This is a genomic window from Rhizobium atlanticum, assembly GCF_030182485.1.
GTDB lineage: Bacteria > Pseudomonadota > Alphaproteobacteria > Rhizobiales > Rhizobiaceae > Rhizobium.
Window position 1 is genome coordinate 454,200 of the sequence record NZ_JAQJCJ010000001.1, and the last position, 48,257, is coordinate 502,456.

43 protein-coding genes and 3 pseudogenes (1 of these 46 only partly in view) are annotated in these 48,257 nt (G+C 60.9%); 19 read left to right on the plus strand and 27 right to left on the minus strand.

All coding sequences use genetic code 11. The annotated features are described in order from the left end of the window. Positions 1–9: the 5' portion of a LysR family transcriptional regulator gene (locus PH551_RS02185; protein WP_285191668.1), read on the minus strand. 897 nt of this gene lie to the left of the window's left edge; 9 of the gene's 906 nt are visible here — the first part of the coding sequence; its start codon is at positions 7–9; its stop codon lies off the left edge, out of view. A 177-nt stretch (positions 10–186) separates the two neighbouring features. Then, positions 187–1,209 carry an LLM class flavin-dependent oxidoreductase gene (locus PH551_RS02190; protein WP_285191669.1) on the minus strand — a complete coding sequence of 341 codons (1,023 nt, stop codon included), beginning with the start codon at positions 1,207–1,209 and terminating at the stop codon, positions 187–189. Between the two features lie 274 nt (positions 1,210–1,483). On the opposite strand from PH551_RS02190, the gene PH551_RS02195 reads away from it, so the two are divergent. Next, positions 1,484–2,491 (plus strand): SDR family oxidoreductase, encoded by a 1,008-nt coding sequence (locus tag PH551_RS02195; protein ID WP_285191670.1) that lies wholly within the window; start codon positions 1,484–1,486, stop codon positions 2,489–2,491. Between the two features lie 73 nt (positions 2,492–2,564). Here PH551_RS02195 and PH551_RS02200 read toward each other — a convergent pair. Together PH551_RS02200 and PH551_RS02205 are read right to left on the minus strand one after the other, a co-directional pair. Then, a pseudogene (locus PH551_RS02200) lies at positions 2,565–2,777 on the minus strand (hypothetical protein); the annotation flags it as partial. Positions 2,778–2,791: 14 nt separating this feature from the next. Further along, positions 2,792–3,589 carry a DUF899 domain-containing protein gene (locus PH551_RS02205; RefSeq protein ID WP_285191671.1) on the minus strand — a complete coding sequence of 266 codons (798 nt, stop codon included), beginning with the start codon at positions 3,587–3,589 and terminating at the stop codon, positions 2,792–2,794. 113 nt (positions 3,590–3,702) lie between these two features. Between PH551_RS02205 and PH551_RS02210 the strand changes: the two genes are divergently transcribed. The 4 genes from PH551_RS02210 to PH551_RS02225 all read left to right on the plus strand — a co-directional run bounded on the left by PH551_RS02210 (position 3,703) and on the right by PH551_RS02225 (position 8,220). Continuing rightward, complete coding sequence (locus PH551_RS02210) at positions 3,703–4,923, plus strand: helix-turn-helix domain-containing protein (RefSeq protein ID WP_285191672.1); 1,221 nt, start codon at positions 3,703–3,705, stop codon at positions 4,921–4,923. Positions 4,924–4,950: 27 nt separating this feature from the next. Further along, positions 4,951–5,580, plus strand: coding sequence for a Vgb family protein (locus tag PH551_RS02215; protein ID WP_085778622.1), 630 nt, complete (start codon positions 4,951–4,953; stop codon positions 5,578–5,580). A gap of 533 nt (positions 5,581–6,113) precedes the next feature. Continuing rightward, on the plus strand, positions 6,114–7,808 hold the full coding sequence (locus PH551_RS02220) for a sensor histidine kinase (RefSeq protein WP_285191673.1): 1,695 nt from the start codon (positions 6,114–6,116) through the stop codon (positions 7,806–7,808). A 10-nt stretch (positions 7,809–7,818) separates the two neighbouring features. Then, on the plus strand, positions 7,819–8,220 hold the full coding sequence (locus tag PH551_RS02225; protein WP_285191674.1) for a response regulator: 402 nt from the start codon (positions 7,819–7,821) through the stop codon (positions 8,218–8,220). A 68-nt stretch (positions 8,221–8,288) separates the two neighbouring features. On the opposite strand, the gene PH551_RS02230 is transcribed toward PH551_RS02225, so the two are convergent. Then, positions 8,289–9,701, minus strand: a complete 1,413-nt coding sequence (locus PH551_RS02230) for an aminotransferase-like domain-containing protein (RefSeq protein WP_285191675.1) — start codon at positions 9,699–9,701, stop codon at positions 8,289–8,291. A gap of 163 nt (positions 9,702–9,864) precedes the next feature. Here PH551_RS02230 and PH551_RS02235 point away from each other — a divergent pair, with 163 nt between their 5' ends. Together PH551_RS02235 and PH551_RS02240 are read left to right on the plus strand one after the other, a co-directional pair. Next, complete coding sequence (locus PH551_RS02235; RefSeq protein WP_285191676.1) at positions 9,865–10,728, plus strand: DMT family transporter; 864 nt, start codon at positions 9,865–9,867, stop codon at positions 10,726–10,728. Positions 10,729–10,901: 173 nt separating this feature from the next. Next, the gene (locus tag PH551_RS02240) at positions 10,902–11,348 is read left to right on the plus strand and encodes a DUF4168 domain-containing protein (protein WP_285191708.1); all 447 of its coding nucleotides are present in this window, start codon (positions 10,902–10,904) and stop codon (positions 11,346–11,348) included. Between the two features lie 168 nt (positions 11,349–11,516). On the opposite strand, the pseudogene PH551_RS02245 reads toward PH551_RS02240, so the two are convergent. Next, positions 11,517–12,129: pseudogene (locus tag PH551_RS02245) on the minus strand (3'-5' exonuclease). Between PH551_RS02245 and PH551_RS02250 the strand changes: the two are divergent. After that, positions 12,014–12,460, plus strand: coding sequence for a hypothetical protein (locus PH551_RS02250; protein ID WP_285191710.1), 447 nt, complete (start codon positions 12,014–12,016; stop codon positions 12,458–12,460). The pseudogene PH551_RS02245 and the gene PH551_RS02250 overlap by 116 nt on opposite strands. Beyond that, positions 12,403–12,828, plus strand: a pseudogene (locus PH551_RS02255) (phosphotransferase family protein); the annotation flags it as partial. The gene PH551_RS02250 and the pseudogene PH551_RS02255, both read left to right, overlap by 58 nt. Here the strand turns inward: PH551_RS02255 and PH551_RS02260 are convergent. From PH551_RS02260 to PH551_RS02275, 4 genes are all read right to left on the minus strand, one after another. Beyond that, on the minus strand, positions 12,730–12,987 hold the full coding sequence (locus tag PH551_RS02260) for a hypothetical protein (protein WP_285191677.1): 258 nt from the start codon (positions 12,985–12,987) through the stop codon (positions 12,730–12,732). The pseudogene PH551_RS02255 and the gene PH551_RS02260 sit on opposite strands and share 99 nt — an antisense overlap. Positions 12,988–13,044: 57 nt before the next feature. Beyond that, on the minus strand, positions 13,045–13,431 hold the full coding sequence (locus tag PH551_RS02265) for a cupin domain-containing protein (protein ID WP_285191678.1): 387 nt from the start codon (positions 13,429–13,431) through the stop codon (positions 13,045–13,047). A 151-nt stretch (positions 13,432–13,582) separates the two neighbouring features. Continuing rightward, positions 13,583–13,849 (minus strand): DUF2277 domain-containing protein, encoded by a 267-nt coding sequence (locus tag PH551_RS02270; protein ID WP_285191679.1) that lies wholly within the window; start codon positions 13,847–13,849, stop codon positions 13,583–13,585. Positions 13,850–14,217: 368 nt separating this feature from the next. After that, positions 14,218–15,429 carry an ROK family protein gene (locus PH551_RS02275; RefSeq protein ID WP_085778618.1) on the minus strand — a complete coding sequence of 404 codons (1,212 nt, stop codon included), beginning with the start codon at positions 15,427–15,429 and terminating at the stop codon, positions 14,218–14,220. Positions 15,430–15,624: 195 nt separating this feature from the next. On the opposite strand from PH551_RS02275, the gene PH551_RS02280 reads away from it, so the two are divergent. The 5 genes from PH551_RS02280 to PH551_RS02300 all read left to right on the plus strand — a co-directional run bounded on the left by PH551_RS02280 (position 15,625) and on the right by PH551_RS02300 (position 22,304). Further along, positions 15,625–16,899, plus strand: coding sequence for an ABC transporter substrate-binding protein (locus tag PH551_RS02280; protein ID WP_085778617.1), 1,275 nt, complete (start codon positions 15,625–15,627; stop codon positions 16,897–16,899). A gap of 336 nt (positions 16,900–17,235) precedes the next feature. Beyond that, entirely contained in the window at positions 17,236–18,120 is an 885-nt protein-coding gene (locus PH551_RS02285; RefSeq protein ID WP_085778616.1) for a carbohydrate ABC transporter permease, read from the plus strand. Beyond that, the gene (locus PH551_RS02290; protein WP_085778615.1) at positions 18,120–18,971 is read left to right on the plus strand and encodes a carbohydrate ABC transporter permease; all 852 of its coding nucleotides are present in this window, start codon (positions 18,120–18,122) and stop codon (positions 18,969–18,971) included. Before PH551_RS02285 ends, PH551_RS02290 begins: the two co-directional genes overlap by 1 nt. Positions 18,972–19,008: 37 nt before the next feature. After that, a complete protein-coding gene (locus PH551_RS02295) occupies positions 19,009–20,154 on the plus strand; it encodes an ABC transporter ATP-binding protein (RefSeq protein WP_085778614.1) in 1,146 nt (381 codons plus the stop codon). A gap of 17 nt (positions 20,155–20,171) precedes the next feature. Further along, positions 20,172–22,304: a beta-galactosidase gene (locus PH551_RS02300; RefSeq protein WP_285191680.1), complete on the plus strand. Its 2,133-nt coding sequence runs from the start codon at positions 20,172–20,174 to the stop codon at positions 22,302–22,304. A gap of 422 nt (positions 22,305–22,726) precedes the next feature. Here PH551_RS02300 and PH551_RS02305 read toward each other — a convergent pair whose 3' ends face one another. From PH551_RS02305 to PH551_RS02315, 3 genes are all read right to left on the minus strand, one after another. Then, complete coding sequence (locus PH551_RS02305; protein WP_285191681.1) at positions 22,727–25,195, minus strand: adenylate/guanylate cyclase domain-containing protein; 2,469 nt, start codon at positions 25,193–25,195, stop codon at positions 22,727–22,729. A gap of 83 nt (positions 25,196–25,278) precedes the next feature. Next, positions 25,279–26,376, minus strand: a complete 1,098-nt coding sequence (locus PH551_RS02310; protein ID WP_285191682.1) for a branched-chain amino acid ABC transporter substrate-binding protein — start codon at positions 26,374–26,376, stop codon at positions 25,279–25,281. A 507-nt stretch (positions 26,377–26,883) separates the two neighbouring features. Further along, positions 26,884–27,486 (minus strand): hypothetical protein, encoded by a 603-nt coding sequence (locus PH551_RS02315; RefSeq protein WP_085778610.1) that lies wholly within the window; start codon positions 27,484–27,486, stop codon positions 26,884–26,886. A 347-nt stretch (positions 27,487–27,833) separates the two neighbouring features. Here PH551_RS02315 and PH551_RS02320 point away from each other — a divergent pair, with 347 nt between their 5' ends. Then, entirely contained in the window at positions 27,834–30,617 is a 2,784-nt protein-coding gene (locus tag PH551_RS02320; protein WP_285191683.1) for a bifunctional diguanylate cyclase/phosphodiesterase, read from the plus strand. 223 nt (positions 30,618–30,840) lie between these two features. On the opposite strand, the gene PH551_RS02325 is transcribed toward PH551_RS02320, so the two are convergent. The 13 genes from PH551_RS02325 to PH551_RS02385 form a co-directional block, all read right to left on the minus strand. Further along, the gene (locus PH551_RS02325) at positions 30,841–31,473 is read right to left on the minus strand and encodes a hypothetical protein (protein WP_285191709.1); all 633 of its coding nucleotides are present in this window, start codon (positions 31,471–31,473) and stop codon (positions 30,841–30,843) included. 200 nt (positions 31,474–31,673) lie between these two features. Further along, positions 31,674–32,612, minus strand: coding sequence for a sialate O-acetylesterase (locus PH551_RS02330; RefSeq protein ID WP_285191684.1), 939 nt, complete (start codon positions 32,610–32,612; stop codon positions 31,674–31,676). Between the two features lie 472 nt (positions 32,613–33,084). Next, complete coding sequence (locus PH551_RS02335; RefSeq protein WP_085778607.1) at positions 33,085–33,423, minus strand: slr1659 superfamily regulator; 339 nt, start codon at positions 33,421–33,423, stop codon at positions 33,085–33,087. Positions 33,424–33,430: 7 nt separating this feature from the next. Next, on the minus strand, positions 33,431–33,991 hold the full coding sequence (locus PH551_RS02340) for a slr1658 superfamily regulator (RefSeq protein WP_085778606.1): 561 nt from the start codon (positions 33,989–33,991) through the stop codon (positions 33,431–33,433). 3 nt (positions 33,992–33,994) lie between these two features. Continuing rightward, positions 33,995–36,355: a SpoIIE family protein phosphatase gene (locus PH551_RS02345; protein WP_285191685.1), complete on the minus strand. Its 2,361-nt coding sequence runs from the start codon at positions 36,353–36,355 to the stop codon at positions 33,995–33,997. Further along, positions 36,352–37,524 carry a class I SAM-dependent methyltransferase gene (locus PH551_RS02350; RefSeq protein WP_285191686.1) on the minus strand — a complete coding sequence of 391 codons (1,173 nt, stop codon included), beginning with the start codon at positions 37,522–37,524 and terminating at the stop codon, positions 36,352–36,354. The genes PH551_RS02345 and PH551_RS02350 overlap by 4 nt, the downstream gene beginning before the upstream one ends. After that, on the minus strand, positions 37,521–38,027 hold the full coding sequence (locus PH551_RS02355) for a hypothetical protein (RefSeq protein WP_285191687.1): 507 nt from the start codon (positions 38,025–38,027) through the stop codon (positions 37,521–37,523). Before PH551_RS02355 ends, PH551_RS02350 begins: the two co-directional genes overlap by 4 nt. A 72-nt stretch (positions 38,028–38,099) precedes the next feature. Further along, positions 38,100–39,749 (minus strand): putative bifunctional diguanylate cyclase/phosphodiesterase, encoded by a 1,650-nt coding sequence (locus PH551_RS02360; protein ID WP_285191688.1) that lies wholly within the window; start codon positions 39,747–39,749, stop codon positions 38,100–38,102. A 242-nt stretch (positions 39,750–39,991) separates the two neighbouring features. Beyond that, the gene (locus PH551_RS02365; RefSeq protein WP_285191689.1) at positions 39,992–40,825 is read right to left on the minus strand and encodes a sugar phosphate isomerase/epimerase family protein; all 834 of its coding nucleotides are present in this window, start codon (positions 40,823–40,825) and stop codon (positions 39,992–39,994) included. Beyond that, positions 40,822–42,027, minus strand: a complete 1,206-nt coding sequence (locus PH551_RS02370; protein WP_285191690.1) for an NAD(P)/FAD-dependent oxidoreductase — start codon at positions 42,025–42,027, stop codon at positions 40,822–40,824. The genes PH551_RS02365 and PH551_RS02370 overlap by 4 nt, the downstream gene beginning before the upstream one ends. 101 nt (positions 42,028–42,128) lie before the next feature. Then, a complete protein-coding gene (locus tag PH551_RS02375; RefSeq protein ID WP_097598103.1) occupies positions 42,129–42,440 on the minus strand; it encodes a MocE family 2Fe-2S type ferredoxin in 312 nt (103 codons plus the stop codon). After that, the gene (locus PH551_RS02380) at positions 42,437–43,471 is read right to left on the minus strand and encodes a sterol desaturase family protein (RefSeq protein WP_285191691.1); all 1,035 of its coding nucleotides are present in this window, start codon (positions 43,469–43,471) and stop codon (positions 42,437–42,439) included. The genes PH551_RS02375 and PH551_RS02380 overlap by 4 nt, the downstream gene beginning before the upstream one ends. Before the next feature lie 172 nt (positions 43,472–43,643). Next, positions 43,644–44,645 (minus strand): LacI family DNA-binding transcriptional regulator, encoded by a 1,002-nt coding sequence (locus tag PH551_RS02385; protein ID WP_285191692.1) that lies wholly within the window; start codon positions 44,643–44,645, stop codon positions 43,644–43,646. Positions 44,646–44,858: 213 nt separating this feature from the next. On the opposite strand from PH551_RS02385, the gene PH551_RS02390 reads away from it, so the two are divergent. The 3 genes from PH551_RS02390 to PH551_RS02400 all read left to right on the plus strand — a co-directional run bounded on the left by PH551_RS02390 (position 44,859) and on the right by PH551_RS02400 (position 46,579). Beyond that, positions 44,859–45,551, plus strand: a complete 693-nt coding sequence (locus PH551_RS02390; RefSeq protein WP_285191693.1) for a type 1 glutamine amidotransferase domain-containing protein — start codon at positions 44,859–44,861, stop codon at positions 45,549–45,551. Positions 45,552–45,608: 57 nt separating this feature from the next. After that, positions 45,609–46,022, plus strand: a complete 414-nt coding sequence (locus tag PH551_RS02395) for a GFA family protein (protein ID WP_085778596.1) — start codon at positions 45,609–45,611, stop codon at positions 46,020–46,022. A 113-nt stretch (positions 46,023–46,135) separates the two neighbouring features. Then, positions 46,136–46,579, plus strand: coding sequence for an SRPBCC family protein (locus PH551_RS02400; RefSeq protein WP_285191694.1), 444 nt, complete (start codon positions 46,136–46,138; stop codon positions 46,577–46,579). A 146-nt stretch (positions 46,580–46,725) separates the two neighbouring features. Here PH551_RS02400 and PH551_RS02405 read toward each other — a convergent pair whose 3' ends face one another. Next, positions 46,726–47,049 carry a hypothetical protein gene (locus PH551_RS02405; RefSeq protein ID WP_285191695.1) on the minus strand — a complete coding sequence of 108 codons (324 nt, stop codon included), beginning with the start codon at positions 47,047–47,049 and terminating at the stop codon, positions 46,726–46,728. 441 nt (positions 47,050–47,490) lie between these two features. Here PH551_RS02405 and PH551_RS02410 point away from each other — a divergent pair. After that, positions 47,491–48,257, plus strand: a 767-nt coding sequence (locus PH551_RS02410; protein WP_285191696.1) for a VCBS domain-containing protein, incomplete at its 3' end; no start/stop codon positions are given.

Consider the following 48,257-nt stretch of genomic DNA (forward strand, 5'->3'; position numbering starts at 1 on the left):
GCGCGGCATGAGGCAACTCGAGCGATTCGACTGCAGCCTTAAGTCGGTCGCGACGTGACCGATTCAAGGCTCGCATCATCAACGCCGACCGCGCCAGTTAGGTCCCGGGCGCATCGAAATGATGCCGGCCAACGACTGCTGCCGTTTCGCATTACGCATGTCGACGGCTCGCGCCAAGCCTCGCCGTCAGCGCCAGCCGAGCGCCGGAGCGACGTGAGCGAGGGTCGCCTCAATGACGTGGGCGTTGTAGTCGACGCCGAGCTGGTTGGGTACGGTGAGCAGCAGCGTGTCGGCCTCAGCAATCGCCTCGTCTTCCGCAAGCTGCTTGATGAGCACGTCAGGTTCGGCAGCGTAGCTGCGGCCGAAGATGGCCCGCGTCTTCTCGTCGATGAAGCCGATCTTGTCGCCTTCGTCGTTGCCGTAGCCGAAATAGGCGCGGTCTCGGTCGTCGACCAGCGCGAAAATGCTGCGGCTGACCGAAATCCGCGGCTGGCGCGTGTGGCCGGCTTCCTTCCAAGCTTGACGATAGGCGCGGATCTGGCTGGCCTGCTGGACGTGGAATGGCTCACCGGTCTCGTCGTCCTTCAGCGTCGAACTCTGCAGGTTCATGCCGAGCTTGGCCGCCCAGACGGCGGTGGCGTTGGAGCTTGCGCCCCACCAGATCCGCTCACGCAGGCCTTCCGAATGCGGCTCGAGGCGCAGCAGGCCCGGCGGGTTTGGAAACATCGGCCGCGGGTTCGGTTTGGCGAAGCCTTCGCCGCGCAGCACTTTGAGGAAGACTTCGGCATGATGCCTGGCCATGTCCGCCTCGCTCTGACCTTCCGGCGGGCCGTAGCCGAAATGGCGCCAGCCGTCGATCACCTGGTCGGGCGAGCCGCGGCTGATGCCGAGTTGCAGCCGCCCGCCGGCGATAAGATCCGCAGCACCGGCATCCTCGGCCATGTAAAGCGGGTTCTCATAGCGCATGTCGATAACCGCCGTGCCGATCTCGATCCGGCTGGTCTTGGCGCCGACGGCGGCAAGCAGCGGAAAGGGCGCGGCGAGCTGCCGGGCGAAATGGTGCACGCGGAAATAAGCCCCGTCGGCGCCGAGCTCCTCGGCCGCAACGGCAAGGTCGATCGACTGCAGCAGCGCGTCACCTGCCGAGCGCGTCTGCGATTGGGGCGAGGGCGTCCAGTGCCCGAACGAGAGAAATCCGATCTTCTTCATGGCGCGCCTTTTATCCGTTGCATCTCTTGGTGGATTGGTCATCGCATAGCTTCGGTGCGCAAGACAATCATAACCGGATGGAACGCTGCGCTTGGCCGGCGACTCTTGCAGAAGCGGGATGCGAGACAATGCCCGCAAATATCGGGAAACGAGTCGCTTTTCCCGGGCCGAGTATGCAGGCAGCGGTCGTCATTCGGGAACTCCGCTTTCACGGAGGTGTTTGATGGATGCGCGCTGTGGCGCCGGCGCTTTCCCCAGACAGAGAGGCGGAACGATGTCTATCAATCTCGAAAATGCAGTGGTCGTCATTACGGGAGCATCGAGCGGCATCGGTCAGGCCACTGCCGAGGCCTTCGCTCGGCGCGGAAGCAGGCTGGTGCTGGCGGCCCGCAACGGCGAGGCCTTGGAAAAGGTTGCCGAGACGTGCCGGGGTCTGGGTGCGGAGGCGATTTCCGCTGTTACTGACGTCACCGAGCCTGCTGCCGTGCGGTCGCTGGCCGACAGGGCAAAGGCTCTCGGCGATATCGACGTCTGGGTGAGCAATGTCGGCGTCGGCGCGGTCGGTCGGTTCGAGGAGACGCCGATCGAGGCGCATGAGCAGATCATCCGCACCAATCTGATCGGCCACATGAACGATGCCCATGCGGTGCTGCCGATCTTCTTGAAGCAGGACCGGGGCGTCTTTATCAACATGATTTCGCTCGGCGGCTTTGCGGCGGCACCGTTCGCGGCCGCCTATAGCGCCAGCAAATTCGGCCTGCGCGGCTTCTCCGAGGCGCTGCGGGCGGAGGTTGCCGACAAGCCGCGCATTCATGTCTGCGACGTCTATCCCGCCTTCGTCGATACGCCTGGCCTCAGGCACGGCGCCAATTATGTCGGCCGCCAGGTTTCCGCGCCGCCGCCGGTTCTCGATGCGCGCCGGGTCGCCGAGGCGATCGTCGGCGTCGCCAGATCGCCACGCGCAACCACCACCGTCGGCGTGGTCACAACTGCGACGCGGCTCGCCCATCTGCTGGCACCCAATCTCGCCGCCAGAGCGCTCGGCCGGCTGATGGGCGCCTATTTCAAGCGGGCGCCGCGCGCCGTCGAAAGCGACGGCAATCTCTACCGGCCCTCCACCGACGCCGCCCAGATCGATGGTGGGCTGCGATCGCCGCACCGGTATTCGGCGCCGCTCCTTTTCGGTCTGGTCGCGGTTGTTGTGCTCGCGCTTGCGGCTGCCGGGCCAAGGAGGTACCCACGCCGGCGGCTGGCTTCGGGCAACCGGCCTCGGTTTTGGTAGGGGTCGGGTGGTGCAGATGCTGGATGTTTATACGCGTTCCGTGCGGCATAAACCGACGGGAGGCGTCGAACCATCATCTGCGCCCCAAGCCCTCCCTGCTGGCGAGCCGCAGCCACGGACCCAGATGAAAGGCGCTCATCAGCAGGTACATCGGCATCATTCCGCCGACAGGGAAGGCACTGGGCGTGGTCATGCAGATCATGTCGGGGGTGCCGGTTGCCGCCGTCAGCACCGCCATAATGGCGAATGTCGGAGCGGCGGCAAGCGACAGGTAATCGGCGGCGGAGGAGGACATGACAGTCACTCCTTGCCGTAGCGGTCGTGATGGCGCCACCAGATGCCGGTTTCGTTGCGGCCCTTCGGGGCACGGTCGAGCCATTGGTACATGCCCCAGAGCCCGTCCAGCCCGCGCGCATAGCTCGAATAGCTGTGGTAGACGACGCCGTCGATGAGTTCGAAGGCGCTAACGCCGGGGCGGTCGCGGGTGTAGGTAGGGACGTCGGTGCCGGTCATCGAAGCGATCTGGACGATGGGTTCGTCGCTGCCGCGCGACTGCCATTCCGGCACGGGCTTGCCCGTTGGCGGTTCGGGGGCGGGCGGTTCGCGACGGTAGTTGTATTCGATCTCCCCGCGACGCTGTTGCTCCGGGCTGAACCAGACGCTGAAATCGGCGTTAAAATCGCTGCCGGCGGAGGAGGCCCAGGGGAAACTCCAGTCCATGCGCCGCTTGAAGGCCTCAAGCTTCGCGAGCGGCGCGCGCGAGACGGCCCAGAAGGCGACGTCGTGGTTTTCCAGGTGGACGAAGAAGCCGTTGAAGCCGTCGGCGATCGAGGAGCAGGAGGGGCATCCGGCGCTGTAATCCGGTCCGAACATGAAGTGATAGATCAGGAGCTGCGAACGCCCGCCGAACAGATCCTTCAGCGAAGCTTCGCCGCCTTCGGTATCGAAGCGGTAGTCCTTGTCGATCCTCACACGGGGCAATTGCTGGCGTTTGGCCGCCAGCGCATCGCTTTGCCGCGTCAGTTCCTTTTCCTCCTCGAGCAGATCAAGTCTCGCCGCCAGCCATTGCTCGCGGGTTGCGTTCAGCATTGCCGTCATGGTCTTCTCCTTTGCCTGTCTCTCGTCGTAACATCCGGCGCGGTTGCCTGCCGTTGAGCGAAGATTACGGCGGGAGGACAAATGCCGGGAGTGACAAGTGTGACGGGATTTGAATGGACTCGCTGATTACGGCCGCTGCACAGGCGCTGGCATCCGGCGATACGCTTGGAGCGCTGAAACGGGTGGCGCTGCGCGACGACGCGCCGGCGTTGGCGCTGCGCGGCATCGCCATGGCGCAGCTCGGAGATCTCATCCGCGCCAAGGCGCTGTTGAAGAGTGCCGCGCGCGCTTTCGGGCCGCGGGAGGCCGTGGCCCGCGCCCGCTGCGTCGTCGCCGAGGCCGAGATCGCACTCGTCTCGCGCGATCTCACCTGGCCGCCGAAGGCGCTGGAGGCGGCGCGCAAGGTTCTGGAAGCGCATGGCGACCGGATCAACGCCGCCCATGCCGGTAATATCGCCATTCGCCGGCTGATGCTGATCGGCCGCCTCGACGAAGCCGAGCAGGCGCTGGCTGCGCTCGACCCGACGCCGCTGCCGCCGCCATTGCGGACCGCCCATGAACTTGTCGCGGCCGGCATCGCCGTTCGGCGCCTGCGCACGCAGGTGGCGCGCGCAGCACTCGAACGGGCACAGCTTGCGGCCGAGCGGGCGAATATGCCCGTGCTGACGGCGGAGGTCGAAGCCGCTGGACATGTGCTCGATCTGCCGGCGGCGCGGCTGGTTTCGCGTGGGCATGACCGGCCGCTGCTGCTTGCCGAGGTGGAGGCGCTCTTTTCAAATGGCACGCTCGTCGTCGACGCCTGCCGCCATGTCGTGCGCGCGGGCGGTGCGGTGGTGCCGCTGGCGAGCCGGCCAGTGCTTTTCGCGCTTGCCCGTGCGCTTGTCGAAGCCTGGCCGGCGGATGTGTCGCGGGGAGCGTTGATCGCACGCGCCTTCCGCGGCAAGCATGCCGATGAATCGCATCGCGCCCGGCTGCGCGTCGAGATCGGCCGGCTGCGCGCGGAACTAGCCGGCCTGGCGGAAGTCTCGGCTACCAAGCGCGGTTTTGCCCTTTCCCCTGCCGGCGCTTCTGAGGTTGCCGTGCTTGCGCCGCTCGTCGAAGGGCCGCATGCGGCGGTGCTCGCTTTCCTCGCCGATGGCGAAGCGTGGTCGAGTTCGGCGCTGGCAATCGCGCTCGGCACCAGTCCGCGCACCGTGCAGCGGGCGCTGGATGCGCTCGCTGGCGAGGAGAAGGTGCAAGCGATCGGACGCGGGCGGGCACGCCGCTGGATGAGCCCGCCGCTCTCCTCTTTCCCGACGATCTTGTTACTCCCGGGACCACTGCCGAGCGACTAGTATGGGTCAACCGACATGGAGGAAGACATGAAGACATCGGCTGCGACCATTCTGCGTGAATATGGACCCTTTCCGGGTGCTGAGCGCGTTCACGGCGTCACCTTTGACGGCCGGCATGTCTGGTTCGCCTCAGGCGACAGGCTGAACGCGCTCGATCCCGAAAGCGGTGAGGTGGTGCGGTCAATCGAGGTCGCCTCCCATGCCGGCACGGCCTTCGACGGCGAGTTCCTCTATCAGATCGCCGAGGATGTCATTCACAAGATCAACCCCAAGACCGGCCAGATCCTTTCCACCATCCCGGCCCCCGGCAATGGCGGCGATTCCGGCCTTGCCTGGGCCGAGGGTACGCTCTGGGTCGGCCAGCATCGCGGCCGCAGGATCCATCAAATCGATCCCGAAACCGGCAAGATCCTGCGCACCATCGAATCCAACCGCGTCGTCACAGGCGTCACCTGGGTCGACGGCCAGCTCTGGCACGGGACCTGGGAGGGCGACGACAGCGACGTCAGGCGCATCGATCCGCAGACGGGCGAGGTGCTGGAGCGGCTCGACATGCCCGAAGGCGCCGGCGTCTCGGGGCTGGAATCCGACGGCGCAGGCTGCTTCTTCTGTGGCGGAGGCAATAGCGGCAAGATCCGCGCCGTGCGCCGGCCATGAGCGCTGCGCCGCCGGGGTGGGCGTTGGCTCCTTGAAAGAAGCCGGCGTCAGCGCACCCGCCTCGCTCTTCGAGGCCCTTGCGGGGCACCTCAGAGCCTGTGAATCTTTTGGATTTTCGTGTTTTTACGAGTGCTAAGTCAATCGATTTGACGCGCATCAAAAAATCTCAAAATCGATGGATTCACAGGCTCTCAGGATGAGGCTCTCTTGGAAGCCGGCCTGGCCATCTGGACGTTGGCGCGAATATTGTCCGATGCCCGCTGTTGTGGCACGCAACTCCAACGCTTCCTCATGCTGAGGTGCGCAGCCCGTAGGGCGGAGCCTCGAAGCACGCCCCGCAACACTGCTGCTTGCGACCGCACGCATCCCCGTCGCGCAGCCCGTTTATACACCAACGGCAACGTACAAGGATGAGGCTCTCTCGGGTGCCGGCGGCTCCGGCCAGGCAAATACCTGCTGATAGCAATTCACCGTCCGTCAACTTTTGCGTGTCAACTTCGAAGGAACGGGCGCCATCCAAAAGGTTGTGAGTATTGAAGGTCAGGCTCACATCGCACATCACGCTCGTTCTGGTGGCGCTAACCTGCGCGGCGGCTGTGTTGCTGTGCGGATTTGCGTGGCTCGCCGCCGTGAAGGTCGATGATCTCTACTTGCGCCGCCAGGCCGACTTTGTGCGACAAGGACTGGATGAGCAGATCGAGGCACTTCCCCGGGAGCAGGAAAGCGTCGCCAAATGGGACGACGCCTTCCTTTATTCCAAGCAGCGGAACCATGAATGGTTGCTTGACAATGTCGGCCGCTGGACGAGCCACTATTTCGGACACGACAGAACCTATATCTTCGACGATAGCAATCGCCTCCTGTTTGCGTTCCGCGACGGGACGGACACCATGCCGGCGCGCCTCGGCAGCGACGACGGCGAGGAAATGACGGCCCTGGCCGGCGAGATGCGGGCGGCTCTCGTCGAGCGCAAAAGGACCGGTGACGAACCGCTTGGCCAGCTGGCCAGGGTACGCACGGTCATGATCGGCAACAGACCGGCGATAACAAGCGCGCGCCCCATTCTGCCGAGTTCGATAAGGATGCAAATCGAGGCGGGTAAGGAATTCATCGCCGTCTCTGTCAAGTTCATCGACGGAAAGGCTGCTGAAAGCGTCGCCCATTATGCGCGGCTGGAAGGATTGCATTTTTCTCCTTCGAAGGGTGACGACGAGCGGGCGCAAGTGCCCGTCTTGTCCCATGACGGCGGGGTGGTCGGCTATCTCGTGTGGCAGCCGATCCGCCCGGGCTTCATGCTGCTTCAGCAGGTGGCGCCGGCGGGGCTCGGCTGTCTGGCCCTGCTGATCGCTGCCGTGTTCTGGCTCGGACGGGGATTGCATCGCACTTCGCTGACCCTGCTGGACAGTCAGGCCGAGCTCACCCACCACCGCAACCATCTGGAAGAGATGGTGGCGGACCGAACGGCCGAAATCGAAAGACAAAGGCAGGAGCTGGACCGCCTGCTGGTGCACGAACGCCAGGTGAATGCGCTGCAGCGCCAGTTCGTCGCCATGGCTTCGCACGAATTTCGAACGCCGCTTGCCATCATCGACGCGGCCGCCCAGCGGCTCTGCCGCTCGACGACCAACGTCAGCGGTGAGTATGTTCACGAAAAAGCCGGAGTGATCCGCAGCGCGGTGGTGCGCATGGTCGATCTCATGGAGAGCATCCTTGCCAGCGGCCGGCTTGAAACTGGACAGATCATACTGAAGCGGAGCGAGGGTAATCTGAAAGTCTTGCTCATCACCTGCTGCGATCGACAGCGCGAGCTTAGCCCTTCGCATGTCTTTCATCTCGATCTCGAGCTCATACCTGGCATATTGACCTTCGACCGAAGCGCGATGGAGCAGGTCTTCACCAATCTGATTTCGAACGCCGTCAAATATTCGCCCGATCAGCCTGATATTTATGTGCGCGCGCGGGTTGACGAGAAAATGGTGGAAATCACCATTACCGATAGCGGCATCGGCATGGACGCGGATGATCTGCCGAAACTGTTTCAACCGTATTATCGCGCCCGCAGCGCGACGGGCATTGCCGGAACCGGCCTTGGCCTCAACGTCGTCAAGCAGGTCGTCGAGCTCCACGGCGGCACCGTCGAGGTGACGAGCGAGCTTGGCAAGGGCACTACATTTGCCATTTCTCTGCCAATAGAATCTCTATTGTCGGATCAACAAGTCGCAGCTTAAGGAAGAGCTTATGGTTACAGTCCTGTGCATAGAAGACGAAGTCGAGATCCGGAATCTCCTCGTCGAAGAGTTGAACGAAGCTGGCTACAGGACGCTCGAGGACTCGAACGGCGCCGAAGGCCTGGAAATGATCCTGTCGAAATGGCCGGATATCGTTATCAGCGACATTTCCATGCCTGTTATGGATGGGCATCAGCTTCTGGCGGAAATCCAGATCAATCATCCGGAGCTCTCCAACATTCCCTTCATCATGCTGACGGCGCTGACAGACCGGGAAAACACGCTCGCCGGCCTGCGGGCCGGGGCGGCGGATTATCTGACGAAGCCGCTCGACTTCGACCTGCTGCTTGCCAAGCTGGAGGGCTGCGTGACGCGGCTGGAGAACGATAAGGCGCTCAATCGGTCGTTTTGATGGGTAGATGGGGAGGGCATGCCCTGCGGCTCTCTCCACCGTGGCTTTGCCGCTTACGTTCCGTCCTCCTACCTCCCCAACACATCTCCCAGGACCGCAAACACCCTCGCATCCAATGTCTGCGACACATTGAACCGCATGAAATTCGTCGCCGACTGCGACAGGCTGAAGGCGTTGCCCGGCGCCAGCACTATTCTCCTTTCCAATGCCGCCCGCGCTACATCGGCCGCGTCGATGCCATCCGGCAGGCGGCACCAGAGGAACATGCCGGCCTGCGGCTCGAGCCAAGGTTTTATCCCCAAGCCCTTCAGCCGCGCCGAGACCTCGGTCATGGCGCGGGCGAGGCGCTGCCTCAACATTTCCATGTGTTTGCGGTAGCTGCCGTCGCTCAGGACGTTGAGCACCAGCTCGGCCGTCATCCGGCCGCCGCCGAAGGAGGTGGCGATCTTGAGGTCGGTGAGGCCCTCGATCCATTCGGGCCTGGCGGCGACGAAGCCGCAGCGGGCAGAGGCCGAAAGCGTCTTGGAAAAACTGCCGATCTGGATGACGCGCTCCAGCCCATCGAAAGCGGCGAGGCGGGGCGCCGGCACATATTCGAAATCGGCGAAGATATCGTCCTCGACGATGGTGAGGTCGAACTGGTCGGCGAGTTTAAGGACGCGGTGGGCGGTCACCGGAGACAGTGTCGCGCCAGTCGGGTTGTGGATGGCCGAATTGGTGATGTAGAGCCGCGGCCGATGTTCGGCGAGCGTTTGCACCAGGAGTTCGAGATCCGGGCCGGAGGATGTGTAGGGCACGCTGACGATCTTTGCCCGGTGGGCGCGCAGCAGTGCGTGAAAGTTGAAGTAGCAAGGGTCGTCGACCAGCACGGTATCGCCGGGTTCGAGCAGGAAACGGCAGAGCAGGTCGATCGCCTGCGTGCCGGACTCGGCAAGCAGGATCTGATCCGGCGAAGCCTCGATGCCGCGCTCTGCCATGCGCCGGGAAATCAGTTGGCGCAGCGGCGGCAGGCCGAGCGGCGAGCCATATTCGGCAAGCGCCGGTCCCTCGGCGCGGGCAAGCGTTCTGAGCCCGCGGCGCATGGCTTCGTCGGGGAGCCAGGAGGGCGGCAGCCAGCCGCAGCCGGGCTTCAGGTCGCTTTCGCCGGCTTCCAGCGATTGCCGCGAGATCCAGAACGGATCGACCGCGCGGTCGAGCTTCGGCCCGGCGGCGGCCAGTGCAAAGGGTGCGGCCTGGTTGGCGACATAGAAGCCGGAGCCCGGTCGTGAGAGGATCGCGCCTTCGGCGACCAGGCGCTCATAGGCGTCGACGACGGTCGAGGTCGACAGTTTCATGCTGGCCGCGAGGCCGCGCACCGAGGGCAATCGTGCCCCCGGCGTCAGGCTGCGCCCGGCGATGCGCTGCCGGATCGTCGCCATCACCATCTCGACGCGGGTTCGCCCCGCCATCTCTTCGCTCATCCGTACTGCCTTCTGCACCATAACAGTTTGGCGAAATCGTATCAGATCGTCACTGTCCCGGCTATACGTATCGGCGGATAAGGGTGGGCGGTCCCGTTCTTGCGAATTCGATTCAGGGAACGCGCCTTAGATCGTTGTTTTTATGCATGTCGCACATGATGGCTTGCAGCGGGAAGGAATGAATATGGAGCGCATGACGGCGGGATGGATCAATGGTTTGATCGGGGTGGTGATCTTCAGCGGCTCGCTGCCGGCGACCCGCGTGGCGGTGGGGCAGTTCGATCCCGTGTTCCTGACCGTTGCACGCGCGGCGATCGCCGGGCTCCTGGCGCTCGGCCTGCTGATCGTCTTTCGTGAGAAGCGGCCGGCCGGGCGCGATATTCTTTCGCTTGTCGTGGTCGCGCTCGGCGTCGTGGTCGGTTTTCCGCTGCTGACGGCGCTGGCGCTGCAGCACGTCACATCAGCCCATTCGATCGTCTTCGTCGGCCTGCTGCCGCTTGCGACCGCGACCTTCGGCGTGATCCGCGGCGGGGAGCGGCCGAAGCCGGCCTTCTGGCTGTTTTCGGTTCTCGGCAGTACGCTGGTGGCGGGTTTTGCCCTGACGCAAGGGCTGACGGCCTCGCCGGTCGGCGACCTGCTGATGCTGGCGGCAATCCTCGCCTGCGGCCTCGGTTATGCCGAAGGCGGCCGGCTGTCGCGCACGCTCGGCGGCTGGCAGGTGATCTCCTGGGCGCTGGTCCTGTCGCTGCCGATCATGATCGCGGTCGCGTTTGTCTACCGGCCGGAAAGTTTTGCCGGCATCGAAACGCCGGCGCTCCTTGGCCTGGCCTATGTCTCGCTGTTTTCCATGCTGATCGGCTTCATCTTCTGGTATCGCGGTCTCTCGCAGGGCGGCATCGCCGCCGTCGGTCAGTTGCAGCTGCTCCAGCCCTTCTTCGGCCTGGCGCTCGCCGCCACCCTGCTGCACGAGCCGGTGACGTCGGCCATGCTCGGCGTGACGGTTGCGGTCATTCTCTGCGTGATGGGCGCGCGGAAGTTCGCGAGGTAGTGGCTGCCTCAGGCCACAAAGCTGCCGATCAATCGTCAGCAAATGGCCCTGTTATCGCCGCACCGAGCCCTTTTCAGCCTTCATCGTTGCGACCTCGCCAGCCTTTTCTAGCGGCTGAGCGATCGACCGAGGCGGTCTTTGCTGCCGTCCAAATCACCGGAAAAGGAATGAAAATGATCACTCGTTACACATCCCTCGCAACGATGACAGCCGCGGTGTTCAGTCTGCTTGCTCTCAGCCCAACATCAGCGGCCGAGCTTGCCCAAGCGCAGCAGCAGCCGCCGGCACAGGGCCAGGCGCCGATGCAAGGACAGGGTGGTATCGGTGCGGCAGCCCCTGTCAGTGATCAGAAACTCGAGGCCTTTGCCGTTGCCTATGTGCAGGTCGACAAGGTCAGGCAGGAATATTCCGCCAAGATCGACGCGACCAAGGACCAGGCTGCGAAGCAAAAGCTGCAGGAAGAAGCCAAGAAGCAGATGGTCGACACCGTCCAGGCCTCCAACGACATCTCCGTCGAGGAATATTCCTCGATCCTGACCGCCGCGCAAAGCGACCCAGCTCTCGCCAAGAAGGTTCTGGACAAGATCGGCACTCCGCCGCCGGCGCAGCCGCAGCAATAGGCTTTTGCCTGGAGTGGTTCAGCTTTTCATGGAGGAGCAGAACCACTCTAAGTTTTGGCTTTTTGCAATTCCGGACGGAAAACCGCTTTACACTTCCCCTGGAATTGCTCTAGGGCCGCAGTGCCCGCCAATTTGGCCGGGCTCTGCTTCGAAGCATGATTTCTTCCGTCAGAGCCGTTCGAAAACCTCGGGCTGCAATTTGCCGATCCTCATGAGATGCTGCAGCGCGTATGTCACGGAAAGAGCGTCGTCGAGCCCGTCATGCGCCCGCGACGGAGGATGGCCGACGCCGTAATAGTCGGCGAGCCTGTTGCTCGGCGTCCTTGCCAGATGTTCGATCGGCATTCCGGCTGCAAGGAGAAGCTTGACGGCGTTGTCGAAGCGGCCGGCCGGAATGGGCGGCTGAATGCCGGCTACATAGCAGCTGATAGCCACCATGTTCATCTCATCCTTGCCCCAGGACCAGAACCGGGCGCCACCCGAGAAGCTGTCGAAGGCCGCAAGCGCTTCCTGCAAGGCGACGCCATGAGCGTCGATATCCTGCTCGGTAATGTCCGTGAGATTGGTAAAGTAAGGATCGAGCGGATCTTCTGCCGAAGCGGTCAACGGCCTTGATGTAGGATTTGTGCGTATCGAGGATCGGATATTCGCCTTCGAGACCGAGCTTGACGGCGCCGATCTGGGCGATGACGGGATCGGGATCATGCGCCGCGCACCAGAACCTGCGCTGCGAGCCTTCAACACAAAGAAATTCACAATCGAATATGATGGCGGTCTTCATCGTCGATTCTGCTGAAACAAAAAGCGAGCTGAGGCTCGCGGACGCTACCTCATCCTGTTCACTCGTGACAATCTCCGGACGCGGTATTTTCTGCAAGTTGCATCGAATTGAGAGCGGAGCACCAATGATCGCAATCGGCCGGCTGCTTGGCTCCGGCAAGGAGGCCCAAGTCTTCGAATACAGGGCGCTGGCGCTCAAACTCTATCGGCACCCCGCCTTGAAGGCGTCGGCATTCCGCGAAGGGGCGAACCTTGCGATTGTCGAGGGCTGTCGCTGCCGGCGCCGAAGGTTCATGCGGTCGGCGCGTTCGAAGGGCGCTGGGGCGAGGTGATGGAGCGGGCGCCAGACTCGTGTTTTGCCGACCGGCTCGTCCCGACGGCAGGAGACGCTGCGTTCGGCGAGATGGCGCAGCTGCATTGCAGCATCCACAACAAGCCGGGCGAGGGGCTGCCGTCCCTGTTGGCGAGTCTCTCGGCCAGGATCCGGCGGGCGGAGGGACTGGATGCCGCGTCGAGAAAGCGGCTGCTGTCGGCACTCGATTCCCTTCCCGATGGCGATAGGGTCTGCCATGGCGATTTCCATCCGTGGAATATTCACGGATCAGGGCGGGGCGAGATGGTTGTCGATTGGCTCGACGCCTGCTCCGGCAATCCTCTGGCTGATGTCTGCCGAAGCTACGTGCTGCTGCGCCATGCCATGCCCGATCGAGCAATGGCCTATGTCGAGGCCTATGCCTCCGCCACCGGTGCAGAAGTCCGTGCCATCCTGGCGTGGCTTCCTGCGATCGCCGCCGCTCGCCTGGCGGAAGGGGTGGCGAAGGAGAATGACGAGCTGCTGCGGTTGGCGGAACTCCGGCACTATCCTCAGAGCGACACGAGGGGCGGGCGGATTTCAAGTGTCTGTCTCAATCGGACGTCATTTGGCGGGAACGACGAGCGCCTCATCCTTGCGCACGATATAGGTCGCCAGTTCCGAAGCCCTGCCGCTGCCGACGTTCCTTGCCGAGTGCACCACGCCGGAGGGTATGAACAGCGACTGACCCGCCTTGAGCGTCACCGGCTCCCTACCTTCGAGCTTGTATTCCAGCGTGCCCTCGAGCACGAAGGCGACCTCTTCGCCGGGATGCGAGTGGTTCGGTGCGAGCACGCCCGGAGCGATATCGACGCGCACCTGGACGATTTCGCGGCCCGGCACGTCGATATCGTTCTTTATGAGGTCGGTGCGCTCTATCGGCTGCTCCGCATGCGCTGCCGCCGCGCCGCCGAGAGCAAGGGCGAGCACCATGGCCTGGATCGTTTTCATTGTCATCCTTCCTGAATTGGTCGTTTCCGGCTCGTTGGCCGCTACGCCATTTCAGTCGATGATTGAACCAGGCATGTGTCGAAGAACCCGTATTTTTGTATGCCAGTGTATCTGCTCGCCTGACCGGTTTTCCTGTAGGAACGGGATTTTCTTACGCGAACCGCATCGCGGATCTCGCGCGCGCCTTCGCCGCCACTTCCTCGCGATCGCGAGGCGGTTGAGACGTCTCCATTGAATCGAGCAGTTCGCGGGCGCAGGCAGCGATCGAGCTGACCGCGCGGTTGAACGCGGCCTCATTGCGCTTCGACGGCTTGGTCGTGCCGCTGAGCTTGCGTACGAATTGGAGCGCGGCATCGTGAATCTCTTCGTTCGTCGCCGGCGGATCGAAATTGAACAGGGGTTTTATGTTTCGGCACATGGTTTGCTCACGTGATATCTCTTCGCCGCCGGAGGGCAGCGGCCTTGCATGAAAAGTAGTCGCGTGAGCGCGAAATGCAACGGGGCCTGGAAGATGGGCGGGAGAGAGGCGGTCACGGGGGGCCGGCCTTTTTCGCCGTGCCGTGTGGCACCCCCTATGCCCTGCCGGGCATCTCCCCCACAGGTGGGGAGATCGGATGGGCGCGATGGCTTCCCCAAGCAAAGACCGTATAGCTGCTGCGCTGCGGCGGTGAGGGAACGATGGTCCAACCTCTTGCCGATCTCCACCCTTGTGGGGGAGATGCCCGGCAGGGCAGAGGGGGTATGCCGTACCGCTCCCCGGCAAGGGAGATCCCGTCGCTCTCACCCTCAAGCCGCCGACGTCGAACCTCTCACGCCGAGTGTCGCAATATCCGTCACCCCGCCGGATGACTCGAAATCGAAGATCTTCTGCGTCACCAGCGCAGCCGCGCCCCTAGCCCAGGAGTTATCCTCCCAGTCGGGCAGCAGCGGCGGGGCGGTGCGGAAGGTGCGGGCGGCAAGCGCTTCGCGCAAGGGCGTGAGGAAGGGGTCTCCGAGCGAGACGGCTTCGCCGCCGGCGACGATGACTTCGGGGTCGGTGATGTTGACGAGGTTGGCGAGTGCGGTGCCGATCCCGCGGCCGGAATGGGCGACGAGGGCGGTGGCGGTGGCGTCGCCTGAGGCGAGCGCTTCGCGGAGTTCGGGGAGGCTGAGTTCCTCGCCGCGGCCGGTCGCCTCGCGCCAGCGGCGCAGCATCGAGAGTTCGGAGTGGTAGGCCATCAGGCAGCCGCGCTTGCCGCATTCGCAGAGGCGGCCGTTCTCCTCGAACAGCGTGTGGCCGAACTTGCCGGCAGCGCCATTGGCACCGCGATAGAGCTTGCCGTCGATGACGAGCGCACAGCTGATACCGACGCCGACGGCGAGCACGGCCATGTTGCGGTGCTGGCGGCCGAGGCCGAAGAGCTGCTGGGCGATGGCGTAAGCGTTGGTATCGTCTTCAAGCCAGACCGGCACGTGGACGCGGCTTGCGACGAGCGCGGCGAGGGGGACGTCGTCCCATTTGAAGCGGTGGCTGCGCACGCAGGCTGCTTGTTCGTGGTTGATGACGCCGGGCATGGAGATGCCGATGCCGGCGAGCTTGGCTTTCGGCCGGCCGGCGAGCTTCACCAGTTCGGGCACGGTGCCGGCGAGCAGGTCGGCGACATAATCCGGATCATGGCCCTCAAGGCCGACGCGCATGGCGGCGACGGGATTGGTGGCGAGATCGGTCGCCACGCATTCCACCGAATCCACCATCAGCTTGAAGCCGAGGGCGAGCGAATGCTCGTAATTGATCTCGACGGGGATCGGCCGGCGGCCGGCGAGGCCGGGCACGGCCTTGCCCTCGGTGACGATGCCTTCCTCCAGCAGGTCTGAAACGACGAAGGTGACGGCGGCCGGGCTCAAGCCGATCACCGTCGCGATATCGGCGCGGCTCCTCGGCCCTTCGCGGCGGAGAAGGTTGAGGATGAGGCGTCGGTTCATGGCTCTCGCCGTGGTCTGGTCGCCTTTCAGCTTCACGATGCATTCCTTAATTTTGTAAATTAATTATTGCGGGCTGAAAAGATCTATGCATAAGTTCCGCTGCGGATCAACTCAGCCAAGCGTTTTATCGCTGGAATTGGCGGGTGATCTCCGCGTTGCAAAACCTGGTCAGTCGTTCCACGGGGAAGGCGGTGGCTGGGAGTTGTCGATCGATCAACTGGGAGGAATTCAATGGCATTTTTGAAGCAATTTCCGTCGACTACCCGCAGGCGCTTCCTAAAGGGTGCGGGCCTGGTTTCTGCCGCTGCCGTCACCGGCAGCTTCCCGATCCCGGCGATCGCGCAGGTCCAGGAGGTCACCATGATCTCCGACGAAAACAATGCAGCTGCGCTGGACGCGCTGAAGGCAATTGCTGCTGGCTTCAGCAAGGAAGCCGGCGTCAACGTCGTCATCAACAACATGGACCATGAGGCCCATAAAACGGCGATCCGCAACTATCTGGTCGCCGGCGCGCCCGATGTTTGCTCCTGGTTTTCGGGCAACCGCATGCGCGCCTTCGTCAAGCGCGGCCTGTTCGACGATATTTCCGATCTCGTCGAGAAGGAGAAATATAAGGACGTGCTCGGCGCGACCATCGGCGCCGTCACTGAAGACGGCAAACAATACGGGCTGCCCACCGGCGGCACGCTCTGGGGCATGTTCTACCGCAAGGATGTGTTCGAGCAGCATGGCCTGACGGTGCCGAAGACGGCCGAAGAATTCATGGCCTATGGCGACAAGTGCAAGACGGCGGGGATCACGCCGGTTGCGATGGGCACCAAGGAATTGTGGCCGGCGGCCGGCTGGTTCGACCAGATGAACCTGCGCATCAACGGCCTCGACAAGCATATGGCGCTGATGAACGGCGAGATGAGCTATCTCGATCCGGCGCTGACGGCGGTGTTCGACCAGTGGGAAGCGATGATCGGCAAAGGCTTCTTCACGCCGAACCACACCTCCTTCGGTTGGCAGGAGGCCGCCGCACTGCTGGCACAGAAGAAGGCCGGCATGATGAACCTCGGCGCCTTCCTGCGTTCGGCCTTCACCGAAGCTGATCTGCCGCAGCTCGCTTACGCGACCTTCCCGGTGCTCGATGCCAAGATCGGCCATTTCGAGGAGTTCTCAGTCAATTCGATCCACATTCCCGCAAAGGCCAAGAACAAGCAGGGCGCACGCGAATTCCTCGCCTATTTCTATCGTCCGGAAAACCTGGCTACCTATCTGGAGCCGGGCGGCAACGTGCCGCCGCGCAACGACCTGCCGCCCAGCAACGATCCGCTCGTCAATATCGCTGTCGAGACGATGAAGACGGTGCAGGGCACATCGCAATACTACGACCGCGACAGCGACCCGGACATGGCCCAGGCCGGCCTCGTCGGCTTCCAGGAATTCATGGCCAAGCCGGAACGGCGCAAGGCGATCCTGACGCGGCTCGAGGGGACGCGGAAGCGGATTTATAAGATCTGAGCTTGCTGCCGGACCGCGCTTTTTACTCGACGTCATCCTCGGCCTTGTGCCGAGGATCTGCTGCCCTATCGGTTCGGGGTTAGATGCTCGGGACAAGCCCGAGCATGACGAAGGAGGGGTGGCAGGCTTTGCCAGCATACCGAGGGCGTCGCTTTACTCCCGGCGGCGCCCTCCCTCCACTCGACGTCATCCTCGGCCTTGTGCCGAGGATCTGCAGCGCATCGACGTGGTCAGATGCTCGGGACAAGCCCGAGCATGACGAAAGGAGGGGTTGGCGGGCTTTGACAGCGACCTGAGCGCAGAAAAGCTCATACGAATAACATGAGGGCTCCTGACATGCAGACATTATGGCGCCGCCAGCGGTGGTGGCTGACTCCGACTCTGCTCATCGCGCCTGCGATCGCGCTGTTCTTCACCGTCATCCTGCTGTCGGCGGTGCGCAGCGTCTGGATCAGCTTTCACGAGTGGGACGGTTTCGGGCCAATGGTCTGGATCGGGCTCGGCAATTACGTCGAGCTCTACAACGATCCGCAATTCTACGTGTCGCTGAAGAACAATCTGATCTGGCTGATCATGTTCATGGCAGCGCCGCCGATCGGGCTGTCGATCGCGCTCTTGGTCAACCAGAAAATCGCGGGCATGCGCTTTCTGAAGTCGCTGTTCTTCATTCCGCTGGTGCTGGCTTCGGTGACGGTGGGCGTCGTCTTCACCTGGGTCTATACGCCGGAGTTCGGGCTGCTGGCGCTGATCTTCCGCGCCTTCGGGGCGGTGGCGCCGGCGGTGCTTTCCGATGAGCATTTCGTCACTTTCGCGATCGTCATCGCCGCGCTCTGGCCGCAGATCACCTTCTGCATGGTGCTCTATCTCGCCGGCCTCAACAATCTGAGCGAAGAGCTGATCGGCGCCGGTCGGGTCGATGGGGCGAGGGGCTGGAACATGCTGCGCCATATCGTGCTGCCGCAACTCACCCAGGTCACTTTCATCGCCATTGCCGTCACGGTCGTCGGGGCGCTGCGCTCCTTCGACATGATCTCGGTGATGACCGCGGGCGGGCCGTTCGGCTCCTCCTCGGTGCTCGCATACCAGATGTACGAGCAGTCGATCTTTTCCTACCGCTTCGGCTACGGCGCAGCGATCGCCTCGGTGCTCTTCGTGATCATGGCCGTGTTCATCGCCTGGTATCTCACCCACATCATCCGCAGCGAAGAGAGGGGAGGCTGATGTATCCTCGTCCTATTCCGGAAACCGCGATCTGGCAGCGCCGCTTCTATGTGTTGGCCGTCGTCGTCGTGCTCATCCTCTGGCTCTGCCCGCTCTTTGCGATCGTCCTCACCTCCTTCCGCTCGACGGCCGATGTGATGGGCGGCAATCTCTGGGGCTGGCCGACCGAGATCGGCGTCATCGACAATTACAAGGCCGTCTTCACCGACACGCCGATGGCGCGCTATTTCCTCAACAGCCTGACGATCACCATTCCTTCGGTGATCGGCGTACTCGTCATGTCGACGCTCGCGGGCTTCGTGCTGTCACGCTACCGCTTTCGCGGTAACATGCTGATCTTCGCGCTCTTCGTCGGCGGCAATTTCCTGCCGCACCAGATCATGATGATCCCGGTGCGCGACCTGATGGTGCGCCTCGACCTGATCGATACGACGGTGGCGCTGATCATCTTCCACGTCGCCTTCCAGACCGGCTTTGCGACGCTCTTCATGCGCAATTTCATCGCGGCCCTTCCAGACGAGCTGTTCCAGGCGGCGCGCGCGGAAGGGGCGTCGCCCTTCCAGACGCTCATCCATGTGGTGATCCCGCTGGTGCGGCCGGCGCTGGCGGCGCTTGCCATCCTGATCTTCACCTTCGTCTGGAACGATTATTTTTGGGCCGTGGTGCTGACCGTCAGCGACAGCGTCAAGCCGGTGACGGCGGGCCTTGCCAATCTGCGCGGCGAGTGGGTCTCGGCCTGGAACCTCGTTTCGGCAGGCACAATCGTCGTCGCCGTGCCGCCCGTCGTGATGTTCTTCCTGATGCAGCGGCATTTCATCGCCGGCCTCACCATGGGCGCGGTGAAGGGATGAGTCGGCGTCTTCCGTTTCAACAAGAGAGGGCCAGGATATGACCAGTCTCGAACTTCGTGCGATCAACAAGAATTATGCCGCCTATCATGCGCTGCGCGGCATCGATCTTTCCGTGGCGCAGGGCGAATTCATCGTCATGGTCGGGCCATCCGGCTGCGGCAAGTCCACGCTCTTGAAGAGCATTGCCGGGCTGGAGGCGATCTCTTCTGGCCAGATCCTGATCAACGGCCGCGATGTCAGCAAGCAGGAGCCGGGCGATCGCGGCATCGCCATGGTGTTCCAGTCCTATGCGCTCTATCCGCATATGACGGTGGCGGAGAATATGGGCTTCGGCCTGAGGATGGCGAAGCGCCCCAAGGCCGAGATCGATGCGGCGGTCGCCCGCGCCGCCAAGATCCTGCGCATCGACGACCAGCTGGAGAAGCGGCCGAAGCAGCTTTCCGGCGGCCAGCGCCAGCGCGTGGCGATCGGCCGGGCGATAACCCGTTCGCCCGAGGTCTTCCTGTTCGACGAGCCGCTGTCTAATCTCGATGCGGCGCTGCGCACCCAGATGCGCGTCGAACTCAGCAGTCTGCATGCCGAGCTTGGCGCCACCATGGTCTATGTCACCCACGACCAGGTTGAGGCGATGACCATGGCAAGCCGCATCGTCGTGTTGAACAAGGGGATCATCGAGCAGGTCGGCTCGCCGCTGGAGCTTTACCGCAACCCCGACAATCTTTTCGTCGCCGGCTTCCTCGGCGCCCCAAGGATGAATTTCCTCGGCGTTACCATCGACGCCGTCGCCGGCCGGAGCGTCACGGTTTCGGCGCCCGGCCTTTCGCCGCTGACGGTGGAGCTTGCCCAGCCGACCGCGCTTTCGAAGGGCACCGGGCTGACGCTCGGCGTGCGGCCGGAGGCGATCTCGGTGGTCGTCGAGGGCAGTGGGGACGGGGCCATGCATGGCGAGGTCCGCCTCGTCGAGCATCTCGGCCGCGAGACCATTCTCTATGTCGATGCCGGCAATCTCCGCACCATCGCGTCGGAAAGCGGCACCGGCAACATCACCGCGCAGCTCTCCTACGTCGCGCCCTTTGCCGCCGGGCAGAAGGTGGCGCTGAAGCTCGATGCGAACGAGCTCTATCTCTTCTCCCCCGATGGCGGCCGCACGATCAGCGCCCGCAAGACGATCCTCGACAAGTAATCAGGAAAGAACCGCCCGTGTCCGACAAGACCCTCTCCGCATGGAACACCGTCAAGACCGACCGCTTCCTCGTCGGTGTGCCGCATTATCCCGAGCATGTCGACGAAAGCTATTGGGAGCGCGATGCCGAGCGCATGGCGAAAGCCGGCTTCAACGTCGTGCGTATGGCCGAATTCGCCTGGCACATTCTGGAGCCGAAGCTCGGCACCTATGATTTCGATCTCTTCGACCGCGCCATATCAATCCTCGGGCGTCACGGCATCGACACGATCATGTGCACGCCGACCGCCACGCCGCCGCGCTGGCTGACGGCGGCCCACCCCGAAATTCTAAGGGTCGACGGCAAGGGCCGGCCGATGAGCCACGGCTCGCGCCAGCATTGCGACACGGCAAGCCCGGTCTTCCGCGAACATAGCAAGCGCATCACCTGGGCGATGGCCGAGCACTACCGCGACAATCCTTTCGTCGTCGGCTGGCAGACGGATAACGAGCTGAACACCAGCATGCCGGAGAGCTTTTCCCAGGCGACGCTCAGCGAATTCCAGGCCTTCCTCGCCGATAAATACCGCGAGATATCAAAGCTCAACGCCGCCTGGGGCGGCGATTTCTGGGCGACGGCCTATGACAGTTTCGAACAGGTGGTGCTGCCGATCGAATTCGGCCCGACCTTTCCGAGCCCCGGCCATCTGCAGGATTACCACCGCTTCCTCGCCTTCTCCACCGCGCGCTTCCAGCACGACCAGGTGGAGATCCTCAGGGATGTGAAACCTTCCTGGTTCGTCTTCCACAATCTCGGCGGCTTGAGGGATATCGATTTCCGCGGCCAGTTCAGCAAGGATCTCGATTTCGTCGGCTACGACATCTATCCCATGCTCTATGACGAGTTCATGCGGCTCGGCAACCACGCCAAGGTGCAGGCGCTGCACCTCGATATCTGCCGCGGCTTTTCCGGCAATTACATCGTGCCTGAGCAGCAATCGGGCTTCGGCAGCCAGCCGGGCTTCTGCACGCTGACGCCGGAGCCGGGCGAACTGCGCCGCATGGCGCTCTCCTCGGTCGCGCACGGCGCTGACGGCCTGATGTTCTTCCGCTGGCGCCCCGCCCATTTCGGCGCCGAGATCTATTGGATGGGCATCATCGACCATGACGATATCGGCCGCCATCGTTATGAGGAGGCTACGCGCTTCGCGACCGAGATGACGGCGCTGAAAGACAAGATCCTCGGCACCTATGTCCGCATGGATGTCGGCATCGCCGGCTCCGATTTCGACAATCAGGAAGCCCACAAGACCTATCCGATCGGCCTGCCGAGCCCGCAGGAAGACGCGATCCTGCTGCATCAATATTGCTACGACCGCGGCATCGCCTGCGGCTTCATCCATCCGGAGGACAATCTTTCCAAGCTGAAGCTCTTCTATGTGCCCCATTGGGTGATGTGGAAGGACGAATGGACGGCGAGGCTCGAAGCTTTCGCCGCATCCGGCGGCACCGTCGTCATCGGCGCGCGCACCGGCACGCGCAATGAAGATAACCACGTCATCCGCGAAACCGCGCCAGGCACCGCGCTTTCCAGGCTGACCGGTGTCCGCGTCGAAGATTTCGGACGTCTCGCCGCCCCCGGCGCCAACGGCCTCTTCGACGTGATGGAGCGCTCCGGCGGTCTCGTCATCCCGCCGAACAAGCCGGCCGAAAGCCACCGCCGCCAACGCCGCTTCAAGATCGGCAACCGCGAAATGACCGCCGGTCATTTCTACGAAAACCTCACCATCGATCCCGACGTCGAAGTTATCGCAGCCTGGTCCAACCGCTACGCCGAAGGCCAGCCGATGGCGACCTCCCGCAAGGTCGGCAAGGGACAGGTGGTCTATCTCGGGACGTATCTCACGCCCGAGTTGACCGAGGCGCTGACGGAGCGGCTATTCGCGCCGGCGGGCGTGGAGCCGCTGGTCGGTGGGCTGCCGGAGGGCGTGGAGGTGACGATGCGAATGAACGACGAACGGCGGCTGCTGTTTGTGCAGAATTATATGGATCAGGCGGTGACGGTGGGTGGCGTGCCTGCCGGGCGGGATCTACTGGATGGGGAGAAGGTGGTGGTGGGGAGGCTGGAGCTTGAGGGGTATGGGTGTGCGATTGTGGAGGTGGAGGGGTGAGGGACGGCGCCAACCATGAAGAAAGGTGTAGCGCGCGCTCTTCGCGCGCGGACGTCTGTGGAGAGTTGTAGCTCCGGTGGTAGTTCAAATTGAAGGAGCATTGGGATCGGATGCAATTCGCCGATTTCAACGGGCAGCGACTGTTGGGTCCGAGCTATCTCATTATTGAGAGACAAGGCTCTTTTGCGCCCCATAATGATCATCGAGTTACCGCTGGCTGTTGCTGCAAACCTGACATTGTGAAGTGACAACATGGGGTCGCAGTTTGGCCGACAGCAGTCCTTCGTCCTCGTCCGAATTCGGACGAATGACCGCGCCATTTCGTCGCCAAGCCAGCGTTGCAGGAAGGTCGAGTTGCGAGCCCGAAGGCCGGTCGACGAGGGTGGTGCCTATGGAAGGCGACAGCGCGCGCGAACGGGAGCCTACGACCCGGGCTTGTGACAAAGTCGATCGAGCGTGTCTCGAAGTGCGGCGGCGGCCTGATCGCGCTCATCGGTAGACATAAGCTCGAGATCAGCTTCCAATCTCAGGTGCGGCAGTTCGGTCCGGACAGCACGACGGCTGCGGACCAGGTTTTCCTTCAGATCGACCACGCGGTAGGTGGCGACTGGATAGGCTATTCCCTTTACGTGGACATGCCCCAGTTCCTCACAGTCGATCATGTCCTTCACTTGCGCAAACGTCTCATAAGAAATGAGCACGGTGCCCGGCTCCGCTTCCTGCTCAAGGCGCGAGGCGAGATTCACGGCGCCGCCGATTATCGTGTAATCCATCCGGTCCTCGCTGCCGAAGTTGCCCACAGTGCAGTAGTCTGTGTGAATGCCAATGCGGCAGCGCAGCGGTGTTTCAATCCCTATATCGCGCCAGATTTCCCCAAGCTCGCCCATTCGCTTTTGCATGGCGAGAGCCATCTGCACGCAGGCGAGCGCGTCGTTCTTGACGCCGCGGGTTTCCGGATCGCCGAAAAACATCAGGATGGCGTCTCCGACATACTTGTCGATCGTCGCGCCGTGATCTGAAGCAATCTTCGACATTTCAGTCAGGTAGTGATTGAGGAGTTGTGTGAGATCCTCGGATTCCATTTTGTCTGTGGTTTCGGTAAAGCCGGCGATATCGGAGAAGCATATCGTCAGCTTCTTCCGCTGGCTCGCGATCCTGACGTCCTGGCGACCGGTGAATATGGAGTTGTACACTTGTGGCGCCAGGTATTTCGCCAGCTTGCTGGAAAGCGCCTCGAGAGCTGCGGATTTGTCGGCAAGATTTTCCTCCCGTTGCTTCAGCTCGGTGATATCAGAGTAGACGGCCACCGTGCCGCCAGCCGTGATCCGCCGCTCGCTAATCATGATCCATCGCCCGTCGCGACGCCGCTGCACCCACGTTTCACCAGGGTTGCGATGCCGCCAAAGCCGTTCGGCAACCCACTCCTCGACTCGCCCCTCAGCATCCTTGATGTAGCCGCCCTCAGCGGACCGGCGAATAATCTGCTCGAATGTCGTGCCGGGTATCAATTCCTCCAGGCCTGCGTACAACAGCTCGCGGTAACGGCTATTGCTCAACACGAGCCTGTCCTCGCCATCGTACAGAGCGAATCCCTCGGAAATGCTCTCGATGGCATCCACAAGCCGCTGGCGCGCTTCCGCAACCTCGCGTAGGCTGTTTTCCTCTACCTCGACCGCAGTATCCCGGAACAGCCTGAGCGCCCCGGCCATGCGGCCGATTTCGTCGCGGCCTCCGACGGGCATCTGCGCATGCAAATTGCCGCCCGCGATTGCCAGCATGCTTTGGCTCACCTCTCCCAGCCGGGCGAGAAGGCTGCGGTCGACATAGAGCCAGACAACCAGAACCGAACTCAGCAGGCTTAGAAGGGCGGAGCCAAGGACAATGCCGGTGCCGTAGCGCCGGACGACCGAGGCTTCGAGGGCGGACGCGGCGATCTCATCGTTTGCCTTTGCAACCAGGCGATCGACGGCCGCGGTAAGGTCGCGCGATAGATGACTGTTTTCAGCCAAAAGCTGCTCCCCCTTTGCCAGGACAGCAAACTCGTCCTGTCGTACCTTCGGGATCCCGTTCTCACCCTCGGTCAGCGACTTCAACTCGTCCAACCGTTGTTGGAAGCGGGTTCGCAACTTTTCGTCGATCTCCGTGGAGACCGTTTCGAGTACGGCGAGCGACCGGCGCAGCGGAAACAGGATCAGCTTCAGATCTCCCGGCGTATCCGCGTTGGCAGTCTTGACCAGCACATCATTGACTGCTGAGATTTCCTGCTGCGCCCTCTGCTGGGGGATGTAGGCCGCGATTGCCTTGACCAGGTCGCTCGGCGCCGCAGCACGCGCGTTGGGTGGTGCAGCGGAATCAGCCGCCGCTGCGCGCCACTGGGGAACCTTCGAGTTCATCACGGCGATGCCGGGCGCGATGAGACGCTGACTTGCATTTGTCGTGTCCGATAAGCGGCGCAGCAAGTCCGCCTTGCGCTGAACTATGGTAAGGCGAGCGGCGACAAGATCGTCGAGAGCATCGAGGTTTCGTCGTAGACCAATCACCGCATGTTCGATTTCAGTCACCGCCGTCGCGTTGGCCGCGGTGCCTTTAAGTGCGGCGAGCAACTCTTCGAGACGCCCCATCTCGACTCCGATCGCAGCCGAGACCTCGTTGTGCTGAACCGTGCTGGTCGCCGCCAGCACGGACGGCGCGGTTGAGGCGACCCTCTCAGCCTGGCGCGACAGTTGGAGAGAGGCGAGCGCCGTCGGCACCCGTTCCTTGGTGATGCGATCGAGCACGTCGCCGACCTGAAGGAAGGCATAGAGAGCTGCGGCGGTCGCGAGCACTGCGAAGGTGCTGATGCCGAAGAAAGCGAGCAATAAGCGCCCTCGTATACCGACGCTTTCAAACATAGCGGCAACTGCAAGGTCTTGCTTGCGCAGCCATTAAAGTCTGCACAGATTGGCCTAAAACGATCCATCCGGCCGGCGGTTGATTATTCCAGCGGCACGTATTCGCCAACCTTCCAGACATACCAAATCCAGCTTTGAACGGTGAGGTCGCCCTTGTCGTCGAAATCGATCCGGCCCATTACCGTTTCAAATTGATTGCCTTGCATTGAGCCGATCACCTCTTGCGGCCTTAGAGAACCGGCCTTCTTCACCGCCTGCGACCAGACCTGGACGGCGGAGTAACTGAGCAGTGTGTAGCCTGCCGGCTCGAAATTCTCGGCACGGAAACGCTCGACGACTTGAGCCGCCTGAGGAACGCGCCGTGGGTCCGCACTAAACGTGAAGAGGGTACCCTCCGCGGCAGATCCGGCGATCAGTGCAAAGTCCTCGCTCGCCATGCCATCGCCTGAGACGAGTTGAAGTGCGTAGGCGCTGTCTCGCGAAGCGCGAGCCATAAGTGCGACCTCGGGCAAATACCCACCAACATACAACACGGCGATGCCGGCGCCCTGTAACGCAGAGATCTCGGCCGTATAGTCGTTCTTCCCAGGGGTGAAGGCCTCGTAGATCGCTTCGGTGACACCCCGCGTATTCAACTGCTTCCTGGTCTCGTCAGCGAGCCCCTTCCCATAGGTGGTGTTGTCGTGAAGGATCGCTATTTTCTTGTCACCCCAACGATCGGCCAAATAGTTGCCGGCTACCACCCCCTGCGCGTCATCGCGACCAATGACGCGGAAAACATTGGCGCGACCTTGTTCGGTCAAGAGCGGATTGGTCGAACCGGGTGAAATCTGCAGAACTCCCGCGGCCTCGTACACCTTGGACGCCGGGATTGAGGCTTGGGAACAATAATGCCCGATGACGAGCACTACGCGATCAGCCACCAGTTTCTGGGCGGCCGCCACAGCCTGCTCGGGATCGCAGAAGTCGTCGACCGTGATGAGTTGCACCTTCTGCCCGAGCACCCCGCCAGTCGCGTTGATGTCGGCCACTGCCATCTCTGTGCCGCGCTGCATCTGCTCCCCAATCCAGGCGAGCGGTCCTGTGACCGGGCCTGCCGCTCCGATCAGGATCTCCGCCCGCGCCATACTGCCGAGCGAAACGACGAGCGCGACGATAGCTGCAGTGATGCTGCTGCGCATAGTGAACCTCCTTCACAGCTTACGCCAATTTTGTCGCCGCCGACAGCCCCTGCGCAGGCGCAGATATCTCGGCCATTTCTGCAGCGCACTTGCCTCTTATCCGCAAGGGCTGGTCAGCAGTTGACGTTCCTGCGGGTACCTCATTGTCTGCTTTGGGCAAATCCCAGCCTTTGGCGGCAAGAACTTTGACGTCCGCTTTTGGTGCTGGGTTTAGTAGCAGCGGACGGGTGGCTTCCGGCCCCGAGTAAGACATGAGCTGGGGGCGGACCGACGTGCGGTTACGTCGCATACCGCCGGGTGTTCGTCGGCCGCGCCTATTGCGGACATTCTACAAAGGCGAGGTAGTCTGCGAGTGGTATCCGGGGGCTCGGCCTGTGAATTACAGCCTTAAGACCGGATATGTGGACGTCTCCATTCAGAGGCAGGACAGTCTGTCAGTGAGGTGATTAATTGGAGCGGGCTGGCGGTCGCTAACTAGGCTCCGGCTGATAGAGGGACACAATATCCCTAGTTGCCCCAGCCGATTTGGAATCGATCGAATCGAATTTCGCTCAACGGCCGGTTGGCGGTGCTCAGCCTTACCGAACGAAGAATGAGATGAAGCTCGGGGGAATAATATTGTTCGAAAATAATCGGAGGCAATTCCGTCAGTTCCAGACGGCTGTTGATGGCCCAAACCTTGTAGGAACAGGATTCAATAGTTTCCTCGCCCAAGCCGTCGAACCTAAGAAAAGTCGTGCCCGAAACGGATTTTTTGCCATTGATGAAAAGCGTGGTGCCGGATTGCCAGTTCTTCTTTTGTGGTAGATCGTCCAACGCAATCGCATTCGCGTATTTCAGCTCATGCGTCCCGCTGGCACTCACTCTCTTTTCGACGAGCAAGGGGTGCAAATATACAGCCGACACCGGCTGCAGTGAGCCGTCGCGCTCCATCAGCCGTTGTTCGGTGAGACCCAGGCCCTCCGGCTTGTAGAAAACGGAATAGAAAGGCGCTTCTCTGGTCAGGAGCACGCCCTGTTCGGCTTCTTTAGCGGTTAAGCAATCGCCGAAGGCTGGTACCGACAATGTTATTCCAACCAGTAGTGACAAACTTCTTAGCAAGATCGACATCCCGGATTCCCTTGATCAAAGCCCGCTACCACCGTGCTTGGGTGAAATTGGGGAGATCGAAGTCGCCGGCGCGGAGCTCGCCCACAGCCCAACCGAACTTGACCTGACGAGATAGGATCTACCTGCACCGGATCGTGGTGGGGCAGGGCAAGCCCTATTTCGCGGGGCCTCGCGCCAGTCGAAAATCCATTCACCATACCAAGACACCCGCTATAAACCCTAATCTCACAACCCCACGCCCAACCCTCCCAAACACCAGTATTTCCGCACTCGCCGCCCGCTTCATTTCAACCTTCCTTAAGCGCCCGCCCCATACCGTCACCTTCAAAATCGAGGGGGTCCACTCCATGTTCACCGTTCTGACATGCATGACCGAGCAACACGATCTTTCGATGGTCGGGCTTGCGGGTTTGATCTGCTTTCTTGCTAGCCATTGCGCGATGGTTCTGCTCGATCGGGCGATGTCGTCGAGTGGCGCTGCGCGGTGGATATGGATGCTGACGGCGGGGGCGGCGGGCGGTTTCGGGATCTGGGCCACGCATTTCGTCGCCATGCTGGCTTATGACCCCGGTGTCGTCGTCGGGTATCATGCCGGCCTGACGCTGGTTTCGCTGCTGGTCGCGATCGTGGCGACGATGGGCGCCGTTGCGGCGAAGATCGCCTATGACAAGTGGGTGGCGAATGTGCTGGCGGGCGTGCTCTTCGGCGTCGGCATTGCGTCGATGCATTTTGCCGGCATGCTCGCCATCGAATCTCCGGGAGAGATCGCCTGGGACGAGCAATTCGTGGCGGCGTCGGTTGTTCTCGGCATCGCCTTTTCGGTTGCCGCCTTTCGGTTTGCGGGCAGGGGCGGGCGGTCGCTTCTGGCCAGGTTCGCGCCAACGCTTCTGTTGACATCAGGCGTCGTCGCCTTGCATTTCACCGCGATGGCAGGTGTCACCGTAACGCCAGGCGTTGCGGCGCTGGATCCCGCAACGCTGCTTTCGCCTGATGTTATGGTGGCGACGATCGCCGCCGTCACCTTTTCGCTGCTGACCGCGGGTTTTGCGGCCGCCATATTCGCCGTGCGATCGGAGGCCAAGGCCGCCAGGGCGGAGCGCAACTTCAAGCTCTTCGTCCAGGGCGTGACCGACTACGCCATCTGCACGCTCGACCCTAACGGCAAGGTCAGCAACTGGAATGCCGGCGCCGAGCGCGCCAAAGGCTATAGCGCCGACGAGATCATCGGCGCGGATTTCTCGCTGTTCTATTCCGAGGAAGACCGCCGGAAGGGCCTTCCGCAGCGGGCGCTGGAGACCGCCCGCCGGGAAGGCAGGTTCGAAGCCCAGGGCTGGCGCTATCGCAAGGACGGATCCTCCTTCTGGGCTCATGTCGTCATCGATGCGATCAACGACGAGAGCGGCGCGCTGATCGGCTTTGCGAATATCACCAAGGATAACTCCAAGCAAAAGGCGGATGCCGACCGGATCGAGGAGGTAACCCGCAATCTCGACGTCGCGCTGCAGAATATGGGGCAGGGCATCTGCCTGTTCGACGGGGATGAGCGCCTGGTGCTCTGCAACAAGCGCTATCTCGAAATCTTCCGCTTTCCCGAGGGGGCGGTGCACCCCGGAATGGCCTACCGACAGATCGTCGGAATCGGCTATGCTGCCAATACCGAGGACGCGGCGGAAGCGGCCGCGCGGGCCGAGGCGCACTATACCAGGAACATGGCGCTGATCAGGGGCGGGGCCGGCAGCGCGGTTCACAAATATCCGAGCGGCAAATCGCTCCAGCAGAATGTCAACATGCTGCCCAATGGCGGCTGGGTCGTGACCTTCGAGGACATCACCGATCGGCTGAAGTCCGAGGAGCAGGTCGCCTTCCTGGCCAAGCATGATGCGCTGACGGGCCTGCCGAACCGGCTGCAGTTCGGCGAGCGCGTCTCGGAGGAACTGATGGTCGCGGAGCGGGTGAGGGGCAAGGTGGCGGTCGTCGGCATCGACCTCGACAAGTTCAAGGAGGTCAACGACCAACACGGGCACGGCACCGGCGACATGGTGCTCGTCGAGTTGACGCGCCGTCTCGGCGAGGTGCAGCAGGAGGGCGAGTTCATCGCCCGCTTCGGCGGCGACGAGTTCGCGGCGATCAAGCGCTTCGACGATTTGAGCGCCCTCCACGATTTCATCACCCGCCTGGAAGGCGCGCTCGGTGGAATCGTCTCCGTCGACGGCTTCGAGATCAAGACAGGCGCCAGCCTCGGCGTTGCGATCTATCCCGGTGACGCCGAGAGCGTCGACGGGCTTCTCGCCAATGCCGATCTTGCCATGTACCGCGCCAAGCAATCCCTGCTGCAGAAAGTCTGCTTCTACGAGGCCGCGATGGACGAGACAGCGCGCCACCGCCGCGCGCTTGCCAACGACCTCTGGGCCTCAATCGATCGCAACGAGCTTCATCTGCACTATCAGGTGCAGAAATCGGTGCGGACGGGCGAGATTACCGGTTACGAGGTCCTGCTTCGCTGGCACCACCACGAGCGCGGCAACATTCCACCGATAGATTTCATCGGCCTCGCCGAGGAATGCGGCGCGATCCTGCCGATCGGCGAATGGGTGCTGCGCGAAGCCTGCCGGGAGGCAGCAAGGTGGAACAACAACCACAAGATCGCCGTCAACCTCTCGCCGGTCCAGCTTGGCCATGCCGACATGGCGGCCGTCATCTCTGCCATCCTCTCCGAAACCGGTCTCGACCCACGCCGCCTCGAAATCGAGATCACCGAAAGCTCGATCATCATCGACAAGGACAAGGCGCTGGGGACCATGCGAGAGATAAAGGCGCTCGGCGTCTCTATCGCCATCGACGACTTCGGCACCGGCTATTCCTCACTGGAAACGCTGCGCTCCTTCCCCTTTGACAAGATCAAACTGGACAAGAGCTTCATGGCCGAAGTCGAGAGCAACGCCCAGTCCAAGGCCATCGTCCGCGCGATTCTCGCGCTGGGTCGCAGTCTTGAGGTGCCGGTACTGGCGGAAGGCGTTGAAACGCAGGCACAGCTCGACACGCTTCTGGAAGAGCAGTGCGACGAGGCGCAGGGGTATCTGCTGGGCAGACCGCAGGCGATGAGTGATGTGGCGGTGGAGAAGGCGGCTTGAGGATTCGCGAGGGTGTGCCTTGCGGCCCCTCATCCGCCCTAGGGCACCGTCTCCCCGCTGGGGAGAAAAGGGAAACGAGACCTCGCGGCATAATCCCTTCTCCCCAGCGTGAATGGCAAAAAAATAGAGCATTTCCGGACTCAGACAGAACGGAAATGCTCTCCTAGTTTGGTGCGCAGTAATATCAATGTCGGCTTCGCACCTCTCGCATCTCGCCAGGTGGCTATTCGTCTGGCGCCGCCGACGCGGCGTTTTCCAGCGAGGTGCGGATCTGATCAATCTTGCCGTCGGCATCGCCGACCCCGAGAATGGTCTTGGCTTTATCCAGGACCGCCGGGCTGACCTGACCGGTTTTCGTTGCGGAAGCCAAGGCGTCCTCCAGCGCCTGATCGCCCAGCAGGGGATCGTCGGACGCAGGCTCGATACCGTTGTCGATTTCATACTGGGCATAAGCCACGGCATAGGCCGATATGGCAGCCATGCGCGGGTCCGATGTGTGCATCAACGCCCTGTAATTTCGTTTCAAGGAATTCAGGCCGGCAAGCTGCGCCGACAGGTTCTTCTCCTTGGTGCTGGTCGTTGCGGTGTCTGACTTGCCCGACTTGGACTTGCCCGGTGCCTCGGACGATTTGCCTCTCACGGCTGACGAGTTGGAATTGCCGTGGTTTGAACCGCTGTTGTGGCCGCCACCGTTTCCGTGGCCACCGCCGTTACCGCCGCCGTTGCCACCACCATGGCCGCCGCCGTTCCCGCCGTCCTTTGCCAGTGCGCTCATGTCGAGCCCCGCAATCGTTGCCGGGCTTGCGGCAAGCGTCAGCGAAAGCACGGCCAGGGACGCTAAAGTTGTCATCCGCATCGTTTCCTCCAATGAGACCAGATGCCGTGCAACTGCACGACGAGATCTGACTTGGAGGATAGATTGCTATCGCGCTCTGCACATCGGACGGAGGTCTGGCGAAGGGCCCCGGCTATGGTCCCAGAAGAAGCATACGAGACTCGGCCTGCGGGCGGCCATGGTCGAAGCTCACGAAGGCGCGAGAACCGGTTCAGGGAAGACTATCGCGAGCTTTCCAGGTGGCTCTCGCTACGCAGAAGGTTCAGCCAGGCCTGCGACACTTTCTCTCCGGCTGTGCCCCCGAAGTGGCAATCGTCGTAGCGGTCGTCTCCATCGAGTAACGCGTCAGAATTGACGCCTTCTCGGATACCGTGGCCACTCCTTGATAGGGCCAGTTGCGCCCGTACGATCGCATTGTCGGGAATGTGCTCCTTGAAGCCGCCGTTGCTCGGTTCCAGGCATTTCGATGCGATCGAAATGTAAACGGGTGCTTCGACGCCGTGCTGACGCAATGTGTCGACCATCGACATGAAATGTTTTTGATAGGCTTCCCCGGTCGTGCCGTGAACGAGGTCTGCCTCTCCTTGCACCCAGAGGACGCTCGTTATCCGATAACCGGAATCGTGAAGCTGTTTCATTGTATCGACAAGCATAGAATTGAGGTCACCGCCTGTCGCCCATCGTGCGACCTCTGATCCGCCGTATGCGAGAGGTGCGAGGACGACGCTGTCGTTTTGTCCCGACGCGATCAATTTGTTCCCAAGAAGCGTCCAGTACTCTCCCTTGGTATTGGTCGAGCCAAGAAGCGGCGACGCCGCGATGAAGCACCGTTTGTCAAAGGCGTTTACAACGCGAGCGCCATAATCCGATCGGTGCCGTTGTCCACCGTAGTTGGCCGCGTTCGATTGGCCAAGAATGAGTAGGACAGCAGTTCGATCAGTTTGAGCGGGGCAGGTCACAGCGGTTTTTGATTCATCGGCAATGAGTCGTTCCTTATCGTCGAAAGTATAACGGCTTGGAGCTGCCGCCTGCTCTCCGATTACCATTTTCTTCGCCGCGGAAAGTTGCGGCCAAGGAAAGATCTCATGTCTCGCGCTGGTGCCGCCGAGAAGGTACATGGCAATCAGGGCTGCCAGGCCGACTGCTACTGTTTTACGCATGTTGTTACCTTTAAAACATCATTCGGACTATTCGAAGCTAGTCCAGCCACGAAAGTTCCTTTACACCTGCCACATCTGCTTGCTCGGGCATGCTCTTTGCAAAAAGAGTTCTTCGCGAAATCCGAGTCCGATCGTCGACTAGTCGCGTGGCGTCGCCAAAAACCTGCTCTAAACTATAGATCGGACCAGTGATTACAATCATCCGGATGGGTGAGAAATCGTGCTCCGCAGCATCAGCTTCATGGAGAAAATTCCCGTTGCTCGTCCACTGAAAGACGATCACAGATTGTGGCCCGAGGACAATGTGGGAGCAGAGCACCGGCGCTATTCGTCGCGGCCAACTGGTGGGGTCGGCGTTAGAAGGTCGATCTGGTGGGGGCAACACCGCGGTCGTTCGCAGTATTGCGCGCGACTGCATCTCCCGCGGGTCAGCCCGCGACAGGAATGAAGAAGGAGAGTTGTTTGCCGCAAATCACGCCAGGCGTAAATCGAGCAGCGGGTGCAGCTTCTTCAGATTCGGCAGGGATTTTGCCTGCCACGGATGCTGATTGGTGCCTTTGACGATGAGCAGCAGGTCGTCCATCTTTCTGGCTTCGATGGTCAGCTTCGCCAGGAGGTTGATGCCCGAGGAGTTCAGGAATTCGAGGCCCGTCAGGTTGAACGTTACCTGTTTGTGCCCCTCACGGAGAAGGCCTGTTATCAATGAATAGATCGGCGCATAGGCGTCCGGTCCTGCCAGGCGGAAGACGCCATCGAAATACACCTCGTTTTTTTCCGCCCATACGCGGAAGCTTTCGTCGCTGATTTCCATTCTTCGCTCACCGATTGGAGGAGGGTGGCATCGCCACAGCTGCAGTCGTCGTCAGTATGATATGCTCGTCATTATTCTCTTCGAATGTCCATGCCATTCTCGCATCGTAATCGCTCAAAAGGGTTAGCAGGCCCAAACCGGAACCACTTTCCGGCGATATGGCGTTGGTTTCGATTTGCTCAAGAAGAAGTGCGCCGGGTTCCTTCGATTGAAGGCGCTGCAGGAGCTGCTGGAAGCGAGACGATGTCGCGCCGTCAATGGCATTCTTGACCCTGAACAGAAAGCTTCCATCGATAATGTCGGCTTCGATAAGGATCTCGCCAGGCTGTCGAAATTTGACGGCATTTTCGATCAGCTCGTTGCTGAGGTATCCGATATCATGATGCGCCTGCAGGTAATCTTTCCTTGACCGGGAATAGGGCAGCGCCATGATCTCCGCTATGAAGTCCGAAGTCATTCCTGAATGCTTCCATCCAAGCTGAAGCGGCCCATCACTCAATGTCAGGCGAGCGCCAGAATCCAAGCTTATCTCCGCCAAAGATTCGATGCCGTATATTTTAGGCGCCATGTCTCACCTATGCCGTACTGCGAGAAGCGTGATGTCGTCGTAGATCTTCTGCGATCCGATGAAGTGCATCAGTGTCGTGACAATGCCGGAAACGACCTTCTCGGCGCTTTGCCCCTTCAAGCGAAGCGCTTCGCTGCAGAGACGTTCGATGCCAAACATTTCCCCCGCGCCGTTCGCTGCTTCCGTTACGCCGTCGGTATGCAGGAGGATCAGGTCGCCTTTCTCGAACGTTATTTCACGAGTTTTAATGAATGCAGAAATATCGGCGTCCAAGCCGATCGGTATGCCGAGATCCATGGTGTCGACGCGTTGGATCTCACCGTTCGCCCGCACGATGACGACTTCCTCGTGCTGCCCGGACAAGATCATCTCCTTGCCGTCATAGTCGAGAAAGGCCAGGGTGAGATGCTTGTCTATTCTCGTCCTTACTAAGTTCTTGAACAGGGCGCTGTTTAGATCCGCCAGAAATTTGACGGCGTCGGTGTTCCCCGCCTCCTGAAGGGCGCGGGCGACAGACTGGACCATCAGCATCAACACGCCGCTTTCGAGCCCGTGACCGGTGACGTCGCCGATCCCGATCTTCAACCGCTTTCCGTTCTTCAAGACGTCATAATAGTCGCCGCCGACTTCTTCCGCAGGTCTCATATAGGCTGCGATCTCGATGTCCTGAAATTCCTCCAGCTCCTGTTGCAACGGAAGAACCATGAGCTGGATTCTTTCAGCGACGGCCACCTCTGTTCCGAGACGGCGATTTTCTCGCTGGAGCTGTGCATTCAACGCCGAGATCTCTTCCTTCTGATCTGCGATCTGGGCCGTTCGTTCTTCGACGAGTTGCTCGAGATTTTCGGTGTGATAGCTGATCTGTTCGGCCATCCGATTGAATGCTTCACCGGCAGCACCGACCTCATCCTTGCTTGTTATCGCCACTCTGACCGAATAGTCCTGCGCCTGAATGCGCTTAGCGGCCCCCGCAAGTGCGCTGATCCCGCTCGTTATGCGTTTCGAAGCCGCAAACACAGCGATCGTCACAATCAGCAGCGACATCAAGATCGCCACGATCTGATAGATCACGATCCGGTTGGTGGCTTCGGAAATTTTCGCCTGGGCGGCATAGAGCGAGGCATCGATTTCCCGTTCCGGCACAACCACTCCCAGCAACATCGCCTCCTGCCGAACCGGGCCGCTGGACCAGAGATTCGTCGCAGGCAGTTTCTTGACGATAACGATATAGGGGACCTCGTTACCGTCCCGCTGCAGCAGCAGATGTTGAATGCCCTGTTCCCGGTCGAGAGCCAGTTTCGCTATCGCAGGCTGGGCGCTTCCTTTCAAGGAACGCTCCAGCCCGGTCACGCCGGTTCCGCTCGCACCGCTCGCAGAACGCAGCCCGAGCGTCTGTTCGCCTGTTCCGTTGATCGCAACCACGTTTCCGTCGGACATGGCCAGGAAGCCGAAGCCGGACTGGGCCACTTTCACATTTTCAACCGTCTGGGCGAGTTGGTCGAGCGTGATATCGGCGCCGGCCGTCCCCGCGACGTCCTTTCGGTCGGCGGTCCAGAGCGGATGAAAGAAACTGACGATCAGCTTGCCGGTAATGGCATCCGTGTAGGGAGCCGTCTGCGTAATATCGTCCGCGACGGGTCGCGTTTTCACGTCCCTGGCCCATCCCTGCCAGGACTCATACAGGCCGGGAAAAAAGAAGTTCCAGAAATCAGCTTCGTTATGCCCGGGATAAAGGCGGTCGAAGGTCTGAGCCTGATCGGTATAGGGCGCCGTCCTGAAGATCGGTCGTTCCCTCGGTCCGATGTAATACATCTGCAGCTTTGAAGCGCCGTGCTGTAGCAGGCTCGGCGCAACGAGATCGAGAACCGCGCTTGTCTCTATATCGCGCCTGATTTCGGGTTTCGGCTGATGGTCCTGACCGAGCAGGTAACCCCAGACGCTGACGACCGAAGCGGAGCCGGGGGCATTTTGCGACCATTTGCCCTTCTCATCGTAAGACAGACTGACACTGTCCGGCGATGTGCGGGCGATTGCCGCGCCGACATCGGAATTGCGCACGGGATTGTCGATCTGCGCCTGCAGCACGCCTGCCAAGGTGTCGACGTCGTTGTGAACCTGCCGCAGGAGCAGGTTCACCTGGGCTGCGGTCGAATCGGCATAGGTGCGGATATATTCCTGGCTTGCGGCTTCGAGGCCCTGGCCGACTTCCAGCGTTGCGTCACGCGACAGCCTCTGAACATTCCAAAGCGCCAGGCCGCCGCTGACCAATAAGTCGAAGAGAACGGCTCCACCGACGACCAGGATGAATTTCGCCCGAAACGAGCTCAGTCCAACCGGTCTTTTCGATGATCCCATATCCATCATAGCGGCTTTCGACCAGAGGCTGCCCAGATCGGCCAGCCTGCGTAACCTTTAGGGTGAAGAGCGGCAAAGACGTGATCCTTGAATCCTTGCCGGAATCTGCGAATGAAATCCGGCGGGTCGCCGCGGCGCACCGCCATCTCGCCTGCATAGACATTTTCCCACGCTTCGATGATATCTGCGAAATCCTGGGGGTCGCCGTCAAGGTTCGTCACCATGAAGCAGTCGACCTTGATGTCCTCGAAGCCGGCGTTGAGGAGGAGATGGCGGCTTTTCGGGCCCATCTCGACATCCATGTCGAAGTGCCTGAACAATTTTGCCACTTCCTCGTAGGTCCATCTTATCGAGTCGGCATGCGGCTCGCCCAAACAATGCGAATTCTTTTCATTTGTGATGTAGACACGGCCGCCGGGCTTGCAGATGCGATAAAGCTCCCGCAGGAGCATCTCGGGGCGGTCGAAAATCTGTAGCGAATGCCGGCAGGTTACAAAATCGAATTGATTGTCTCGAAGCAACATCTGTGATGCATCGCCATAGGTGTACTCGATGCCTTCCATGCCGAACTCGGCGGCGACCTTGCGGGCATAGTCGAGACTGCGCACGGAGTGGTCCAGTGCGACAAGGCGCGTCGGGTTGAATTCCCGTTGAACCAGAGCCGCAAAATCACCAATGCCGCAACAGATATCGGCCATTACCTGACCGTTGCGCAAACCGTGGCGTGGTAAGAGTTCGCGTTCGTGCCTCCATGTCATTTTCGTCTGTGTGCGCAGAATGGGAATGAAGCTCTCGTCCTCAACAAAGCTTTGCCCGGGATAAAAGGCCGAATCATAGACTTCAATCGACAGGTTTGGTTGCGATGTCGTCAATGTCTCGAACAGCGAGGCAGACCACGCCATTACGCTCGACGTAATGATCCTGATCTGCCGTTCCGGCCTGGTTCGGCAGGCTGCCGCTACGACCTCGGAGAGGGCGGCGAAGGCCGTCATATTGATGTGCGTCAGGCGTTTTACATTGAGGTAAACGATGCCGCTGTATCTTTCCAAACTTTGCCGCAACAGTTCGAGGGCATCGGCAATCTCGGCGGTGCTTTCGGGCCGCATCTTGCCGGACAACACGAGCTCCTGGTTTGTCGGATCAAACCGCACGGTGTAGGGCAGGGGAGGCAGGCTCATTGGAAATCCTCGGCGGAGGGGAAATCGGCAATGATTTCGATCCCGTCTTCGCCGTCTCTCTCGATGCGGATAGCGGCGCCTAATATCGTCGCCAGGTTACTGAGCAATGCCTCATTGGGCTTGGTAACCAGGTGACCGGAGCCGTTGTCGAGGCCAGGCTCTGTTTCGCTTGATCCTACCTTGGTGTGTTTGCGGCGGAATTCCTCATCACAAGGAAAGGCAATTCTCAGCCGGTTGAACGTCGCGCTGCGTGAGAGGCTGAAACGTATCTTTCCCCGTTCGTTTGTCGCGCGGAAGGCGAGTTCTATGAGCTCGTTTGCAGCGACCGAAAGAAAGTTGGAATAGCGAGCCGGATCGCTATGACCCTGGCCGAGGATATCGGAGAGATATTCGGTAATCTCGTCGCAAAACTGCCATTGAGATTTGAACATCGCAATGTTCATTTCCAGTGATACCATCGGCACAAATGCGTGGTCGTCGAAGCGGGATGCTTCCTCTTCCAATATGTCCTCCGTTCGTCTGTCAGGAGCGTTGGATCTGCATGCAATGTAAAGCACGGCGAAAAGTTTCGGGCACTATCGTCGGGCGCGGTTTTTGAATGCTTCTGCCCCTTTGATGAATTCGTCAATGGCCTCGACGGGAAGCGGCTTGCTCAGCAGATAGCCCTGAAGCCGGTCGCAGCCCACGCTGTGCAGCCATTCCGCCTGACCCGGCATTTCAACTCCCTCGGCTGTCACCTGCATGTCGAGGTCATGTGCAAGGTTCACGATGCAGCGGACGATTGCCTGACTTTTCAGATCGGTTTCGAGATCAGTGATAAAGTATTTGTCGATCTTGATCGTGTCGAAGGGAAATGTCTTGAGATAGCTCAGGGACGAATATTCCGTGCCGAAGTCGTCAAGCGAAATTCGTATGCCCAGCACATTGAGCGTATTGAGCGTATCAATGTTGTTGACGGTCCGCTCGAGCAGCACGCTCTCGGTTATTTCGAGCTCCAGACGCTCGGGCGGCAGTCCGACCAGGTCTAGCGTCTGGGAAATCCGGTCGGTCAGGCCGCTTGTCAAGAATTCAGCCGCTGATACATTGACGGCGACGAGGTAGTTGTCCGGCCATTTCATCGCCTCGCGACATGACTGTTCCAACACCCACGCCCCAATATCCGGCATCATTCCGTCCGCCTCGGCCATCGGAATGAATACCGACGGTGGAATTTTTCCAAGCAGGGGGTGGTGCCATCTCAGCAACGCCTCGAAGCCGACGATGCAGCCGCCTTCGGCAATCGGCTGGTATTCGACATAGAATTGCTGTTGGTCGAGTGCCATGCGCAGACTGCGGCGCAGCAGTTCCCGCTGCTCCAGCAATTCTAGCATTGTTGGGTCATAGGCTTTTGCCCGACCACGCCCCTCTTTCTTGGCGGCGTAGAGTGCGAGGTCGGAAGCCTTCATCAGCTGTTCCGGACTCGTGCCGTCTGACGGAGCGGTGGATATGCCGATGCTGGTGCCGACAAAGAGCGCAATGCCGTCTATCGTGAAAGGTTTTTTGAACGCGGCAACCAGATCTTCGGCCAGGAGGTGCGCTTTGGCTGGATGTCCTCCGCCAAGGGAGATCACCGTGAATTCGTCGCCAGCCAATCGATAGGCCCTGTCATCGCCGGAGAGGCAGGCTTGGATACGCCTTGCAGCCGATTGAAGAAGCTGGTCGCCCGCGGCATGCCCGAGCGTGTCGTTTACGGGCTTGAAATCGTCGAGGTCGAGTTGCATCAATGAAAGAGTCTCGCCCGAGCTTGCAGTCTCCTGCAACCGCGCGCTCAGGTCCTCGCTGAACTGGCGCCGGTTCGGCAGTCCAGTCAGCGGATCATGTGTGGCGAGATGCAAAAGAGTTGCGCGCTCGTCATCAACCTGTTCCTCGGATTGGAGCACGGCAAACAGATCACCGATCCGATAGATCGTCAGGTCATGTGATCCGCCGAGTGCGTCTGTTATTCGCAACGGCTGGGCGCTGTCACCCAGTGAACGGAAAGCCAGCATGACTGCTGATTTGTCCAGCTCCGGAAAATGCTCCCAGAAGGAGGCGGCTGGTTTTAATGAGGTGGGCAGCGCATTGCCAAGCAAATTTTCAACGGGATTGAAATCGCGATCAAAGAACATAAGCCGGTCGACCGGGCCCCCCGAATCGATTGTCTCCGTTTTTTCGAGGGCCAAGCTGGCAGCAGGAATTTTCCGCATGTCGGAGGCTCTCCCTGATTGAAATGTCCTACCAGATATTATAGCAACTTAACTACCGCACAACTTGTGCACGTTAAGAAATACATTAGGCATTTCTGATTAACAATCCCCAACCTTTGCCAACGCACTCACGGCTGTGGACGCGCCTGCACTGATCTGACGGAGTCATTGGCCGCCACCTCAGAGTGGCGGCGGGGCTGACGAGAGAACGAATTGCCGCACGATTGTTCGTGCGCTGCGGATCAGGCAATGGCAGCCCACAATTCGCGCACCATCTGGCGCAGCGCCAGCGCCTCGGCCCATCTGTCCGTCGAGTCGTTGCCGTCTCTGGCGCTGATCGCATAGGGTTTGGGGCCTAATTCGCAGGTAAAGACCAGTTCGGCGTCATCGGCTGCGCGTGATCGCCAATGGCGAAAGCCGTAGTCCCACCACTGCAGGAAGAGATCGACCCAGGGCCGGTGATGCGCAAAGGAGATTTCGATCTGCACCTGTTCGCGTGAAGCGACGCGGCCGTGAAATGCATGCGCATTCTGCAGGATGCGCCTGATATGCGCGTGATTTTCCTCATCGACCGGAAAGGCGAATTCGCGCCCGACCAGGAAATGCGACAGATCGGCCAGCAACGGCAGATCGGGACGTCGATCGAGCAGATCGAGCGTGAAGAACAGGTCCGTCGTCATCCTGTCGCGATGGGTTTCGATGAATACCGGAATACCGGCATTTTCGGCGAGCCGCATCCAGCCATCGAGAATCGGCAGGCAATCCTCGATCCGGCGGGGGCGGATATCGGGCTGCAGGTTGATGTGGCTGACCGGAAAGGCCGCGGCAAGTTCCAGCGGCAGACGCAAATCCTCGATGCTGCGGGGAAAGCAGACCGCCTCGATCTTCAAGCCGGTGCCCCGAATGGCCTTGTTGAGGCGGATGACATCGTCGCGGTTGGTATAGTGCGCACTGATGCCGTCGAAGCCCGCCGCGCAGATCGCAGCGATATTGTCGTCGAGGCTCGGCTCGAACCCGTCTGTGTGCCGGCGCTCCATGGCCCAGAGCGACTGGAAGATCAGGAGCTTCTGCATCATGCGGCCCGCGCGCTTTTCAGAAGGGTCTTGAGGTTCACGCCCGGATCGGCCAAGGCTGCAGGCTCGGGGCAGATACAAGCGGCGATCAGCATTTCGGCAAGCTTGATATGCTTGGCCAGGCCATTGCCGATGCCAAGACCCGCGGCAGCCACCAATCGCCCGTCATCAAGATAGAATTCGAGCTCTCCCTCTGGCGCCGATCGCCGGACGCTCTGATGCGCGGGCAGCGGCTGCCCCGCCACCTGGAGGCTGAGATCGTACTGGTCGGACCAGAACCAAGGAATGGCGGCAAAAGTCTCGGCGGCGCCGGCCATGTTTCGTGCTGCGGTCTCGGCCTGCGTTCTGGCATTGCGCCAGCTTTCATAGCGGATATGTCCTCCGCCGGGTTGAGCCACCGCGGCGCAATCGCCTGCGGCAAATATGTTGGGCGCGCTGGTGCGAAGACATGCGTCCGTCAGAATGCCGTTGCCCGTGGCCAGCCCCGATGCTTCCGCCAAGGTCATTTCAGGCTGGACCCCGATGGCACTGACGACGAGATCAGCGGGCAGGATGGTGCCATCGCTCAAGACGACCGCGTCGTCGCCGATTTCCGCAACGCTGCGGTCAAAGTGGAAGCGCACACCTTCGGCGACATGTCGGGCATGCAGCTTGTCGGCAAAACGGGCAGGGACGGCGCGACCCAAGGGTTTCGGCGCGGCCTCGATCACATCGACCGTAACGTCCTTTGCGCGAAGGACGGATGCGAGTTCCATCCCGATCAGACCCGCGCCGATGATCGCGATGCGTCGGCCGGGCGCGACATTGGAGAAAATCGCTTCGGCGTCGGCGTGGGTGCGAAAATCGAGCGCACGTTCCGCGCCCGCGCATGCAAGCCGCCTTGGCCGTGCGCCGGTGGTCAGCAGCAGCTTTTCGTAACTCAATAGCTGACCGTCGCTCAAGCTTACGGTCGCGGCGGCGGGATCCAGCTTGGAGACCGAGCAGCCCTTGAGATAGGTGATACCGGCCGCCTCCAGCGCTTCTTTCGGGCAGATCAGTTTCATCCGCACCATGCCATCGGGAGTTTTCGACAGAGGTGGCCGTTCATAAGGCAGATGAGGCTCGGCTCCGACCAGCGTGACGGCTCCGGAATAGCCCGCTTCGCGCAGGGCGAAAGCTGCCCGGGTTCCGGACTCGCCTGCACCGATGATGACGATACCGTCCATTGCATTCTCCAGTAGAAAGAGCAGGCGGCGCTGGTGAGGAGGAGACGCCGGTCGGGGAGGAGCAGTTCTTCTTGGCGGATTCCGCCAGGTTCTTTGGCCACTTAACCGAGGGCCACGCGCACCTCTCCGTCGACGACCTCCGCCGGATAGGTCTTCAGGTTCTCGCAAGCCGGCAGCCTCAGCGCTTCACCTGTTCGGTAATCGAAAGCGCCCGAATGCTTCGGACATTCCACTTCGAAATCCATGACCAGTCCGTCGGCGAGGTGGATCGCCTCGTGTGTGCAGAGCCCGGCCGTGCAGTAGACGCTGTCATCCGGGCCCCGGTAAATCGCGTAGGTGCGTCCGCCATGATCGAAACGGATGGCGCCTTCCTGTTCGATGTCGTCGAGTCTGCCAGCTGAAACCCAGGTCATTCGGCGGCTCCTTCCGTTTCGAGGCGAGCCTTGCGGGCTTGAAGCTTTTCCTTTCGTCTGCGGTAGCGTTCCTGCATCTGCGCTTCGCCTTCGGGCGAGCCGTCGTGCCAGGTGCCGAACCACTTATCGAGCGGGATCAGGGCGTCGCCGTAATTCACCTCGAAATATTTGTGGTGGAGGTAATGCGCATAGGCGTGACTATCGACTAGCGTCTCCTTGCCGATCTCGACCTTGTCGAAGCCGACATGGCCGGGAATTGCCCCAAAGCCGGCATAGTGCAACTGATAGAGCATGATGACCGGATTGGAGGGCAGGATCAGGTGGTAAAACGCCGTTCCCAGATAGAGCAGATGCTCGACCGGATGCATCGACAGTGATGACCAAGGCGAAGGGTTGACGGAGTTGTGGTGGACCGAATGCACCCATTTATAGAGAAAGGGTGTGTGGATGAGCCTGTGAATGCAGAAGAAGTGGAACTCGTGAATGATCGGAACCACGAGCGCGACGAGCGCCAGCATCCAGGGGTTTTCGGCAAAGCCGAGCCACGGCGCATAGCCGTTGGCATAGGCCCAGAGCATACCAGCCTCGATGGCGGTCCAGATCACGACGCCAGACAGGAAGGTGCGCAGAATATTGTCGAGGTTCTGGCTTTGGAACCAAAAGGCGTTGTTTTTCTGGTCGGCGGGAAACTTGCCATTGTACTTGAAGCGGTTTTCCTGCCGCTTCAGAACATAGAGATGCAGTTCGAAGGCGCCATAGAACAGGAACACGCAGATCGCATTCACGGCGTACAGCCAGGCGATCCAGCCGAGGCTCAGCGTCTGCATCGTCGCGACCGGGGGAATGATCCAGGCCCAATAGGCGATCGCAGACACCGCAAAAATGAGATTCCAGGGAAGGAAGTAGTGCGGCAGCCATTTCAGGATAGCCGTCAGTTGCGGGGGGAAGACGAAAAGCGGCGCGGTTTCGACCGGCTGGTTCGGCGCCCAATCGCCGCGCTTGTTACGCTTGCCGAAGTTCAGATCATCCATTGGCATCTCCTCCGGGCGCCTGATGTCTCGGTGCCCGCACACATTTTTAGTAAAGGTGAGGGCGGCCCACGCGCCTTGATCCGATGCGGCTCCTTGCGCGCCGGATCTTCTCCTGACGCAAAAGTTAGCAGGGTGCGTTTCGAACGGCGAAGGCTTCTTTGATCTAATTAGATCAAAGCCCTTCCTTGGTGATGGTGATGAAGTGGATGGGGCTCCGGTCCGGCTCGATCTCGGTCAAGCCGATGCGGCGCAGGATGTGGTCGAGCGCCCTCCGCGCCTGAGCTTCCGGCGCCTGGTCAAGTACCACATCCATGATGCCGTGCTTCAGGGCCGCGCGGGTATAGTCCGTCAGTTCATGTCCAACGAAGAAGACGTTGCCGCCGCGCGGATGGCGGCGAAGCACTTCGATCAGGGCGGAATTGGCGCCGCCGGCATTGTAGAGGCCGGCAAGGCCGGGATACATCTCCAGGGCCGACCACAGGAGATCGGCGCTGGCCCGCTCGTCATCGCCACCGAATCCTAGCCATTCGAAATTGGAGGCTCCGGGATGATCGCGAAAATAGTCGGAGAAGCCGCGGATCCGATCGCGATGCACCTGATAGATGGGATGGCAGATCGCAACCACAGGCCCGGCTCGAAGGGCCATTCGACTGATATAGAGAGCAGCTGTCCGGCCAGCGGCATTGTTGTCGATGCCGACGAATTCTCCGACGTGCTCGGAAGCGCGGGTGACGACATGGACCACGGGCAGGCCTTGCGCATTCACCTTTTCCACCGCGGCGCTGATCACCTGGCTGCTCGGCACGGCAAGGATCAAGCCGGCGCGTGAAAGGTCGGTGGACAGGATGCGTCGGGCAATTGCCTTCGGATTCATCTCGTCGGTGAAACTGCGGTGCACGACGATCAAGGGATCGAGAGTTGCCGCAATCCTTTCGAAGGCGTGGGAAAGGCGACGATAGAAGCTCGTTTCCGGGCGAACCATCAGCACTTCGATCCGGAGCAGGCCGCGATGGGCGTCGGGAAGCTTGCGCGGGTAGTCCAGGTGACGCGCGGCGGATACGACCTTTTCGACCAGTTCCGGCCGAACGCCCCCGCGTCCGTTCAGGACCCGCTCGACCGTGGCCGTTCCAACGCCGGCGTGGCGGGCGATATCCCGATAATTCGGCTTGCTCACTTCCAAGTCCTTCGGATGCTAACGCGTTGTGGTTGATCCTATGGGCAATCTGTCGTTCTTCATACAGCTGAGCCCCAAGACTCACAGAGCTTGTAACGCGGGTGCAGCCGATCTATGGTTTTTCCCAGTTCAGCATGAGATTGCAGGCAGTATTTCACCATTAAACCGGACGCGGGAGATTTTGTCCTCCGGCCGGGTCGAAGGAGCTGAGCAATGAAAATTCTCATGGTTCTCACATCGCATGATCAGCTGGGAAATACCGGCAAGAAAACCGGCTTCTGGCTCGAGGAGCTCGCCGCCCCTTACTTCGTCTTCCGTGACGCCGGGGCCGAGGTCGTGCTCGCGTCGCCGAAAGGAGGCCAGCCTCCGCTCGATCCGAAGAGCAATGAGCCGGCATTTCAGACGGACGACACGAGGCGATTTGAAAAGGACCCGGCCGCGACGGCTGCGCTTGCCAACACACTGAGGCTGTCCGACATCGACCAGGCCGATTATGACACTGTGTTCTTCCCCGGTGGCCATGGCCCGCTTTGGGACCTGACGAACGACCGCAATGCGCACGCGCTGATCGAGGAGACGCTTGCGGCGGGAAAGCCGCTGGCGCTCGTCTGCCATGCGCCGGGAATCTTGACCAATGTCAAGGCGCCGGATGGTGGGCCGCTCGCGAAGGGGAGGACGGTGACCGGCTTTACCAATTCCGAGGAGGCCGCCGTGCACCTCGTCGAGGTCGTGCCCTATCTGCTCGAAGACGTGCTGAGGGAGCAGGGGGCGAAGTTTACCGCGACCGAGGACTGGGCCGTGCATGTCGTCCAAGACGATTTGCTGATCACCGGGCAGAATCCGGCCTCTTCCAAGCAGGCTGCACGCCTGCTGCTCAACGCCGTGGGCGAGCAGGCGGCAGCCTGAAATGCGGTGGCGGGGCAGTGGCCGCGGACTTTGCAACACCAGATGAAGGGGTCTGGCATGAGCAGGAAATATACGGGCAAATGTGCATGCGGTGCGATACAGTTCGGCTTCGATACTGATCCAACTTTCGTCGCGGAGTGCCATTGTCTTGATTGCAAGAAGGCCTCAGGCGGCGAGGCCGCCACTTTCTTCGCCGTGCCGCAGGACGATTTCGCCCTGACCTCGGGCAGGCCAAAAGCGTTTCACTATGTCGCCGATTCCGGCAGGGGGCTCGATCGCAACTTCTGCCCCGAATGCGGCGCGCGGTTGTTCAGCAGCAATCTCGAAAGTTTTCCCGGCCTCGTCTTCGTGACCCTTGGCAGCCTGGATCGGCCCGAAGTGATACAGCCAAGCGTCGAGATGTTCACCAAACGCCGGCTGGCTTGGGCAACGCCGCTCCACCTTCCGCAGTTCGAAGGCATGCCGAGCTGACGGCCGCGCGGCTGCGCGTGATTTTCTTGAAGAAAAGATCGAACCCGTGTCGGATCGGCGATGGTTTATCCGTCCTTAGCTCGTTCATTCCGTCCACCCAAAGGATCACGATCATGCCAAGCACCATACGCCTGCACCGCGTTTTCGCCACGAGCCCGGAGAAGGTCTATCGCGCCTTCATCGAAGCAGATGCGCTCGCAAAATGGCTTCCGCCGAACGGCTTCCTCTGCACAGTGCATCACCTGGAGCCGGCCGTCGGCGGTACCTTCAGAATGTCCTTCCGCAACTTCACCACCGGCAAAAGCCACGCTTTCGGCGGCGAATTTCGTGAGCTCGTCCCGGGCGAACGGGTTCGCTATACCGACAAGTTCGACGACCCGAACCTGCCGGGCGAGATGGAAGTCACCGTAACGCTGAAGAGAGTCTCGGTTGGCACTGAGGTGGATATCACCCAGGCCGGCGTCCCCGACCTCATCCCGCCCGAAGCCTGCTACCTCGGCTGGCAGGAGTCGCTGCGCAACCTTGCCCGGGTCGTCGAGCCTGACATCAACGAATGATGCATTTGCGCGAGACTTGAAGAGCGGCGCCGCGCAGCCGCTTGCCGCTTCTCCGCCCATCATTCCGCAGATATTTTGTGGAATGGGGGCGGAGAGGCGGAGCTTGCGGGGCCGGGGGCGTGGTCGGCCGCAGTCGGGCGACGTTGCTAAGCGTGATCCGCGCTTTGCTTGATCGAGCCGATCGTCTCGCGTGCGGGAAGCAGCGAAGACAGCCAGAGGGAATAGGTCAGGGATATACCCGTCGACCACAGGATCTTCGGCAAGATCATCACCTCGGAGATCAGTCTGGCCAGTTCCGGCGGATCGATCTCCCAAGAGAACAACGCCGCCGCCGGCTCCGGCTGTCGGGTCTCCAAGCTTGCTTTCTGCATGTCCTCGAGCACGGACGCAGTGGCGGCTTGTTCGGCTGCCGACGGGTTCAGAACTGGAACGATGGCGGTTTTATCATCATTTTCGGTTTCGCCGGACATTTGGAGCTCCTTGTTTGGCTTCGTTGTAGAAAGCGATCCGGAACAAGAAGTTTCACCACATGTCGATGAAATGATCGCGGCCTGGACGCGAAGCGTTCTTTGTGCGTCCGAAAAGACCTACGGCTCGCCAGCGCTAGGGGCGCCTCCAGTGCGGCCTTCGATCTCAGCCTCGGTAATTGCCGTCGCGCGTGTCGCGCTGGCAGGATGCCTCTCTCGCAGCGAGTTCGAAGAGAAATTAACCGTCGCAAGAAATTCGCCTTTTATTTCACAGTATATATGTTAACACTTTATTAGGAGTGGGGAGTATTCCGGTTCTGACTTAAGAAAAATGGTGTTTGCCTCGACAATACCGGGGCGACAGCGCGTTCCTGCGTGTCGCGTTAGCCTGAATAATCTTAAATCGGTTCCAGATTACTTGTTTTGAGTCATGGGGGTATTTTAATGGCTACGCAAAGCACCGGCGGTGGCAGCACGACTTCTTTCACCAATGCGCCACAGGCGAAGGATGACTCTTACATCTGGACGGAAGATCAGCTGCTCAGTCTTCAGCTCTACAATGCGGCCACCAAAACCATAACCCTTGACGTGATGTCGAATGATCTTGGCGGGAATGCCAAATCCCTCTTCTCGGTCGATGACGGAGATGGCAATCCAATTACAACTGATTATGAGCTTATTGCGAAAGACGTCGGAGCGAATGGGGCATCTGCCTGGGAGACGACCCTGCTCGGCAATTGGGTCAGGATCAACAATGGAAAGATTGAATACCGTATTAGCGATGGAAGCGGCATCGCGGGCTCGGGCGCGGATATCAATACGCTGTCTGCCGGTGAAATCCTCAAAGATAGTTTTGTCTATGCGATACGGCTCGGCAATGGCACGCTGAGCGAGGCCAATGTCTCGATCTCACTCACCGGCGCCAACGATGCGGCTGCGATCGTCGTCGATGCGACGGTGACCGACGACCGGGCGACGGTCGAGGCGGGTGCGGCCGGCAGCGGCGATCCGAGCGCCTCCGGCAAGCTGACGGTCAGCGACGTCGACGACGGCGAGGCGGTGTTTGCCGCCCCGGCCTCGCTGAACGGCATCTATGGCAGCTTCAGCTTCAATGCCGCCACCGGCAGCTGGACCTATACGCTCGACAACAGCCGGGCGGCAACACAGGCGCTCAACCAGGGCGACGCGGTCAGCGACACGCTGAGCGTCAG

What these genes read in the sequence shown, in the direction of transcription:
- PH551_RS02290 (WP_085778615.1), top strand. Translation starts at nt 18,120, where the DNA reads ATGTATCCTCGTCCTATTCCGGAAACCGCGATCTGGCAGCGCCGCTTC.
- PH551_RS02335 (WP_085778607.1), bottom strand. Translation starts at nt 33,423, where the DNA reads ATGGAAATCAGCGACGAAAGCTTCCGCGTATGGGCGGAAAAAAACGAG.
- PH551_RS02285 (WP_085778616.1), top strand. Translation starts at nt 17,236, where the DNA reads ATGCAGACATTATGGCGCCGCCAGCGGTGGTGGCTGACTCCGACTCTG.
- PH551_RS02190 (WP_285191669.1), bottom strand. Translation starts at nt 1,209, where the DNA reads ATGAAGAAGATCGGATTTCTCTCGTTCGGGCACTGGACGCCCTCGCCC.
- PH551_RS02215 (WP_085778622.1), top strand. Translation starts at nt 4,951, where the DNA reads ATGAAGACATCGGCTGCGACCATTCTGCGTGAATATGGACCCTTTCCG.
- PH551_RS02235 (WP_285191676.1), top strand. Translation starts at nt 9,865, where the DNA reads ATGGAGCGCATGACGGCGGGATGGATCAATGGTTTGATCGGGGTGGTG.
- PH551_RS02370 (WP_285191690.1), bottom strand. Translation starts at nt 42,027, where the DNA reads ATGGACGGTATCGTCATCATCGGTGCAGGCGAGTCCGGAACCCGGGCA.
- PH551_RS02295 (WP_085778614.1), top strand. Translation starts at nt 19,009, where the DNA reads ATGACCAGTCTCGAACTTCGTGCGATCAACAAGAATTATGCCGCCTAT.
- PH551_RS02210 (WP_285191672.1), top strand. Translation starts at nt 3,703, where the DNA reads ATGGACTCGCTGATTACGGCCGCTGCACAGGCGCTGGCATCCGGCGAT.
- PH551_RS02390 (WP_285191693.1), top strand. Translation starts at nt 44,859, where the DNA reads ATGAAAATTCTCATGGTTCTCACATCGCATGATCAGCTGGGAAATACC.
- PH551_RS02225 (WP_285191674.1), top strand. Translation starts at nt 7,819, where the DNA reads ATGGTTACAGTCCTGTGCATAGAAGACGAAGTCGAGATCCGGAATCTC.
- PH551_RS02340 (WP_085778606.1), bottom strand. Translation starts at nt 33,991, where the DNA reads ATGGCGCCTAAAATATACGGCATCGAATCTTTGGCGGAGATAAGCTTG.
- PH551_RS02270 (WP_285191679.1), bottom strand. Translation starts at nt 13,849, where the DNA reads ATGTGCCGAAACATAAAACCCCTGTTCAATTTCGATCCGCCGGCGACG.
- PH551_RS02350 (WP_285191686.1), bottom strand. Translation starts at nt 37,524, where the DNA reads ATGAGCCTGCCTCCCCTGCCCTACACCGTGCGGTTTGATCCGACAAAC.
- PH551_RS02330 (WP_285191684.1), bottom strand. Translation starts at nt 32,612, where the DNA reads ATGCGTAAAACAGTAGCAGTCGGCCTGGCAGCCCTGATTGCCATGTAC.
- PH551_RS02195 (WP_285191670.1), top strand. Translation starts at nt 1,484, where the DNA reads ATGTCTATCAATCTCGAAAATGCAGTGGTCGTCATTACGGGAGCATCG.
- PH551_RS02310 (WP_285191682.1), bottom strand. Translation starts at nt 26,376, where the DNA reads ATGCGCAGCAGCATCACTGCAGCTATCGTCGCGCTCGTCGTTTCGCTC.
- PH551_RS02345 (WP_285191685.1), bottom strand. Translation starts at nt 36,355, where the DNA reads ATGATGGATATGGGATCATCGAAAAGACCGGTTGGACTGAGCTCGTTT.
- PH551_RS02400 (WP_285191694.1), top strand. Translation starts at nt 46,136, where the DNA reads ATGCCAAGCACCATACGCCTGCACCGCGTTTTCGCCACGAGCCCGGAG.
- PH551_RS02325 (WP_285191709.1), bottom strand. Translation starts at nt 31,473, where the DNA reads ATGCGGATGACAACTTTAGCGTCCCTGGCCGTGCTTTCGCTGACGCTT.
- PH551_RS02315 (WP_085778610.1), bottom strand. Translation starts at nt 27,486, where the DNA reads ATGTCGATCTTGCTAAGAAGTTTGTCACTACTGGTTGGAATAACATTG.
- PH551_RS02380 (WP_285191691.1), bottom strand. Translation starts at nt 43,471, where the DNA reads ATGGATGATCTGAACTTCGGCAAGCGTAACAAGCGCGGCGATTGGGCG.
- PH551_RS02280 (WP_085778617.1), top strand. Translation starts at nt 15,625, where the DNA reads ATGGCATTTTTGAAGCAATTTCCGTCGACTACCCGCAGGCGCTTCCTA.
- PH551_RS02395 (WP_085778596.1), top strand. Translation starts at nt 45,609, where the DNA reads ATGAGCAGGAAATATACGGGCAAATGTGCATGCGGTGCGATACAGTTC.
- PH551_RS02265 (WP_285191678.1), bottom strand. Translation starts at nt 13,431, where the DNA reads ATGAAAACGATCCAGGCCATGGTGCTCGCCCTTGCTCTCGGCGGCGCG.
- PH551_RS02205 (WP_285191671.1), bottom strand. Translation starts at nt 3,589, where the DNA reads ATGACGGCAATGCTGAACGCAACCCGCGAGCAATGGCTGGCGGCGAGA.
- PH551_RS02375 (WP_097598103.1), bottom strand. Translation starts at nt 42,440, where the DNA reads ATGACCTGGGTTTCAGCTGGCAGACTCGACGACATCGAACAGGAAGGC.
- PH551_RS02360 (WP_285191688.1), bottom strand. Translation starts at nt 39,749, where the DNA reads ATGCGGAAAATTCCTGCTGCCAGCTTGGCCCTCGAAAAAACGGAGACA.
- PH551_RS02230 (WP_285191675.1), bottom strand. Translation starts at nt 9,701, where the DNA reads ATGGTGCAGAAGGCAGTACGGATGAGCGAAGAGATGGCGGGGCGAACC.
- PH551_RS02320 (WP_285191683.1), top strand. Translation starts at nt 27,834, where the DNA reads ATGTTCACCGTTCTGACATGCATGACCGAGCAACACGATCTTTCGATG.
- PH551_RS02305 (WP_285191681.1), bottom strand. Translation starts at nt 25,195, where the DNA reads ATGTTTGAAAGCGTCGGTATACGAGGGCGCTTATTGCTCGCTTTCTTC.
- PH551_RS02240 (WP_285191708.1), top strand. Translation starts at nt 10,902, where the DNA reads ATGATCACTCGTTACACATCCCTCGCAACGATGACAGCCGCGGTGTTC.
- PH551_RS02365 (WP_285191689.1), bottom strand. Translation starts at nt 40,825, where the DNA reads ATGATGCAGAAGCTCCTGATCTTCCAGTCGCTCTGGGCCATGGAGCGC.
- PH551_RS02405 (WP_285191695.1), bottom strand. Translation starts at nt 47,049, where the DNA reads ATGTCCGGCGAAACCGAAAATGATGATAAAACCGCCATCGTTCCAGTT.